The organism is Bradyrhizobium sp. AC87j1, from assembly GCF_002936975.1.
Lineage (GTDB): Bacteria > Pseudomonadota > Alphaproteobacteria > Rhizobiales > Xanthobacteraceae > Bradyrhizobium > Bradyrhizobium shewense.
This window is the reverse complement of record NZ_PTFE01000040.1, coordinates 1-57,671: the sequence shown is the minus strand read 5'-3', so window position 1 is coordinate 57,671 and position 57,671 is coordinate 1. Positions and strand designations below refer to the sequence as shown.

The window sequence follows — 57,671 nt, the reverse complement described above, 5'->3', positions numbered from 1 at the left end:
GACGAGCTGGATGCGCACCCCGGTCGCGGCGAGGATATCGCGGTCGTCGACGCCGGCGCGGATGATCATGCCGGCGCGGGTGCGATTGAGCGCGAGCCACATCGCCACGCCGATCACGACGGAGGCAGCGAAGATCACCAGCCGCACCAGGGGATACCGGAGATAGACCGGTTCGCCCGAGGATTTGATCGCCGTGACCAGCGGCAGCTCGATGGGGCCGATCAGCCAGTTCGGCGTCTGGATCTGGTAGAAGTCGCCGCCGCAGGCCCACAGCATGAGATCGGCGAACACGATCGAAAGCCCGATCGTCACCATGGTCTGCCTGAGGTCCTGTCCCTCCATCCGGCGGAACACGATCAACTGGAGCAGGACGCCGACCAGGGCGGTGAGGATGAAGGCGACAATAAAGCTGAGCAGCCAGGAGCCGGTCGCCGTGCTGATGGCGTAGCCGACATAGCCGCCGAACAGATAGAGCGAGCCGTGCGCGAGGTTGACGTTGCGCATCAGGCCGAAGATCAGCGTGAAGCCGCTGGCGACGAGGAAGTAGAGTCCGCCGAGCGTGATGCCGTTGAAGACGGCGTTGAGGAAGACGCGCTTGCGGCCGATGGCCTCTTCGAGGCCCGGCGGCCAGACCGCGAAGACCAGCCACAGCCCGACCGCAATGGCAATGATCGAGATCAGCGCCCAGGCCGGATGGCGTTCGACAAAGCGGCTCATGTGCGCAGCCCGCCTATCCAGGCCCCGCGCTGGAGGTCCACCGAATGCAGGTCAGACAGGCTTGCAGCGACTGCTAGCCTCACCATGAACGCGCGCTCCCGTCGGTCGCGACCCTCTTTCGGGATCGCGTTGCCCACATCCTAGCGGGGCTGCGAGGGCGACGTTTGATCGTGAGTATCTTTTCGCGCGGCTCAGGCGCGCAAAATCTTGGCCGCGCGACGGTAATCGGTCGGGGCCATCCCCACATTGGCGGCGAAGAAGCGGGTGAAGCCGCTCTGCGAGGAGAAGCCGAGATCGAAGCCGATATCGGCGATCGGCGTCTCGCTTGCCACCAGCGCTTCGAGCGCATGTTCCATGATCAGCGTGTTGAGATAAAGGTTCGGCGTCACGCCGGTCTGGACGCGGAACAGTCGGTAGAAATGCGGTCGCGACAGTCCTGATTCCCGCGCGATCGTATCGAGCTCGATCTCGGCGCCGGGGCTCTCCGACATCATCTTGATGCATTTGCGCACGCGGAAATCGGTGACGGAGCCGTTTGCGCGTGGATCGCGCGCGATCTCGGCCTGCTGCCAGCTTTCGTCGTAGCAGATGTCGATCAGCCGCCGCAGCTCGGAATCCAGGCTGGACAGAGATGGTGCGCCGCACACGAGCGCGGCGGTCCGCCTGATGTGCTTGTCCAGCGCCGGTGTGCGCCGGAACTGGGTGCGGCCGAAACGCATCCGGTGGGTGCCGGAGGCATCGGGGGCAAACCATTCGGCATTGACGTAGAGCACGAAGAAGATCGCGCCGCCGTCGAGATCGGCGGGCAGGAAATTATGCGGCTCCCAGGGATTGACCGCGACGACGGACGTCTCGTTGAGATCGTGGTGACCGTCGGAGACGTCGATGCATGCGGGGATGCCGCCAACATGGAAGATCAGATGACCTTCACGATGGGCGTGGATATTGAAAGGGCGGTTCAACTGATAAACCGTCGCCCGGCCGAACCGGCCGTGGAAGACGGCGAGCGCACGGCTCATGCCTTCCCCTCCCGAATGTTCTTGTCTTTTCGCTCAGCGTTCAACAACGCCGACGGGATTGCAAGAGCGGAGAGCGACCGCGTCAGCAAGTCGCTCCCCGGGTTGTGCATCGCGGAGGTGATGCGTCAGTACTTCTTACATTCCGGCACGGTGCGGCTCGGCAGCCCGATCTTGGAGAATACGGCCGGGTCGTAGCCGAGCGTCTGATTCACGTTCGGGATCACCTTCACGACCTTGCTGAACAGCGCGCCCTTGCCGTCGTCGACGACCTCGGTGACGAAGTTGGTGCCGATCGCCTGGCGGTTGGAGTCGAGCTTGATCTTGCCGTTCGGCGCATCGATCTCGATCTTGGCGAGGGCTTCCTTGTACTTGGCCTGGTTGTTGGAGAGGTCGCCATTGACCTGACGCAGCGCCAGGATCAGCGCCATGGTCGAGTCATAATAGTTGGTGGCCAGCAGCGACGGGCTCGGGAAGCGCTTGTTCGGCGGGAAGGCGTCCTGATAGGCCTTCACGAATTTCTGCCAGCCCGGGTCCTCCCACGTGTCGGCCTGGCCGCTCGCCGCGATGGTGCCGACCAGGGCGTTCTTGGCGTTGCCCTTGGACGACAGGATGGTCTGGTCGATCATGATCGAACCGCCCATCAGATGCGCCTTGCCGCCGGCCTGCTGGTACTGGTTGAGGAAGTTGACGGCGTCGGCGCCGCCGAGGCCGAGATAGATCGCGTCGACATCGTCGGGCAGTGCGGCGATTACCGAGGCGAAATCCTTGGTGCCGAGCGGCACCCATTGCCGGTTGGTGACCTGTCCGCCGGCGCCGCAGAACTCGAGCACGAGGCCGAACACCTGCGTGTAGATGAAGGAATAGTCCTCGCCCACGGTCGCGATCTTGCGATACTTCTTTTCCTCAAAGGCGTATTTGCCGAGGCCGACCTGCCACTGCGCGCCGTCCATGTTGTAGCGGAAGAAGTTCGGGGCGGGATCGACATAGGTCGTTTCCTGCGCGCCGGAGGCCGCGTTGATGAAGGTCAGCTCGGGATGGGTTTTTGCAAAGTTCTTCACCGCGATGCCCTCGTCGCCAGAGAGCGGGGAGAGCAGGATCTGCACCTTGTCCTGCTCGATCAGCTTGCGCACGGCGCGCACCGCGCTGTCCGGCGTTGCATCGGTCGATGCGACGATGAATTCGAGCTCCTTGTCGCCGACCTTCTTGCCCAGGACGTTGAGGGCCGTCTGGTGGCCGCGCATGCCGTCCTCGCCGAGCACCGTGTAGGTGCCTTCGAGGGTTGCGGTCACGCCCACCTTGATCTTTTCCTGGGCGATCGCTGCGGTTGAAAGAAAAAAGCTGCTCAGCGCGAGCAGTCCCACACTGCATTTCGACATTGTGCTCCTCCCTGTGTGTCGTCTTTTGTCGCCGCGTGGCTCTCGAAAAGCCCGCGGCTTTGATGGGAAAGCTAACCGAAGTCGGATGCGGTGCATGCGTCGGCGCCTCCTTTGGTTTGACGGGCAGTCTCATTTTTGAATGGTGCGGCGCAAATGGTTCCGCGGTGCAACAGGCGGTCACAGGAACGCTTCCGGCGGGGCTCCGTTAGCGGAGCAAATTGCTGGAGCTGTCCATGATCGAATACCCCAAGCCGCCTTATCCTTCGCAACAGCAGCCGATGCCTGGTTCGACGCGTGCGATGAATCCACGTCCCGATCATGGCGAGGAGAGTTATAAGGGCGCCGGGCGTCTGGCCGGAAAGAAGGCGCTCATCACCGGTGGTGACAGCGGCATCGGCCGCGCGGTCGCGATCGCCTATGCGCGAGAAGGCGCCGACATCGTCATCTCCTATTTGAACGAGGACGAGGATGCAGCCGACGTCAAGGCGCTGGTGGAGCAGGCCGGACGCAAGGTCGTCCTGATTCCCGGCGACATCCGCAATCCCGAGCACTGCCGGTCCGTCGTGCGTCGCACCGTCGAGGAGCTCGGCGGGATCGATATCCTCGTCAACAATGCCGCCCACCAGGCCACGTTCAAGGACATCGCCGACATCAGCGACGAGGAGTGGCAGCGCACGTTCGAGACCAACATCCACGCCATGTTTTATCTGGCCAAGGCCGCCGTCCCTCATATGAAGCCGGGAGCTGCGATCATCAACACGGCGTCGGTGAACTCCGACATGCCGAACCCGACCTTGCTGGCTTACGCCACGACCAAGGGCGCCATCCAGAATTTCACGGGTGGACTGGCCCAGATGCTGGCCGAGAAGGGCATTCGGGTCAACGCCGTGGCTCCGGGTCCGATCTGGACGCCGCTGATCCCGTCGACGATGTCGGAGGAAAGGGTCGAGAATTTCGGCAAGCAGGTCCCGATGCAGCGCGCCGGCCAGCCGGCCGAACTTGCAACGGCCTATGTCATGCTGGCCGATCCGCTCTCGAGCTATACCTCGGGGGCGACGTTGGCCGTCACCGGTGGAAAGCCGTTCATCTGATTGAAGGCGCCTCGTCGCGTTGTGAGCACGTGAACCGTGGCGGCGCCGGAGGCCGGGCTGCCACGTCCTGGTCAGCAGATCGATCAGGCGGCGTTGGACGCCTTGGCGTTGACGCCCTTGCGGAGCGCCACCGTGTTCAGCTTGGTATTGGCCGCCTTCTCTTCGTTCAAATTGGTCGTGAGGAAGCGCACGATGTCGTCGTGGCCGAGCTCTTCCGCCCAGGCGATCAGCGTGCCGTAGCGGCACATCTCGTAGTGCTCGACGGCCTGCGCGTTGGCCACGATCGCGGCATCGAGCACGGCCTTGTCCTCGATCTCGCCGGCGGTCGCGTCGGCTTCCTCGATGAGGCCGTCGATGGCCGGACACTGCGTGCCGCAGGGCTCCTTGCCGAGCTTGGCGAACACCTTGTCGAGCCGTGCCACCTGCTTGTTGGTCTCGTCCAGATGAGCCTTCAGGCCGGCGGCGAGATCCCTGTTGGTCGCCTTGTCGATCATCTTGGGCAGCGCCTTCAGGATCTGCTGCTCCGCGTAATAGATGTCCTGCAGCCCGTGCAGCAGCAGGTCTTCCATCGATTTGATGTCCTTGGTGAAGAATCCCATAAAAAGACCACTCCTTTCACAATGATGACACTGGAACGCTGCGCGGCCGCAGCTGTTCCATTCCCGTGTGCAGATCAGGAGAGCCGAATGAGCGATGGAGTTGATCATCTTGCAGGCCTGCTCGGACGCGCGGCGATGGACGTGTGGGGCGACATGCCTCGCGACATCCAGGAAGCGCTGTTCGAGTCCGCCATGAAGGGACGCGAGACCGAGCGCGAGGAGCTCGCACGGCTGCTGCACGAGCGGCACCCGCGTACGCTTCATCCGGCCCGGCCGGGATGATGCAGCCGGTGGAACGATCGTACGCGCCGCCGATTGGTAAATTGAGCGACGCGCCGCCGAATGGTTCGCATGAGGCCGCGGGAGGTGCATCGCTCGAACGTTGGAAAATTTGTGAGTCGATCGCCGTGACTGAGATGAACATCGGAAAATGGTACGACCCGATCTCGGAACGGTGGATCGTGCCGCGTGAAGCGCGCGCCATCGCCGGCTATGGTCAGTCCGGCGCCGAGAAGGTGACGGAGAGCCACGAGAGACGCGAGGCGCAGCGGATCTGGCAGCTGTTGGTGGATTGCTGCGCAGGCGAGTGATGCCGCCTCGGGCGGCTTTGGCCGAAGCCAAACTGTCGTGGTCCCCCTTCAAGCGCCCGTCGAATAGTTGTGATCACATAGATCCGGGGGCTCCGCGGCACCTTTGAGACCGCTGAGGCTTTCGTTCCTCGCGGTGCGGCCGCCAGCTCCGGGCTTGGGCGAACGTCTTCTGCAACGACCTCTGGTTTCACGCGGGGCAGCCCAGCGTTTCCGTCAACGCTGATCTCGACGACCTCAGGATCGGATCGGTATATTACCACCCGATTAGCAGGCCGACGCCGGAACAAGGATCAGATGATGGACGATACGATTGGCTTCCCCGATCCCGGTCTCGACCTGTCGGATGGCTTCAAGCCGCACACCTCGCATTGGGGCGTGTTTTCCGCGCGTCAGGGCGCGGCCGGGCTGGAGGTCAGGGCCTATGCGGGCGACCCCGATCCGAACGGCATCATCGACAATTTCCCCGGTGCGCTCCGCCATCAGGCGCGCATTTCCCAGCCGGCGATCCGCCGCGGCTGGCTCGAGCGGGGGCCGGGCCCCGACGACCGCCGCGGCCGCGACGAATTCGTCTCCGTGAGCTGGGAGAAGGCGCTTGACCTGCTCGGCGACGAGCTGTCGCGCATCCGCGATACCCGCGGGCCTGGCGCCGTGTTCGGCGGTTCCTATGGCTGGTCGAGCGCCGGCCGCTTTCATCACGCCCAGAGCCAGGTGCATCGCTTCCTCAACATCGCGATGGGCGGCTATGTGCGCTCGGTCAACTCCTATTCCTCCGGCGCGTCCTCGGTGCTGCTGCCGCAAATCCTCGCCGGCTATGAGGACATCACCAAGCGCAACGTCACTTGGGAGCAGATCGCCGATCACACCGACATCGTGCTGGCCTTCGGCGGCATGGCGCTGAAGAACTCCATGGTGGCCGGCGGCTCGATCAGCAAGCATGTCGAGCGCGGCGCCATGGCCGCGGCCCGCAAGCGCGGCTGCGAGTTCATCCTGGTCAGCCCGCTTCGCGAAGACCTGCCCGTCGAGGCCGGTGCGGAGTGGATGACCTGCGTGCCGAGCACCGACACCGCCTTGATGCTCGGCCTCGTCCACACGCTGGTCAGCGAAGGCCTGCACGACCAGGCCTTCCTCGATCGCTACACCGAGGGATGGCCGGTCTTCCTGCGCTACCTCACCGGCGAGAGCGACGGGCAGGCAAAGCATGCCGAATGGGCTGCCGCGATCTCAGGCGTCGAGGCGGAGACGATCCGCAAGCTCGCGCGCCGGCTCGCCGGAAAGCGCGCACTGATCACCGTCTCGCATTCGCTGCAGCGCGCCGAGCATGGCGAGCAGCCGGTGTGGATGGGTATGGTTCTGGCTGCAGCGCTCGGCCAGATCGGCCTTCCCGGCGGCGGCTATGCCTATTCGCTCGGGGCGATCGGCTATTATGGCCGCCGCGTCAACGACGTGCCGGGGCCGACACTGGGCCAGGGCCGCAACGGCGTCGCCGATTTCATTCCGGTGGCGCGCATCGCCGACATGCTGCTCAAGCCGGGCAGCACCTATCGCTACAATGGCGAGACGCGAACCTATCCGGACGTCCGCATGGTCTACTGGGCCGGCGGCAATCCCTTCCATCATCACCAGGATATCAACCGCCTGCGCAAGGCTTTTGCGAAACTCGACACGTTCGTCGTGCATGAACTTGCCTGGACTGCCACCGCCCGTCATGCCGACATCGTGCTGCCGTCGACGATGACGCTCGAGCGCGAGGACATCGGCTATTCCAGCAACGACCCCCTCATGGTGGCCATGCACCAGATAGCCGAGCCGTTCGGGCTTTCGCGCGACGACTACGACATCTTTGCCGATCTCGCCGACCGTTTGGGGGCCCGCGAACCCTTCACCGAGGGCCGTACCTCGCGGCAATGGCTCGAGCATCTCTACGAGCCGACCCGCGCCTCGCTCGCCAAGCGCGGCCTGGAAGCCCCTCACTTCGACGAGTTCTGGGCGCGCGGCAGCCTGGTCGTGCCGCAGCAGCCCGATGACGGCGGCCGGTTGCGCCGCTTCCGTGAGGATCCCGTCAATCACGCGCTGCCGACGCCGAGCGGGCGCATCGAGATTTTCTCGCAGAAGATCGCCGGCCATGGTGATGCGGATTGTCCGGGACATCCGGTCTGGCTCGACAAGACCGACATGCCCAAGCCCGGGGCGCCGTGCTTCCTCGTCGCCAACCAGCCGGTGACGCGCCTGCACAGCCAGCTCGATTTCGGCGGGCACTCGATTGCGGCCAAACATCGCGGCCGCGAGGTCGCGCGGATGAACCCGCGCGATGCTGATGCACGCGGCATCAAGGACGGCGATATCATCCGCTTGTTCAACGATCGCGGTGCGTGCCTCGCCGCAGTCCACGTCACCGACGGCATCGCGCCCGGCGTGGTGCAGCTTCCGACCGGCGCCTGGTACGATCCGATGGATCCCGAAGACGAGGCACCGCTCTGCGTTCACGGCAATCCGAACGTGCTCACCCGCGACATCGGGACCTCGTCGTTCGCGCAAGGCTGCACTGGGCAGCTGACGGTGGTCGAGGTGGAGAAGTTCACCGGCAATCTGCCGCCGATCCGCGCGTTCGATCCGGTGTAGCCTTCGCGTGCCCTGACGCAGCACTACGCCGCGGCGCTGGCGATCCAACCGATCTGCGGGGAAGGACGCCGCCGCGGCGGCGCTTCGACCTCGAGCCGCTCACCCCTGCTGGCGAGGCGCCAGCGTGCCGGTGACTCGCCGCTGATGCGCTTGAACACGGTCGAGAAATGGGCCTGCGTGCTGAAGCCCACGGCAAGCGCGATCTCCGCCAATGGCCGCTCGGTGCTTACAAGCAGCGTCTTCGCCTGCTCGGTCCGGTGATTGAGCAGATATTCGCGGGGACGGTAACCGGTCGCGGCGCGGAATTGTGCCGCAAAGTGCATCCGGGACAGGCCGGCGACATTGGCAAGCTCGGACAGGCTGATGCCGCGGTGGAAATGATCGGCGATATATTGCTCGACACGCCGCAGCCGCCATTTCGGCAAGGCGTTGACCCTGACGCGCGGCAACTCCATCCGAGTGAGATGCATCGCCAGGGTCCGGCCGATGCACTGCGTGAAACGCCGGTCTTTGGCATCATTCTGCTCGATCAGCGCCTTGGCAAGCTCGGCTGCGAGCGGATCGCGGAGCAGCACGAGATCATTGAGCCCGTCAGTCGCAACGACATGGGCCGGAAGATGATCCGTGGAGATGTGGACGTGCAGGAAGGCGCATGGCGACTGGAATTGCACGCCGAGAGATTTCGACGGAGCGGTGACATAGAGCGTCCCCGCAGGCATGGTGCCGTCGAAAATGATCTGGCGGTCCCGTGTCAGCTTCGCGCGCGTGGTCTTCAGGGCGATGCCGATGAAATAGCGATCGTCCGGCGTCGTCGTCTCGTGCGACGAGCTGCTCCGCGTGTCCTCCCATCGCGAGATCGTGATATCCTCGATCGCGCCGTCCGGAGTGCGATCGATCTGACGCCATTGGCTCTCCCGGGCGATCACCTGCGTCGGGCGAAGAACCTCGTGATCCCGCGAGCCGGCCGGAAAATCGATCCAGGCATGGGCCGCGTGCAAATTGTTCGACATCGCTCGTCCTCTCCTGGCTTTGCCGCGGTTTGCAACGACCGGCAAACGCGCAAACCCAATACTTTCCATGCTCGGAGGATAGGCGTGAGCTGGCCAGGACGCCCGTTAGTGGTGATTAGGATCTGTTAGATTTTGTGCGTGTGCACCAGGTGCGACAGCCCGCCGCAGACCTTGATTATGTTCAATTTGTCAGAGATTTGCCCGGCTGCCCCTGTTTGAGGGGACCTCAAGGAGGATCGCGTGGCGATCGACGTGCCGGTGTGAGATCCGCGCAGGGCCTTCGCTGGACCTCGCATCGGTGCCGGGTATAGTCCCCGCGCGTTTCGAGGAAGCAGTCGTCAAGATGAGCAAGATGTGACCGACCTCACGGCAGGACATGGCCCCCGCAGCGGCGGCGCCGGAACGATCCTTGACCTCGATGCCGTCTCGTTCGGGCCGTTTTTGCTGCGCTCGCGGCTGCTGGAGAAGGACGGGGTGCCGGTCAAGCTCGGCAGCCGCGCGATGGATATTTTGCGCCTGCTCGTCAGCCGTGCCGGCGAGGTGGTCCCAAAGAACGAGATTCTCAGCTACGCGTGGTCCGGACTCTCCGTCGAGGAGATCAGCCTGCGGGTTCATGTCGCGGAGCTGCGCAAAGCGCTCGGCGACGGCAAGGACGGTGTCCGCTACATCACCAACATTCCGAGCCGGGGTTACTGCTTCGTCGCACCGGTGCAGCGTGGCCCACGCGCGGAGCCGCCTGCGCTCACGGCGCGGCCGGCCGAAAAGGTGACGCCGTCACCGTCTCTGCCACAGCGTCTGGATCGGATGGTCGGGCGGGACGAAATCGTGGCCGAATTGGCGCCGCGCCTGCTCCGCGATCGTTTCGTCACGCTGCGCGGGCCAGGCGGCATCGGCAAGACCACCATTGCGGTCGCGCTCGCGCATGACCTGTGCGACAGGTTCGAGGGCAACGTCCACTTCCTCGAATTCGGTCCGCTCAAGGATGCCGCGTTGGTAGCGAGCACGGTTGCCGCCGCGCTGGGCCTCGTCGTGCATCACAACGATCCGAGTGACAGCATCGTCAATTTCCTGCGCGGGCGGCGGCTGCTTCTCGTTCTCGACAGCTGTGAGCACGTCATCGACGCGGTCGCACGTCTCGCAGAAGACATTCACCGCGAGGCGCCCGGCGTCGCCATCCTCGCCACCAGCCGCGAGTCGCTGCTGGTGGCTGGCGAGCAGATTTTCGAACTTGCTCCGCTGCCCGGCCCGCCGCAAGGCACACGCCTCAGCGCCGGCGAGGTGCTGAATTATCCGGCGGCGCGCCTGTTCGTCGACCGCGCCAATGCGGCGGGGCATCGCGACGATCTCACCGACGAGGATGCGGAAGTCCTGGTGCAGATCTGCGGCAAGCTCGACGGCATCGCGCTCGCGATCGAACTTGCCGCCGCGCGCGTCGGCCTCTACGGGCTGCGCGAGATGGCGGCGCTGCTCGACAGCCGCCTGCAGCTGGAATGGCGCGGGCGGCGAACGGCGCCGCCGCGGCAGCAGACGCTCGGTGCCACGCTCGACTGGAGTTTCGGCCTGATCGGCGAGAACGAGCGCATCGTGTTCCAGCGGCTCGCCGTCTTCGCAGGTCACTTCACCCTGAAGGGCGCAATAGCGGTGGCGGCCAAGGAGGCAACGCCGGAGGATCGCGTTATCGACGCGCTGGAGCAACTCGTGGCCAAGTCTCTGGTGTCCTCACAGCCGGACGGCGCATCGCGGCGCTATCGCCTGCTGGATGCCACCCGTGCCTATGCCATGCAGAAGCTGGCGGATGGCGGTGAGGCGAGCGTCATCGCTCGCCGTCACGCTTGTTATGTTCAACGCACGCTTGAAGCCGGCCTGACGGCGCAGGGCGGCAGCGGCCAGGTGTCCCGCTCGCAGGAGCGGGTGGGCCTGCTCGCCGATGCCCGCGCGGCGCTGGCATGGAGCTACGCCAATGATGACGGCGCTGATTTGCGCGTGCCGCTTGCCAGCAGTTGCACGGGGCTGTTCGTCGAGCTCAATTTGCTGAACGAAGCACGCATCTGGTCCGATCGGGCGCTCGCAATGCTCGACGACGCCGATCGTGGCGGCCGATGGGAGCTCGAGCTTCAGTCGACGCTCGGTCACGCCTTCATGTTCACCGAGCGCAACAGCGAGCAGGCGGAAGCGGCGCTCAGGCGCGGGCTGGAGATCGCGCAAGCGCTCGGCGATCACGCCAACACGTTCAGGCTGCTGTCGCGACTGAACATGTTCTACCGCCGGACCGGTGGCTACCGGCATCTGGTGCCGACTGCGCGTCACGCCGAGCGGATAGCGCGCCTGATCGGCGATACGGCGGGCATTGCCGGCAGCAAGGCGCTTCTCGGCGTGTCCTATCACCTTGCCGGCGACCAGGCCGAGGCGCAAGCTCATCTCGACGAGGGCATGCGCGACGACGCCGCGCTGCGGGGCACGCAACCCGGACATTTCGCCTATTCGCGTACGCCGCAAATTCCGCTCGCGCGCGTGTTGTGGCTGCGGGGCTATCCCGATCGCGCGCTCGAATGTGTCCTCCCGCTCGTCGGCGCGTCAGCGCCGCGCGACGTGGTCATGCATTGTATCGCGCTGTGCTGGTCCGCCTCGGTGTTCGGTTGGGTCGGCGACTGGTCCGCCGTCGAGACCATGAGCACTCGCCTGGCGACGCATGCGAGCATGCACGGGCTCGTCCCCTACGAAGCCGTTGCGACCGGGTTTCGGGCGCAGACCATGATCGCCCACGGCGAGGCCATTGGCGGCATCGACTTGTTGCGGAGCGCGCTTCCGCGTCTGCACGCGGATCGCTACGAGCTCTATATGTCGGCGTTCGCCGCGGATCTGTCTTCCGGGCTGGTCTCGTTGGGGCGCTTGGCGGAAGGCGCTCAAGTCCTTCACGAAACCATTGACCGCGTCGAGCAGGAAGGCGGCGCCTTCGACATGCCGGAGCTGCTGCGTCTGCGCGGAGAGCTCGAGGTGCAGAGCGGAAACCTCGACGCGGCCGAGGCAAGTCTCGTCGCGTCGGCGGAGCTCGCCGAGCAACAGGGCGCGCTGTCCTGGCGGCTGCGAACCGAGATGTCGCTGGCGCGGCTGCGCGAGCGAGGTCCGCGCGAACACCTCGCCAAGACGTACGCGCGGTTCACCGAAGGGTTTGAGACCGCCGATCTCAGGGACGCTCGGCTCATGCTGAATCCGCCTTCCGCCTGATCAAGCCGAACAGCGACGGCGCCCCGTAGCGATCCGCCACGCGGTTGCTGTTCAGCCCTTGTGTCCGTCCAGTCGCGCAAGGAAGTCGCGAACGCGCGAAGCGATCTCGTCGGTGGCTTCATCCAGCGCGAAATGGCCCGCTTCCAGGATGTGAACCTCCGCATCCGGAACGTCGTCGCGATAGGCCGACGCGCCGGCGACCGCGAAGGACGGATCGTATTTGCCCCAGACCACCAGCGTCGACGGCCGGATCTTGCGCAACCATTCCTGCCATTTCGGATAGGAGGCGACGTTGGTCCGGTAGTCCAGGAACAGCGTGGTCTGGATCTCGGCCTGTCCCGGACGCGTCAGGAAGGCGTATTCGTCGCTCCAGGTATCGGGGTCGTAACGTTCGGGGTGCGGGCTGGAGCCGAGATGCCGCTGCCGCGTCGCCGCCAGCGAGGTGAAATTGGCCTTGAGCGCCTCGAGCTCGTGGGCCGGATCGGCCCAATATTTGCGACGCGCTTCCCATAGCGGGCTCAAACCCTGCTCGTGCGACACGGCATTCTGGATGATGATCCCGCGGACACGTTCAGGATGCGCCAGCGCCATGCGGAAGCCGACCGGGCCGCCATAGTCCTGCATGAACAGGACGTAGTTGCTGAGACCGAGCTTGGTCGTGAGCTCCCCGATCACGCCGGCGATGTTGTCGAACGTATAGGTGAAATCGGACGGCGGCGGCGCGCTGCTGTTGCCGAAGCCGGGATAGTCCGGTGCGATCACGTGATATTTGTCGGCGAGCAGCGGCAGCAAGGGCTCCCACATCCGCGACGAGGACGGAAAGCCGTGCAGCAGCAGCACGGACGGGGCGTCGGGGGAGCCGGCCTCGCGATAGAAGGTCTTGAGACCGCCGATATCGATGGTGTGATAGCTGATCGAGCGACGGCTGGATCGCAATTCCTGTGCCGAGGCTTGCACGACGGCGCAGGCCATTGCGGCGGAGAGGGCGAGTGCGGCTGGAATGCTCATGTCATTGCTCTTGCACGTAGCGTGAGGATTTGTGGAAAGTGCTGCGGCGTCGGGAGGCACCATCGCAGGCGTCTCCCGAGCCATGGCCGCAGCTGTGATTTACGAAGCCTTCGCCATCGGCTTGCCCGCGAGAGCAGCCAGCAGCGCCTGCGCGGCCGGACCCGACGAATGCGGGTTCTGGCCCGTGATCAGCAGGCCGTCGCTGACGACGTGAGGCGTCCAGTTGGCCTTCTTCGAGAAGGTGGCGCCGAGGCGGAGCATCTCGTCCTCGACCAGGAACGGCACCACCTTGGTGAGGCCGACTGCCTCCTCCTCGCCGTTGGTGAAGCCGGTCACCTCCTTGCCCTGCACCAGCGGCTTGCCGTCCGGCGTCTTGACGTGGCGCAGCGCGGCGGGGGAATGACAGACGATCCCGACATGCTTGCCGGCGGCAAAGAAGGACTCGATGAGCTTGATGGAGTTCGGGTCTTCGGCGAGGTCCCACATCGGACCGTGGCCGCCGGGATAGAACAGCGTGTCGAATTCCTCATGCCTGATGCTGTCGAGGCGAAGGGTCCTGTCGAGCTGCGCCTCCGCAGCCGCGTCCTGCTCGAAGCGCACCGTCAGGTCGGTGCGGAATTCGGGCTCGTTGCTCTTGGGATCGAGCGGCGGACGGCCGCCCTTGGGCGAGACCAGCGTGACCTCCGCACCGGAATCCCTGAAGATGTAGTAGGGAGCTGCAAGCTCTTCGAGCCAGAAGCCCGTCTTGCGTCCGGTGTTGCCGAGCTGATCGTGGGACGTGAGAACCATCAGTACCTTCATGACTGTCTCCCTGAGTGCGTTCGCTATGCTGACGCATTCCACACGCGTGGTTGCGTCGCCTGGGTTTCGTTCGAGCACGTCGTTCGTTGCTCGCAAACCCAATCTGCGCTCAAGGCGGGCTGTTGGCTCGTTATGTATTGTTAGACGTTGAGAGAGCCGCGATACCAGGCGTGTCACCGCTATTCGAAGACGGCGTCGAAGATTTCGACGTCCATCAGCACCGGCTTGGCAATCACGGTTCCATCGGGCCGCAATGTCTGCGCGCGCCGAAGTGTCGGCACCACGATGCCGCCGAAGCTGTCATGAGCCCAGGAGGAGTGTGCGACCTTCATCCCGAAGAGATCGTGATCTGTCCGCCGCTGCAGGGCGCTCTCGTCGAAATAGAAGATCTGCTCAGGCGCGAGCGTCATCAGGTGAGCCGGGAATTGTGCCCGCAGCCGCCGCCAGGTTTCGGCATTCTCCTGCCAGGGCGACAGCTCCTCGATCACGACATCGGGGTGGGCAAGCAGGAATGGAATGGTCAGATAACTCCAGATCGCGACGCCGCAGAAGAAGACGAGATGCAGCTCGTCCGCAAGCGCCGGTGGATCGACCTCGGAAAATGCAAGGCTGGGGTCACGCCAGGACCGCAGGACCTCACCATCCAGGCTCTCGATCGTGATCGCATCCGGTTGAAAGGAGCCGGAGTGCTCACCCCCGGTGATGCCGGTGAAGCGCACCGATTGCGTCCGGGTCGAGCCTTCCGCGGTCACGTCCTTGAATTCCCGGGCATGGCCGGCGCTGGAGAACAGCGTCCCGCCAACGGAAAGGTGGAGCGTGAACCGGTTCAAGCTGTTCCAGCGGGCCATTCCGCCGCTGGCATCGATTACGTCGTCAAGAAGCGCCATGTCCCGCCACATCCACCGTGCAGTGTCTCCACCATGGCGGGGCGCATGCGGCTTGGCGTGTTAGAAGTTGTTAGGAGTTGCGAGCGGGCAGCATGGCAGTATCTCGTTGAAGATACTCTCAATTCAGGGTGCCCAGCAGCTCCCTGGCAGCGATCAGATCGCGGGTCTGGAAGCCCTCCTGGTAGCGCGCAACGAGGGGGTTGAGCAAAGCGCGGACGTCAGCGGCCTTGCCGGCCTGCTCCCAGATGCGGCCAAGGCTGATCGCCCCGCGAAGCTCCCAGCCGACCGCGGATTGACGCCGCGACAGATCGAGCGATCTGCGCAAGGTGCTCTCCGCCTCCACAGCGTTGCCCGACCCGGCGAGGATGTCACCCTTGATTCTGAGCATCTCCGGCATGTCGAAGGATTCGCCATGATCGGGAATCTGGGCGATCGCCTCGTTGATCGTCTGCAAGGCCTCGTCGGGCTGGTTCTGGGAGGCGAGACCCTCCGCGAGCGCCGTCGCAAACACCGTCGTCATGATGCGGTGCCGTGTCGCGTACAACGTAGCCTGACTGCGGCGGAGGTGCTCGATACCCCCCGCGACGTCGCCACGGCGCAACAGCAACTCGCCCTTCTGGCCGATGCCGACCGCGTGATAGGGGCCGAGGAAGTGCCGCGCTGAATGGTCGATCAGCCGCTCGATCAGGATTTCGGCACTGGCCCAGTCGCCGACCCAGAGGAACACGTAGATCGTCCAGATCAGGGAGATGCCGAGGGTGAGCGGCTGCTCGAGCAGCTCGGCCTCGCGAACCGTGTATCTGGCCACCTCGACCGCTCGCTCGGGCCGGCCTGTGAGCCAGAGCCCGCGCGCCAGCGCAACCAGCGCCACGATGCGGTCGTCATAGCCGAGATGCCCGATATTCAGTCGTTGCGAGCCGGGATTGTGCACCATCGCGCTTTCGCAGAACCGAACCGCCTTGTCCTGGTTGCCGATTAAATGATGCGCGACGCCGAGCATCCAATCGACGTTCAGCGTGGCGGCGGAATCATTCAGTTTGCGCGCAACGCCCTCGCCCTGCTCGCCGGTGTCGAGCGCGCCGTGAAAATCTCCGACCCTGGTCAGGTAGATGTGCAATCCGCGCAACAGCCAGAGCTGCCAGTGCAGGTCCTCGAGCTGCCGGGCGAGCTCGAGACTGCGCGTGAAGGCCGACCGGACCGCTTCCGTGTTGCCTTGCGTGAACATCACGGAAACGCCGAGCGCGGCCTGCAGGGTCATCTCCTGCCGGCTGTCCACGGCGTTCGTGTCGAGGGACGCCAGCGCCTGCTGGGTCCATCGGTAGCATTCCGTCAGCAATGTCAGTTCGAGGAAGAATTGCGCCGCCGAGGCCGCCAGATCTACGCCGATCGTCCGGTCGCCGCCGTCCGAAAAGCTGAAGGTCAGCGCAGCCCTGACATTGGGCAAATGGTCGGCATAGGGAAGGAAGCCGCCCGCGCTCTGCATGCCCGTGGATTTGAGGGCAATGTCGCGCAGGAAATCGCGGAAATATTCGGCGTGGGCGCGCGCGACGCGGTCCGCTTCGCCATTCTCGACGAGCTTGTCCGCCATGAAGGCGCGGGTGGTGTCGAGCAGGCGATAGCGCAGTCGCCGCTCCGCCGGCGAGGTCGCGATCAGGGATTTGGAGAGCAGGTTGGAAATGGCTTCCACACCTTCGCCCTCGCTGATGCCCTGGCAGGACGCGACCGCAAGCGCGGCTTCCAGCGTGAACGGCCCGACGAACACCGACAAGCCGCGCAGGGTCGCGCTCTCGGCCGGCGGCAGCAAATCGTAACTCCAGGCGAGCGCGGCGCTCAGGGTCTGGTGCCGCGGAATCGCGGTGCGCCGTCCCCGCCACAGCAGCGAGAAGCGGCTGTCCAGCAGTGATGCGGTCCCGGCAATGCCATAGGCGTTGACACGTCCGGCCGCGAGCTCGATCGCCAGGGCAATGCCGTCCAGCCGCCGGCAGATCTCTGCAACGAGCGGCGCATCCTCCTCGGTGAGCTCGAACTCGCTCAGGCTCTCGGCAATGCGTTCTACGAAGAGCTGGCTTGCGGGATAGGCAAGGATGTCGGCGATGCCGAGGCCTTCGCGCTGCGGCGGGCAATCCAGCGGAAACAGCCGGTGGACGCGCTCACCTTCGGTGCGAAAGGATTCGCGGCTGGTGGCCAGAATATGCAGCTTCGGCGCCTCGCGGACCATGCGCTCGGCCAGAGGGGCGAGCTCGTCGAGGATATGCTCGCAACTGTCGAACACCAGCAGCATGCGCCGGTTGCGCAGGACCGTCAGCAGGCTCGGCACGGGATCGTCGGCATTGACGGTCAGGCCCAGCGCGGCCGCGATCGTGCCGGGAGCGAGCCGGACATCCGTCAGCGCGCCGAAATCGACGAAACATACCTGGTCATCGAAGGCCGCGAGCTCGCGATGCGCGACGGCAAGTGCGACCGACGTCTTGCCGATTCCGCCCGGGCCGACGATTGTGACGAAGCGATGCTGGGCAAGCTCGGCCGAGATCTTCTCGACCGCATCGTCACGCCCGATCATCTTCGCGAGTGGCGCGGGCAGCGAGCGGGGCGAAGCGGCGGGCAGGCTGGTCCGGCTCTCCGAAGGCGCAGCCCGGAGCAGCGGGGCCGCGAAGCAATAGCCGCGCCCGGGGACGTTGATCACGTAGCGGGAGCCTTCGCCGGCATCGTTCAAGGCCTTGTCGTTCAAAGCCTTGCGCAACGTCGTGATGTGGAAACGCAGGCTGCCTTCGTCGACATTCACGTCGGCCCAGATGCGCTTGATCAGCTCCCGCTTGTCGACGACCTCACCCGCACGCTCGGCGAGAAAAATGAGGATGTCGAGCGCACGGCCGCCGAGGTGAAGCGGAGCGCCGTCCTTCTCGAGCAGCCGCGACTTCGTGAACAAGCGAAATGGCCCGAAGGCAATGACCGAATCTTGCTCGTTAGTGTCCGGCACGGGCCAATTATTCCAGTGACAATGCTGAAGTGCAGTCTTGGTCTAACAGAACGAGACGTCCAGTACACTGGCCGAAAGTGGCGAAATCGCGTGGCGATCATCGCAATCGCCGATCACGCGAGGAGCGTCGCAAATCTAACTTAAACGCGAGTGGTCTGAGCGATCGGGACATCTCGGCAATGCGCCGGCCGCGATGGCGGATCTGGATCTCACTCGTCGCGCGACGGTGATCATAACAGAATCTTGCAACGTCTAACGAGCAACGGGCGCAAACAGCATCCAGTATGCCCTTCGAGTTAGACGCAATTTTCAACGGGAGGCTATGATGTCCGCGATCGGCGCTCGGCCGAACGACCATGTCGTTCGATCTCAATTTGTACCTGGTCTCGATGATCAGTCGCGTGATTGGGAGCTCGTGCTGCGGGAATCCCACCATCGCATGAAGAACACGCTGACCCTGCTGGGTGCGTCAGTCCGTCGCGATTTCACGCGCGCGGGCAGAGGCGATATGTCGCTGGCGGTGGACCGGCTCGAGCGGCGCATCGTCGCCTTCGGCAGGCTCTATCAACTTCTGTCCGATCATGACGATCTGCCGTTCGTCTCCGCAGCGGCATTCTTCGAAAGCCTGTGCGAGCCGATCTCCGAGGCTGTGCTGGAACCGGCAGGTATCCGCTGCGAGGCTGCGATCGAAAGCGGCACATTGCCGGCGGCGCAGTGTCATCGGCTCGCGCTGATGCTGACGGAGCTGGTCACGAATGCGGCAAAGCATGCTTTCCCGAACAAGAATGGTGCGCTGATCCGCATCGGCATGGCCCGGCGCGACGGCGCCTGGCTCTGCACGGTGGCCGACAACGGCATCGGCGCGACCGGTCCGCTCCAGGGCACCGGCAGCCGGATTCTCGAAGGACTCGCACGCAGCATCCATGCGCGGCTGCAGGGCGAGGCGGGGGAGGGCGGCACGCGGGTCACCATCGTGATGCCGATCGCTGCGGCGTGACCCTCCCTCACAACGGCTAGCGGACCCTAACACGCCATAACGGGCAAAGGTCTGTTGTTTGCGCGATAGTCCTGACGTTGAGAGCGGGTGTCGATCCCGGACCCGCGGCTTGAAACAAGGAGTTGGACATGGCTGTGATCGAGATGAATCGCGAAGCTGAAACCAAGCCCTCGAAACCTCGCGGAGTTGATTTGAAGCTCGAGGTCCTCGTGATCCCGGTGTCCGATGTCGACCGCGCCAAGGCGTTCTACACGCGTCTCGGCTGGCGACTGGACGCCGATTTCACGTCAGGCGACGACTGGCGCGTGATCCAGTTCACGCCGCCGGGCTCGGCCTGTTCGGTGATCTTCGGCACGAACGTCACGGCCGCAGCGCCCGGCTCGGCGCGAGGCCTGTATCTGGTCGTTTCCGATCTCGAGGCGGCACGACAGGTCCTGCTCGACCGCGGTGTCGAAGTCAGCGAGGCATTTCACGGTGCCGGCGACGTTCATGCCGGGCCTGACGAGCCCTATCTGTTCGGCAGCGTTCGAGTCAGCGGTGCTGACCCGAAGCGCGGCAGCTATGCTTCATTCGCCGCGTTCAGCGATCCCGACGGCAATGGCTGGCTGTTCCAGGAAGTCACGACACGATTGCCCGGACGCATCGCAGGCGACGGCACGACATTCGCCTCAGCGACCGATCTGGCCGCAGCGCTGCGTCGCGCGGCGCTGGCCCATGGCGAGCATGAGGCGCGGACTGGCGGACACGACGACAACTGGCCGGACTGGTACGCCGACTACATCGTCCGCGAGCAGGCCGGCCAGCCGCTGCCGTCTTGAGTTGCAACGAAAGGCATCTTCCGATCCTGGCCGACACGGCGCGCGATGACCTGGTCGTCGCGCGCGGTGTCGTATTGCGCGGATGTCATCGCGCTCTTGCAGCGACCGGACTCGCAACGGCTAACGCAGGCTAACACTCCATAACGAGCAAATTGCCGGGGCCTGCGCCAATCTCTCTGCACACCAACCGACGCGTTGATTTCGAACTCGGTCAACGTCGCCGACCAAAGCAAGGGAGATCCAACATGACCGCGCACGCACGAACTGAGAGCCTCAATCCCGACCGCCGTCAATTGCTGAGCCAGGCCGCGATGACCGCGGTTGCCGCCAGCGTATCGAGCCTGTTGCCGCTGCATCCGGCCAAGGCTACCGCAGGCGGCGCCATCCGCCCCTTCCAGGTCAGCGTGCCCGAGCAGGATCTGCTCGACCTGCGCCGGCGCCTGGCTGCAACGCGCTGGCCGGATCGCGAGATCGTCACCGATCAGTCGCAGGGCGTGCAGCTGATGACGGTGCAGCAGCTCGTGCGCTACTGGCAGAGCGACTACGACTGGCGCAGGTTGGAAGCGCGGTTGAACGCCTTGCCGCAATTCGTCACCGAAATCGACGGCGTCGACATTCACTTCATTCACGTCCGCTCGCGGCACGAGAATGCACTGCCGATGATCGTCACGCATGGCTGGCCCGGTTCGATCATCGAGCAGATGAAGATCGTCGGTCCGCTCACCGATCCGACCGCGCACGGCGCCAAGGCCGCGGACGCGTTCGACCTTGTGATTCCCTCGCTCCCCGGCCACGGCTTCTCGGGCAAGCCGACGGTGCTCGGCTGGGATCCCCAGCGCATCGCGCGGGCCTGGATCGTGCTGATGAAGCGGCTCGGCTACAACCGCTATGTCGCGCAAGGCGGCGATTGGGGGAATGCCGTGACGGAGCAGATGGCGCTGATCGCGCCGCCGGAATTGCTCGGCATCCACACCAACATGCCCGCGACCGTCCCCGACGACATCGCCAAGGCGCTTCAACCCGGCGGAACGCGCCCGGCGAACCTCCCGGCGGACGAGCGCCTTGCCTACGACCAGCTCGATGATTTCTACAAGCACGGTCTCGGCTACGCGATCGAGATGTCGAACCGGCCGCAGACGCTCAATGGCCTCGTGGATTCGCCCGCGGGCCTCGCGTCCTGGATGCTCGATCACGATGCGCGCAGCGCCGCGATGATCGCGCGCGTGTTCGATGGCCGGACGGAAGGGCTGTCGCGCGACGATGTAGTCGACAACATCACGCTCTATTGGCTCACCAACACCGCGGTGTCGTCGGCGCGGCTGTACTGGGAGAACAAGCTGGTGTTCTTCGCGCCCAAGCACATCAAGATCCCGGTCGCCGTCAGCGTCTTTCCGGACGAGATCTACGCCGCGCCGCGGAGCTGGGCCGAGAAGGCCTATCCCAAGCTGATCCACTACAACCGTCTCGACAAGGGCGGACACTTCGCGGCCTGGGAGCAGCCGGCGCTGTTCTCCGCGGAAGTGCGCACCGCGTTCCGTCCGCTGCGGCAATCGATCTGAGATGCGAACCCATACATCAGGAGTGCAAGCAATGAACCGTCCCGAACCCACCTTTACGACCGAGCAGATCCACCTCGAGCGCCGCCTGCCGTCCTACTGGCGTGTCACCTTCGACATGCCGCCGGTGAATATTTTCGGCCCGAAGCAGTTGCCGGTGCTGGGCGACATCGTCACCAGGATCGAGACGGATCCGGACGTGAAGGTCGTGGTGTTCGACAGTGCCGTCGAAGGCTTCTTCATCACCCATTACGACTTCCTCGCGCCGCTGGAAGAGTCGCTTCGTATCCCGCGCGGGCCGACCGGGCTCGAGGCGCTGCCAGACATGCTGGTGCGCCTCAGCCGCGCGCCGGTCGTCTCCATCGCCGCGATCCGGGGCCGCGCGACCGGCGTCGGCAGCGAGCTCGCGCTCGCAAGCGACATGCGTTTTGCCAGCCGCGAGAAGGCGATCCTGTCGCAATGGGAGGTCGGCGCGGGCCTCGTGCCCGGTGGCGGGCCGATGGCGCGGCTGCCGCGCCTGATGGGCCGCGGCCGTGCGCTCGAAGTGCTGCTCGGCGCCGACGACATCCATGGCGATCTCGCCGAACGCTACGGTTACGTCAACCGGTCGTTGCCGGATGCCGAGCTCGATGGTTTCGTCGAGGCACTCGCGATGCGCATCGCCTCGTTCGACAAGGAGGCGATCGCCCAGACCAAGCGTCTTGTCGATGTCGCAAGCCTGCCGCCGGACGCCGAAATCAAGCCGGAGTGGGACGCGTTCCTGGCCGCGCTCGGTCGCCCCGCGAGCCAGACCAGGATCAAGGCGCTGATGGCGCGCGGTTTCCACCGCTCCGGGGACGTCGAGAACCGGCTCGGCTTCCACGTTGGACAGATCGGCAGCTAACGGAACCGTTGCGACGCTCGGCCGGTTGGAGCGGCGGCAGGCGGTCACGCCGATGCCGCCTTCCACCGGTACAGAGCGTTGGTGCGCAAAAACAAACGAGGAGAATTGAGATGATCCGCAAGGCAAAAGCAGTTTGGAAGGGCACGGGCCGCGACGGCAACGGTCAGCTCTCGAGCGAATCCGGCGTGCTCAGTGAAACGCCCTATTCATTCAAGACGCGCTTCGAGAACGAGAAGGGCACCAATCCCGAGGAGTTGATGGCTGCGGCCCATGCCGGCTGTTTTACGATGGCGCTGGCCTTTGGTCTTCAGATGGCAGGTTTCACGCCGGACGAGCTTTCGACCGAAGCCGCCGTGACCCTGGAGCCCGAAGGCAAGGGCTTCAAGATCAGCAAGTCCGCGTTGACCTTGCGCGCCAAGGTGCCGAACCTCGACGACGCCGGTTTTGCCAAGATCGCCGGCGAGGCCGAGAAGAACTGCCCGGTGTCGAAGGTGCTCAACGCCGCGATCACGCTTGACGCCAAGCTGGGCTGACTGAACGCAGGGAGTGCTGCCATGTCTCGCCAAAATCCGTCTCGCCAAAATCCGTCTCGCCAACATCAGCCGGATGAGGACAGGTTCCGGGCGATCCTGCCCGAGGATATCGCATGGCAGCCCTTCCCGGCATTCCCGCCGGGCGCGCGGTTGGCCGTCATGGTGGGACATCCCGCCGAGCCCGGGCCTTACGTGGTCCGGGTCAAGGTGCCCGGCGGCACCAGGCTGATGCCGCACAAGCATCCGGAGGACCGCATCTACACGGTCATGTCGGGCGTGTTCTACATCGGGCTTGGCGAGAGTTTTGATGGCGATAAAGTCAGAGCCTATCCGCCGGGCAGTGTTATCGTGCTGCCTGGCGAGACCTGGCATTTCCATTGGGCGAAGTCCGGCGAGTACGTTACGCAGGTGAGCGCGATCGGGCCGCTGGGCCTCGAATACCACGACGACAAGGATGACCCGCGCTTGCGTGCAGTTGCAGAGCAAAGGTAAGCATCTCGACGAAACCAAGGAGCGTACAAATGACGACGGAACGCGCAGTTTTGGCCGGAGGCTGCTTCTGGGGCATGCAGGATCTGATCCGCAAGCAGCCAGGCGTGATCTCGACACGCGTCGGCTACACCGGCGGCAAGGTGAAAAACGCGACCTACCGCAACCACGAAGGCCACGCCGAGGCGATCGAGATCATGTTCGATCCCGCCAAGACCAGCTACCGGACCATGCTCGAGTTCTTCTTCCAGATCCACGATCCCACCACGCTCGATCGCCAGGGCAATGACCGAGGCACCAGCTATCGCTCCGCGATCTTCTATGCGAGCGATGAGCAGAAGAAGATCGCCGAAGACACCATTGCCGACGTCGAGGCGTCCGGCCTGTGGCCCGGCAAGGTGGTGACCGAGGTCGCGCCCGCAGGAGATTTCTGGGAGGCCGAGCCCGAGCATCAGGACTATCTCGAACGTTATCCCGACGGTTACACCTGCCACTTCATCCGGCCCGGTTGGAAGCTGCCACGCCGCGCTGCGGCGGTGGGAGGCTAGATCGAGACGCCGCGCCGTCAGGCCCGCGATCGCGCGATCAGATCGCGGGCCATGCGCATGTCGGCGATATCGGAGCCTTCGGTAAACGTCCCGCAGACGTTGTCGAGAAGCGCCCGAGCTTCCGCGCCCCGGCCGGCTCCGATCATGGCGCGCGCGAGGCTGGTCGCGCAGCGCAGCTCCCAGAAGCGCGCGCCCTGCTCGACGGCAATGTCGATGGCCTCGCGAAAGTGCGCCTCGGCCTGCTCCGAATGCCGCGCGCTTCTGAGCATCAATTCTCCCTTGATGCGGAGCAGCTCCGGCAGATACCAGCGCTCCTGCCGGTCGTTGCAACGGGTCAGGACGTCTTCGATCACGTCGAGGCCACGGTCGACCTGGTCGGCTTCGAGGAAGCACGCGGCGAGCTCGCCGAGCAGCGGGAGAAAGCGCGGCAGGAAGCGCGCATCGCCGGCGCGGTTGAGCTCTTCGCGCAGGAGCGGCAGGCCGGTGGCGATGTCGCCGCGCCTGGCCACGACCGCGGCGTTGAAGGCGCGTGCCCATAGGCCCCACAACCGGATTCCGTGGCGCTCGGTGTGTTCGAGCAGCTCGGCGCCGTGGCGCTCGGCGGCATCGAAATCGCCGGACCAGAACGCGATCGGGCAGGCGGCCTGTCCCAGCACGCTGCAGAAGGTCAGCGCATGGCCGTTGGCGCGGCCTTCCTCGATGTTCTTGGCGGCGAGCGCCTGGGCTTGGTCGGCGAGGCCCTGAAGCCACAGGATGCGGGCCCGGAAATATTGCGTCGATATCCTGAGATCGAGCGGGAAGATTTTTGGCTTCTCCACCAGCACATGCAGCGAGGCGTTCACCCGATCGATACGCTGCCGCGCGTCGTCCTGGTCCCCGAGATAATGCAACGCGACAGCCATCAGGCGGTCGCCCAGCATAAGATCGGTGCTGTCGGGCGAATTCGCAGCCGCGTTCGCAAAGCGCTCGGCGAGCCCGCGGGCCTTGCCGAATTGCCCGTTGTTGAACTGGTCGATGCACAGGCCCCAGAGCGCCCGCAGCCGGAAGTCCTTGTCGTCGAGGCTCTCAGCCAGCTCGAGCGTCGTCTCGAGGATCGGGCGCGCCTCGCGCGCGCGGCCCTCGCCATACATCAGCGACCAACCGAGTGCCGACAGGAGCTGCATGCGGATGCGGTCGTTGTCGCCGTCGTCTCCAAGCGCCGCCAGTGCCGTTCTGCTGCGCTCGCGGCATTCGGCGAACAGCGACAGACGCACCCACAGGGTGACCGCGGCCGCCGTCAGCGCAATGCCGAGCCTGGTGTCGCCGTCGGGCGCGAAGGCCCAGTCCAGCGCCGCGCGCACATTGTCGAGCTCCCCACCATAGGTGCCGAGCCATTCGGGCAGCGGCGTCGACGTGTCCGCCCCCGCGCGCTCGAAGAAGTCGCGAAAGTGCTCCGCATGACGCCGCGCGAACTGCCTGGCTTCGCCGAGCTCGTTCAGTTTCCCGAGCGCGTAGGTGCGCGTGGTGTCGAGCAGGCGATAGCGCAGCGCCCGCGAGCCGGATGGCGAGATCAGCGATTTGGTGACCAGGCTGTCGATCGCCTCCAGCGTCGCCGAGGTGCTGAGGCCATCGCCGGACGCGACCGCGGCGGCCGCCTCCGGCGCGAACGGCCCTGCGAACACCGACAATCGTCGCAAGGTGGCGCTTTCCGCCGGAGGCAGCAGGTCGTAGCTCCAGTCGAGGGCGGCGGCGAGCGTCTGGTGCCGCGGGACAGCCGTGCGCCGTCCCCGCCATTGCAGCGAGAAGCGGCTGTCGAGCAGGGAGGCGGTGCCGGCGATGCCATACGCATTGACACGGCCCGCCGCGAGTTCGATCGCCAGCGCAATGCCGTCGAGGCGCCGGCAGATGCTGGCGACAAGCGGCGCCTCTTCCGCGCTGAGCTGGAACGGCCCGGAGCTCTGCGCGATGCGCTCGACGAAGAGCTGAGCCGCGGGGTAGGCGAGAACCTCGGCGACGTCGAGGCCGTCGCGCTCGGGCGGACAATCCAGCGGAAACAGCCGGAAGATCCGCTCGCCTTCGCTTCGGAACGACTCGCGGCTGGTGGCGAGAACCCGAAGCTGCGGCGCTTCGCGAACGATGCGCTCAACGAGAGGCGCCAGGGTATCCAGCACATGCTCGCAGCTGTCGAAGATCAGCAGGGACGGTCCGGTCTTCAGAAATGTCAGAATGGCCGGCGTCGGATCCTCCGCGCTGACGGTCAGTCCGAGGACGGCGGCGATGCTGGTTGGGACATGGCTCGCATCCCGCAGCGGACCGAAATCGACGAAGAAGACGCGGCCGTCGAAATCCGCCGAGCGGCGATGCCCGACCGTGACGGCGACGGCGGTCTTGCCGATGCCGCCGGGACCGACCAGGGTCATGAAGCGATAGAGCGTCAGGCCGTTCGAAATCTTCTCGATGACCTCCTCGCGTCCGACCATCTTCGCAAGCTGGGCGGGCAGGGAGCGGGGAGGAATGATTTCGGCGGCAGCTGGCGCGACCTGCGAGGGCGCTTGAACGAACGGGGCGACAAAGCAATAGCCACGGCCGGGTACATTGAGGACATAACGGGCCGATTTGCCGGTATCGCCGAGCACCTTGCGCAACGCTGCGACATGGAAGCGCAGACTGCCCTCGTCGACATTCACCTCGGCCCAGATGCGCTTGACCAGCTCTCTCTTGTCGATGACTTCTCCGGGGCGCTCGGCAAGCAGGATGAGAATATCGAGCGCGCGGCCGCCGACATGAAGCGGCTCCCCTTCCTTTTCCAGGAGTCGGGACTTGGGAAACAGCCGAAATGGCCCGAATGAAATGGCCGAGTCTTGGTTGTTATTGTGAGCTGGCACGTGCCATTGCCCCCCGCAACGGGAGTCAAAAGGTATTTTATTCTGGTCTAGCAGAACGAGGCGTCCAGTAAACTGGCCGAAAGCAGCATGGCTGGCAGACGTGCGCAGATGGCTTGGGTCGGCTTCGGCCTCGCCTGAATCATGCTGGAAATGGAAGGGGTTAGGTCGCCGTGGTCTTACCCGGGTCCTTTGTGACGATGTGTGCCGTCAGCGTGACCAGACCCATCAGCGCAGCCAGTAGCCAGAACGCCATGGGCAATCCGCCAAAACGTGCGACGAAGCCGACGCCGGCGGGGCCGATGAGGATTCCTGCGTAGCCCGCGGTCGTGATCGCCGCGACCGCAAGCCCCGTGGGCATCACCGTCTGCCGCGCCGCCCGGCGGAACAGCACCGGCACGAGATTCGACGCGCCGAGCCCGATCAGCAGGAATCCGCCGATGGCGACCGCTGCAATGGGCGCCGTGAGCAGGACCACGAAACCGGCGATCGCGATGAGGCTGCCCCAAAGCAACGTCGTGCGGTCGCCGATCCGCGCGACGACGGCGTCGCCGCCGAGCCGGCCCGCAGTCATCGCGATCGAGAACACGATATAGCCGGCGCCGCCTTGCGCCTCGGTGACGAGACCTGCGCCGATGACGAGCAGGGCGCCCCAATCGAGCATCGCACCTTCGACCAGGAAGGTGATGGCGCCGAGCAGCGCGAGCAGCAGCACCGATCCGTGCGGCAGCACGAACAGCGGGCCCTCCTGCACCTGCACCGAGCGAAGCAGGCGCGGCGAGGTCGCGACCATCGCGATCAGCATCAGGACGGAGCAAATCAGCGTGCAGGCGAGCGTTCCGAATTGCAGCGAGAGCAGCGCCGTCATCAGCGCGGATCCGGCGAAACCCCCGATGCTGAACAGGGCGTGGAAGCCGGACATCAGCGGGCGGTGCGCGGCGCGCTCCACCTCCACGGCGTGGATGTTCATGGCAACGTCGATCGAGCCGAGCGCGGCGCCGAATGCGAAAAGCGCCAGAGCCAGCGTTGCGGGCGTAGCCGCAATCGCGAGCAGGGGCAGGACCAGCGCCAGCCCGAACCCGCCGGCAATGATGATCGGCCTGCTGCCGTAGCGCGCGCTCACGATTCCGGTCACCAGCATCGCGATGACCGAGCCGATGCCGAGGCTGAGGAGCAGCAGTCCGAGCACGCCGTCATCGACGCCGAGCCGCGTCTTCGCGAACGGCACCAGCGGCGCCCAGCACGAGATGCCGAAACCCGCGACAAGAAAGGCAAGCCGGGTCGCAAGGCGGGTCGAAGGCCGGTCGGCGGAAGACATGGAAACTCCGGGAGAGCAGGCAGGACGATCGACAAGCCCGACGATTGTCGCGACTTTATGTCTGTAGCGCGCATGAGGTGCCGCGGTTGCAGGGGCGCTTCGGTCAATGTGCATTCGATCGTTGGAACCGGTGCAGACCGTCTGCGTGTAGCCCGGATGGAGCGAAGCGCAATCCGGGACCGATCGCCCGGCATTTCGCACCGTCCCGGATTACGCTGCGCTGCATCCGGGCTACGCGATCGTGCCTGTGTCGCGCTCTGTCAATCCGCTTCGCTAAAAATATTCCACTTTACCGAAATTCGGTTTCGGCGTATGTGTCGCCCATCCCGGCTCATCCAAGAGGGGCGATCATGTGTCGTCACTATCGCGAGCCGGGCTTGCGGTGGACGCGGCAGCGTCGGCACGAGAGGCGCGGGCAGGGCGGGTAGTCCCTGTGAGCCCGAGGCTTCGTGCGGATGAGCGGCGCTGCTAGGCTTCGTCTCGTCTGCAAGTTTCCGGCTCCGTCGACAGGGCTGGAAAAACTGCGGCGAAATGGCGGGCCGTGCGTACGGCAAAACCGTGTGGTCCTGGCCGTCGTTGCTACGGTCAAGCTTCCGCGGAGGTGCGAGCGAGCCCAACCGGGCAGACTGCATCATCCAATTCGCGGGGCGAGGGAGGCCAGAAGGAATGGTCGGCTCCCGGGAGATCACGGCATAAGCCGTCCGACCACCGCGCAGGGAAGGCCGAGTGATCGGCACCACCTGTATGCTGCCGTGCGGTTCTTTCTGCGTGTGCTTTTCGCGCAGCGGACCGCGGCTGCGAGCCGGCACCCGGCCTTCCCTGCGCCCTCTTGGCTATGAGGGTAGCGAGATGAAGCAAAGCTCGGGCGAAATGCGCCGCGAGGACGCGAAGGCATGTCTGCGGCACACACACACACACACACACACACACGCTGTCATCGCCCGCGAAGGCGGGCGATCCAGTATTCCAGAGGCAGTTGTGACGGAATCGAGAAGCCGCGGCGTACTGGATTCCCCGCTTTCGCGGGGAATGACGGCGTCGCTTGGAGAACCAAGCTGTCACCTCATACTCCGTCATTGCGAGGAGCGCTTGCGACGAAGCAATCCAGAATCTCTCAGTGGAGAGACTCTGGATTGCTTCGCTTCGCTCGCAATGACGGTGGAGAGGGCGGGCGTCATAACTCCGCTCTCGAGCCCCGACGCAGCGCCTTCCTGGCTCGTTCTAACCCGCAAGGATCCGCCGGCAGGCGTCGACATACACCTCCGCGCCGGTGACGATGTCGGCGTCGGCGGTGTTTTCGGTCCAGTGATGGCTGATGCCGCCGATCGAGGGCACGAACAGCATGGCGGCGGGCATGACGGTTGCCAGCATCTGCGCGTCGTGGCCGGCGCCGCTGGGCATGCGAATGGATCGTCCGCCGGCCAGTGCCTTGCTCGCGGCTTCGATTGCGTCCTGAAAGCCGGGATTCATCATGGCGGGCGCGCCGGTGCGAATCTTCTCGACGGTGACGCTGCAGGGACCGTTCGCGCTGGCCTCGTCCGCCATGGTCCGCAGCAAATGCTCCAGCCGCGCAATGACGGCCGGATCGTCGTCGCGGATCTGGAACAGCATCTCGGCGCCGCCCGGAATGATGCTCGGCGCGCCGGGATCGAGCGTGATGCGCCCGGTGGTCCAGACCGTGCGCGGACCGCAGGTATCAGGAAAACGCTGGTCGATCGCGACGCAGAATTTGGCCAGCGCCAACCCCGCATCCTTGCGCACGGCCATGCGCGTGGTGCCGGCGTGATTCTGCTCGCCGGTGAAATTGATACGGTACTGCCAGATGCCGACGATGGAGGTGACGACGCCGATCGCGAGCTTGCCGCTTTCGAGCGTGTCGCCCTGTTCGATATGCGCCTCGAGATATCCGACGTGGCGGCCCGGCTCGACGCCGACGCGCGCGCGACCGGCGAGCCCCATCTCGGCGAGCGCATCGCGCATGGTGCGGCCGCTGGTGCGGTCGCGCGCAGCGTCGATCTCGGCTTCAGTCACCTGGCCGACATAGGAGCGCGAGCCGAGGAAGCTGCCGAAATGCCCTTCCTCGTCGCACCAGGCGGCGACTTCCACGGCGCCTTTGACGGTCGGATCGGCATTGAGCACGCGCGCCGCCTCGAGCGCATAGACGACGCCAAGCGGGCCATCGAGCCAACCGGCAAAATTCTGGCTCTCCAGATGCGAGCCGGCAAGCAGTTTCGGCGCTGGCTTTGCGCTGGTGCCGAAGACGTTGCCGATCCCGTCGATCGAAGCGGCGAGGCCGGCGCCGGGCAGCTTGCGCACCAGCCAGTCGAGCGAGAGCTTGTGCGGCTCGGAGAAGGTCGGCTTGTGCACGCCGGTCTTGTAGGCGCCGATGGCGCGGAGCGCATTGAGATCGGCGAGGACGCGTGCGCCGTCGGCGGAAGGACGATTGTCAGGCATGCTCAGTAACCTTCAGCGCCTCGGTGCGGATCTCCTCGACCAGCCGTTCCTTGAGCTGGACGAATTCCGGCGTGGTCTTGATCTTGTAGGAGCGCGGATGCGGGAGGTCCACTGTGATCTCGGCCTTGATGCGGCCGGGGCGCGCGCTCATGACGATGACGCGGCTGCCGAGGAAGATCGCTTCCTCGATGTCGTGGGTCACGAACAGCACGGTCTTCTGGTCGCGCTCCCAGATTCCGAGCAACATCTCCTGCATCAATGCGCGGGTCTGGTTGTCCAGCGCGCCGAACGGCTCGTCGAGCAGCAGGATTTTTGGATCATTGGCGAGCGCACGCGCAATCGCGGTGCGCTGCTGCATGCCGCCGGAGAGCTGCTTGGGCCAATGGTTCTCGAAGCCGGACAGGCCGACCTGACGGATGAAGGCGTCGGCGATCTTGTTGCGCTCCGCCTCGGACACGCCGCGCTCGCGCAGGCCGAAGGCGATGTTCTCGCGCACGGTGAGCCAGGGAAACAGCGTGTAGGACTGGAACACCATGCCGCGATCCGCGCCGGGGCCGGTGACCTCGCGCCCGTCGAGCGTGACCCGCCCGCTGGTCGGACGATCGAGCCCCGCAACGATGCGCAGCAGTGTGGACTTGCCGCAGCCGGAGGGGCCGAGGATGGTGACGAAGTCGTTGTTGCCGATCACGAGATCGGTCGGCTCCAGCGCCTTGGTCGGCGCGTTGCCGTGGCGAGCGGGGAAGGTGCGCGAGACCTGCTCGACCTTGAGGATCGTCATGCGAGCCTCCACGGAAACAGCCAGGCGTTGAATGCCTTGAACATGAAGTCCGAGAGCAGGCCGATCAGCCCGATCACGATGATGCCGAAGATGATCTGTCCGGTGTTGAGCAGCGCCTGGCTGTCGGTGATCATGTGACCGATGCCCGAGGACGAGCCGATCAGCTCGGCAACGATGACATAGGTCCAGGCCCAGCCCAGCACCAGCCGCAGGATTTCCGCGATCTCGGGTGCGGAGGAGGGCAGCAGCACGCGGCGGATGATGCCGCGGTCCTTGGCGCCGAGTGTATAGGCTGCCTCGACCAGATCGCGCCGCGTTGCGCCGACGGTCACCGCGATCATCAGGATGACCTGGAATACCGAGCCGATGAAGATGACGAGCAGCTTCTGCAGTTCGCCGATGCCGGCCCACAGGATCAGAAGCGGAATGAAGGCGGAGGCAGGCAGATAGCGCGCGAAGGAGACGAACGGTTCGAGGAAGGCTTCGACCGGCTTGTAGGCGCCCATGAGAACGCCGAGCGGCACCGCGATGGTCGCGGCGAGCGCAAAGCCGCCGACGACGCGCCAGATCGTCATGCCGATGTCGTAGATGAAGCCCTGCTTGGCGAGGAGGTCATAACCTTCCTGCACCATCGTGAGCGGGTTGGCGAGAAAGGTCTTCGACACATAGCCGCCAAAGGTCGCCCACGACCAGAGGGCAACGAACACCACGAAGAACGCAAGGCCGTAGGCCACGCGCTGCTTCGATGTAACAGGGTCCAGGGGACGCATCACTGTCTATCCGGGCGATGAAGAGAAATGCCGGCCCCGCCGCAAGACGGGACCGGCAGCGCTAGAAGAAGCTACTTGATGAAGCTGGCGTCGAAGAGATCCTCGACCTTCGGCGCGGCCTTGATGATGCCGATCTCGAGCAGGAGCTCGGCAGCCTCCTTGTTGAAGGTCAGGAAGTCGCCGGCGAAGAACTTCTGGTTCGCGGCCTTGTCCTGCCAGCGCAGATATTTCGCCGAGTTGCCGAATTGCTCGCCGCTCTGCTTCACGTCCGCGCCCATGATCTCGTAGGCCTTGGCCTGGTCCTTGGCGATCATGTCGAGCGCCTCGAAATAGCTGTCGGCAAGCGCCTTGGCGGCCTTGGGGTTCTCCGTCAGGAATTTCGGCGTGCAGCCGAACGTGTCCATGACCATCGGATAGTCGAGCGTGGTGGCGATGATCTTGCCCTTGTCCGGCGCGGCGCGCACCGTCGACAGATACGGCTCATAGGTCATCGCCGCATCGTTCTGGCCGGAGACGAAGGCCTGCGCGGCCGCGGCCGGCTCGAGGTTGACGACGGTGACGTCCTTCACCGTGAGACCGTTCTTCTTGAGCATCCAGGCCAGCGCGAAATAGGGCGAGGTGCCGGGCGCGGAGGCGGCGACGGTCTTGCCCTTCAGGTCCTTGATCGCGGCGACATCGTTGCGCACGGCCATGCCGTCGGCGCCAAAGCTCTTGTCGAGTTGGAAGATCTGCTTGGTCGCAACGCCGTTGGCGTTCCAGGAGATCCAGGTCTCGACCGTGGTCGCCGCGCACTGGATGTCGCCGGACGCGATCGCGAGGTGGCGGTCCTTCTGCGGGATCTTCTTGATGGTGACGTCGAGGCCGTTCTTCTTGAAGATGCCAGCCTCCTTCGCCAGCGTCAGCGGCGCGAAGCCGGTCCAGCCGGAAATGCCGATTCCGACCTTGACGTCGTCGGCGAGCACGGGAGTGGCGGCCGAAAGAGCAATGATTGTCGCAAATATCGTCGAACTACGCATGATTGTCGTCCTCTTGCCGATCGATGGATTGACGTCCTGTTGATCATTGTCGGTCCAGATGGACCATTGCCCGAAGCGCTGCACGATTTGTGCCGACACATCCTCTCAGCCTCCCTTGAATCGCGCGACAAGGCGGTGAGAGTCACCGGGATAGAGCAGGCGCACGGCGGTGATGGTGCGTGCGCTGCGCCAGGTGTAGCGGTCGATCACGAGGCAGGGCGCGCCGACGGCGATCGCGAGCGCATCCGCCGTGCGATCGTCGGCGACGATGGCGCTGATGGTGTGCTCGGCCTCCGTCCACGGGACATGATGAAGCAGCCACGACCCCGGCGGTTCGCGCGCGAAATCCGCGGTTGCGGCCTCCGGCACCGAGGACAGATCAATCAGCCTGTCCTCGACCGCAAAAGGCACTTTGTCGGCGCTGTGCCGGCAGGTGATCGCGACCACCTTGCCGGCCTTTTTCACGCCGAGACGGTCACGGTCGGCGGCGGTCGCAGCCCGCAGCTTGCGACCGATCAACTCGTAGCCGTAGCCGCGCCCCAGTGCGGTGATCTCGGCGCGGATGTCGGCGATCTTGAGAACCGCCGACTGATGCTGCGGCCGGCGCACAAAAGAGCCGGCCCGCCGCCGCCGCTCGATCAAATCGGCCTGCGCGAGCTCCGACAGCGCCTTGTTCACCGTCATGCGCGAGCAGCCGTAACGGGCCACCAGTTCATGCTCGAACGGAATGCGATGCCCGGGCGGCCATTCGCCGGTCAGGATGCGCGTCTCGATGTCGGCGCGGATGCGCTTATAGAGCGTGGGCTTGTCGGCGGCATCGGTCGCGAGACTCATGCGACGAGCCTCCGCACCGCAGCGTTGAAGCGCTCGCGCGCCGCCTGACGCAATTGGTGCCGGCCGCCTTCGACGACCTTGTGGCCGCCGGCCCAGACGCAATCGATCGCGCCACTGCTCGCGGCAAAGATCCAACCGTCGATGGCTGCGTCGCCGGCGCGCCCCGATAGCGAAGGATGTGCCGTGTCGAGCGTGACGATGTCGGCGCGCGCGCCCGCGGCGAGGCCGACTTTGGGCTGCGCCAGCGCTTGCGCGCCGCCTGCAAGAGCATGGTCGAATAATGTGCGACCGGTAGAACGGCCCGCGCCGCTGGAGAGCACGTTGCGCTCGCGATGCTTCAGCCGCTGGCCATATTCGAGCTGGCGCAATTCGTCGGCGACGCCGACGAGCACATTTGAATCTGTGCCGACACCAAACGCGCCGCCCGCAGCGAGAAATTCGCGCGCCGGGAAGGTGCCATCGCCGAGACTCGCTTCGGTAACAGGGCAGAGGCCTGCTACCGCGCCGGTCTTCGCGAACGCGGCGACTTCCTCATCCGTCGTGTGGGTCGCGTGGATAAGGCACCAGCGCCGGTCGAGGGGCGCGTGCTCCAGCAGCCATTGCACCGGGCGCCGTCCCGACCAGGCGAGGCAGTCCTCGACTTCCTTCACCTGCTCGGCGGCGTGGATATGCACCGGCCCGCCGTCGGCAAGCGGAATGATCGCCGCGAGCTCGTCAGGCGTCACCGCGCGCAGGCTGTGCGGCGCGATGCCGATATTGGCGTCGGGCAATGCGCTGATCGCCTTACGCGACGCAGCTATCAATGCCGCGAACTGATCGACCGAGCAGATGAAGCGGCGTTGGCCGTCATGAGGCGCCGCGCCGCCGAAGGAGCCGTGCGCATAGAAACTCGGCAGCAGCGTCAGGGCAATGCCGGAGGCTGCGGCAGCCTGCGCGATGCGCGCGGCCATCTCGGCGGGATCGGCATAGTGCGAGCCGTCGCGATCATGATGCAGATAATGGAATTCGCCGACGCGGGTAAATCCCTGTTCGAGCATCTCGACATAGAGAAGTGTCGCGACGGCGGCGACGTCATCGGGCGTCATTGCGAGGGCGAAGCGATACATCGTCTCGCGCCAGGTCCAGAACGTGTCGGTGGAATTGCCGCGCAGCTCGGCGAGGCCCGCCATGCCGCGCTGGAACGCGTGGCTGTGCAGGCTCGCCAATCCTGGAAGCGCAATTCCGTGGCGCTCGTCGCCGGCGGCCGGCTGCACACCCGCGGACACCGCCGCGATCGCGCCGGCGGTGATCACCACCTGCACGTCATTGGCCCAGCCCGAGGGCAGGAGCGCGGAGGCAAAATGCAGTCGGGTCATGATTACACGCCGGCTGGACAGAACGGTCCCACGATTATATGTCTAGACATATAAGTCAAGCATCCCACGCGAAGGGACCGTTGCATGGCAGAGCGCTTCGACCGGATCTGGCACAATGCCCGGCTTGCCACGATGCGGGCCGACCGGCCCGATCTTGGCGAGATCGAGCGGGGCCTGATCGCCGCGCGCGGCGGCCGTATCGTTTATGCCGGTGCGCAGGCCGATTTTTCGGCGGATGCCGATGCGGCCGAACGGATCGACTGCGGCGGACGCTGGATCACGCCCGGCCTCGTCGACTGCCACACCCATCTCGTCTATGGCGGCAACCGCGCCCACGAGTTCGAGCTGCGCCTGAAAGGCGCGAGCTACGAGGAGATCGCGCGCGCCGGCGGCGGGATCGTCTCGACGGTGGCCGCGACCCGCAAGGCGAGCGAGGCAGATCTCGTCGCAAGCGCGCTGCCGCGGCTCGACGCGCTGATCGGCGAGGGCGCAACCACGGTCGAGATCAAGTCGGGCTATGGTCTCGACACCGAAACGGAGATGCGACAGCTCGCGGCCGCGCGCAGCATCAGCCGCCAGCGGCCGGTTGCGATCCGCACCTCCTTCCTCGGGGCGCACGCCCTGCCGGTGGAGGCGGAGGGTGACAAGAATCGCTATATCGATCTCGTCTGCAAGGAGATGCTGCCGGCCGTTGCGAAGGCCGGTCTTGCCGATGCCGTCGATGCCTTCATGGAGGGCATCGCGTTTTCGGCGGAGCAGACCGCGCGGGTGTTCGAGACGGCGAGAGGGCTTGGGCTGCCGGTCAAGCTTCATGCCGACCAGCTCTCGAACCTCGGCGGTGCTGCGCTCGCTGCAAGATTCTCGGCGCTGTCGGCCGATCATCTCGAGCATACTGACGAAGCCGGCGCCGCCGCGATGGCGAAGGCGGGAACGGTGGCCGTGCTGCTGCCCGGCGCGTTCTACTTCATCCGTGAGACGCAGAAGCCGCCAGTCGAGGCGTTCCGCACCCACGGTGTTTCCATGGCGCTCGCGACCGATTGCAATCCCGGCAGCTCGCCGCTGACCTCGCTTCTGCTCACGATGAACATGGGCGCGACCCTGTTCCGGATGACCGTCGCCGAATGCCTCGCCGGAATCACCCGCGAGGGCGCGCGGGCGCTGGGGGTGCTCGATGAAACCGGCACGCTGGAAGCCGGGAAATGGTGCGACCTCGCGATCTGGGACATCGAGCGTCCCGCCGAGCTTGTCTACCGCATCGGCTTCAATTCGCTGCATCGCCGGGTGTGGAGGGGCCAGTGACGGAGCAGGGCACCGCGATCGTCGTCAGGCCGGGAGCGGTCAGTCTCGACGATCTCGCGCGCGTGCTGGAAGGCGCATCCGTCGTGCTCGATCCCTCGTTCTGGCCGCGCGTCGAGGCGGCAGCCGAAATCGTTGCAAGGGCCGCGCAAGCCGACGCTCCCGTCTATGGCATCAACACCGGCTTCGGAAAGCTGGCCTCGAAGCGCATTCCGCCCGATCAGACCGCGCTGCTCCAGCGCAATCTGATCGTGTCGCATTGCTGCGGCGTCGGCCCAGCCACGCCCGAGCCGATCGTGCGGCTGATGATGGCGTTGAAGATCGTCTCGCTCGGGCGCGGCGCTTCCGGCGTGCGCCGCGCGGTGATCGAGCAGTTGCAGGCCATGCTGGCACGGGGTGTCACTCCGCTGGTGCCGCAGCAGGGCTCGGTCGGCGCCTCCGGCGATCTCGCGCCGCTCGCGCACATGACGGCGGTGATGATCGGTGAGGGGCAGGCGATCGTCCACGGAAAAACCGTGTCCGGCGGTGAAGCGCTGACAGCTGCCGGTCTTGCGCCATTGACGCTGGGCCCCAAGGAGGGGCTTGCGCTGATCAACGGTACGCAATTCTCGACCGCCTACGCCATTGCCGGCGTGTTGCGCGCATTTCGCCTGGCGCGTGCGGCACTCGTGACCGGAGCGCTGTCGGTCGACGCCGCGATGGCCTCGACGGCACCGTTCCGTCCCGAAATTCAGGCACTGCGTGGTCATCCCGGGCAGATCGCCGCAGCCGCGACGCTGACCGCATTGCTGGATGGCAGCGACATCCGCCTGTCCCATCTCGAAGGCGACGAGCGCGTGCAGGACCCATATTGCTTGCGTTGCCAGCCGCAGGTCGCAGGCGCCGCACTCGACCTGATCACGCAGGCCGCGCGCACATTGATCGTCGAAGCCAACGCCGTCACCGACAATCCGCTGGTGCTGGTCGAGACCGGCGAGATCGTCTCCGGCGGTAACTTCCACGCCGAGCCCGTGGCCTTTGCCGCCGACGCGATCGCGCTGGCACTGGCGGAAATCGGTGCGATCAGCGAGCGGCGCATTGCGACGCTGGTCGATCCGGCGCTGAATTTCGGCCTGCCGCCGTTCCTCACCCCCGATCCCGGCATCAATTCCGGCTTCATGATCGCCGAGGTGACGGCCGCCGCGCTCTATGCCGAGAACAAGCAGCGCGCAGCGGCCTGCTCGATCGATTCGACGCCGACCAGTGCCAATCAGGAAGATCACGTCTCGATGGCGGCACACGCCGCGCGGCGGCTGTCGGATATGGCCGACAACCTCGCCGCCATCCTCGGCATCGAGCTCCTGGTCGCGGCCCAAGGCATCACGCTGCGGGCGCCGCATGCGACCAGTGCGTCACTGGCCGCCGTCATCGCCGCACTGCGTGAGCAGGTGCCGGCGCTCGGTGCGGACCGCTACATGGCCGGCGATCTCGCCAAGGCCGCTGCACTGATCGAGGCCGATGCGCTGGCGAGCGTGGCGCTCACCATGCTTCCAACTGACCCATTTCCGCGACTTGCCTAAAGAGGTGCCCGCATGAACCGCCGACTGGACAATGACCGTACCATCCGCGCGCCCCGCGGCAGCGACATCAGCGCCAAGAGCTGGCTGACGGAAGCGCCGCTGCGCATGCTGATGAACAACCTCGATCCTGACGTCGCGGAGCGCCCGAGCGAGCTCGTCGTCTATGGCGGCATCGGCCGCGCCGCGCGCGACTGGGAGAGCTTTGACCGGATCGTTGCGGCCTTGCGCAGGCTCGAAGGCGACCAGACGCTGCTGGTCCAGTCCGGCAAGCCGGTCGGCGTGTTTCGCACCCATGCGGATGCACCGCGCGTGCTGATCGCGAACTCCAACATCGTGCCGCACTGGGCGACGCTCGATCATTTCAACGAGCTCGATCGCCAGGGCCTGATGATGTACGGCCAGATGACGGCCGGCTCCTGGATCTACATCGGTAGCCAGGGCATCGTGCAGGGCACGTACGAGACCTTCGTCGAGGTCGGCCGTCGCCATTATGGCGGCAGCCTTGCCGGCAAATGGATTCTCACCGCCGGCTTGGGTGGCATGGGCGGTGCGCAGCCGCTGGCCGCGACCATGGCCGGCGCTTCAATGCTCGCGGTTGAATGCCAGCCGAGCCGCATCGAGATGCGGCTGCGCACCGGCTATCTCGATCGACAGGCCGCAACGCTCGACGAAGCGCTGGCGATCATGGAAGATGCCGCCACGACGAAGAAGGCGATCTCGGTCGGCCTGCTCGGCAATGCCGCGGAGATTTTCCCGGAGCTCGTGCGCCGTGGCGTCAAGCCGGACGTCGTCACCGACCAGACCAGCGCGCACGATCCAGTCAACGGCTACTTGCCGAAGGGCTGGACGCTCGCTGATTGGGAAGCCAAGCGCGGCTCCGATCCGAAGGGGGTGGAGCGCGCGTCGAAGACGTCGATGGTCGAGCACGTCCAGGCCATGCTGGATTTCCATGCCCAGGGCATTCCAACGCTCGACTACGGTAACAACATCCGCCAGATGGCGCAGGACATGGGCCTGAAGAACGCCTTCGATTTCCCGGGCTTCGTTCCCGCCTATATCCGTCCCTTGTTCTGCCGCGGCGTCGGGCCGTTCCGCTGGGCCGCGCTCTCGGGCGATCCTGAGGACATCTTCAAGACCGACGCGAAGGTCAAGGAGCTGATGCCTGATGACAAGCATCTGCACAATTGGCTCGACATGGCGAAGGCGCGCATCAAGTTCCAGGGCCTGCCGGCGCGGATCTGCTGGGTTGGCCTCGGTGATCGCCATCGCCTCGGCCTTGCCTTCAACGAGATGGTGGCGCGCGGCGAGCTCAAGGCGCCGATCGTGATCGGCCGCGATCATCTCGACAGCGGCTCGGTGGCGAGCCCGAATCGCGAGACTGAAGCGATGAAGGACGGCTCGGACGCGGTGTCCGACTGGCCATTGCTGAACGCGCTGCTCAATTGCGCCAGCGGCGCGACCTGGGTGTCCCTGCATCATGGCGGCGGCGTCGGCATCGGCTATTCCCAGCACGCCGGCATGGTGATCGTCGCTGACGGCACGCCGGAAGCGGCCAAGCGGATCGAGCGTGTGCTCTGGAACGACCCGGCCACCGGTGTCATGCGCCATGCCGACGCGGGCTACGAGACCGCGATCGACTGCGCCCGCGACAAGGGCCTCGATCTGCCGAGCCTTTCGAAGTAGCTAGCCGCGGGCTCGATCAACCTCTCCCGCTTGCGGGGGAGGTCGGCGCGGAGCGCCGGGTGCGAGCTCTCTCCAATCAGGGAGTCTCTTGCGGAGGCACGCCCATCCCAGCCCTCCCCCGCAAGCGGGAGAGGGAGCGCACCTCCTTCGGGGCAGCGTCGCCGATTCAGCCGCTCACCAGCAGCTTCGGCATCGTCGTCTTCGCGCCGTCCATGAAGGTCTGGACGGCGTCGCGGACGATGGCGTCGAGATCGGGCGGGATCGGCGTCTCGTAGATGAATTTTCGGATGGCGAGATAGAAGATGCGGCCGTGCAGGCCCCCCAAGATGATCCTGCTGGATGAACCCTCGGAGGGCATCATGCCCGTCCTCGTCGAGGAGATGGGCGTGCTGTTCCGCCGCCTGCGCGACGAGGGCAAGACATTGCTGCTGGTCGAGCAGAACGTCGAATGGGCTCTTCGATTGGCCGACCGCGCCGTGATCATCGACCAGGGCGAGGTCGTGCATCAAAGCAGCGCGGCGGCGCTGCTCGCGGACAAGGACATCCAGGAACGCTACGGCGCGGTCTGACGTCTGGGCTCGCTAGGCGACGACCTTGGCGCCGTCGAGGCGCCGGTGTTCGTTCGCCAGATAGTCGCCGATCGCATCGGCCGACATGGGTTTTGCGAAATAATAGCCCTGGATGAAGTCGCAGCCGAGCCGGCGCAAGGTGTCGAGCTGGGCGCGGGTCTCGACGCCCTCGGCGACGCAGGCGATTTCCATGTCGTCGCAGAGGCCCGTCAGTGACTTGATGATCTTGTGACTGACCGGATTCTCGTTGATGTCGGCGACGAAGCTGCGGTCGACCTTGATCTTGTCGAGCGGCAGCCGGTGGACGTGGCTCAGCGACGAATAGCCGGTGCCGAAATCGTCCAGCGAAATGCCGCAGCCCATCGCCTTCAGCGTCGCGACCGACTGCTGCGCGCGCACGAAATCGAAGGTCACGGCGGTCTCTGTGATCTCGAAATCGATCCGTCGTGGCGACAGACCGCTTTTCTCGATGATGGAGATCAGCGGCAGTATGCCTTCGGCAGCGCAGACGTCGTGCGCGGACAGGTTGAACGACAGGCGGATGTCGTCGGGCCAGGTTTTGGCGGTCGCGAGCGCGCGCGCCAGCAGCGTCTGCGTCAGTGGCCGGATCAGGCCGATGCGCTCGGCGGCAGGAATGAAGTCGGCGGGGGAAACCCAGCCGAGACGGGGGCTGTGCCAGCGCGCCAGCGTCTCGAAACCCGCAGTGTGCTCGCTCATGGCATCGACGATCGGCTGGAACACCAGCTCCATCTCAGCGCCAAAATCGGAGGTGCGCAACATGTTCTCGATCACGCCGCGGCTTCGGATCTCGGCCTCGAGCTCGCCCGAGAAGATCACGGTGCGCCCGCGCAGTTGGCGCTTGGCGTGATAGAGCGAATAGTCGGCGCATTCATAAAGAGCTTCCGACGTCGTCGCGGAGTCTGGAAACAGCGCAAAGCCGATCGAGCAGGACAGGCCAGTGTGGGCGGTGTCGAGCTGGTAAGGCAGCTTGACCTGCCCGCCGATGCGTTCGCCGAGCCGTGCCAGATCGGCATCGTCGGGATCACCACACACGACGAGGCCAAACTCGTCGCCGCCGAGCCGGGCGAATTCCACGCGTTGCGGGCCGAAGCCCTCGCAGACCTCGCGGATGCGGCGGCCCGCCTCGATTAGCACGCGGTCGCCGACGCTGTGGCCGTAATTGTCGTTGATCGGCTTGAAGCCGTCCAGGTCGATGATCCCGACCGCGACGCGAACATTTCTGCGCTCGGCGTCGGCAAAGGCGCTCGACAGCTCGGCGAAGAAGCGGCGGCGGTTCGGCAGCTCGGTGAGGGAATCCAGATTGGCGAGGCGGAAGTTCTCGTCCGAGAGCGCCTGGGTCGCCGCCTGCTGTGCCAGCAGCGATTTGCGGCTGGCGACGAGGTCGGCGAAGTCCCGGTAGTAGATGGTCAGCACCGTCACCATCGCGCCGGTGACCAGCAAATTGTTGACGGCCATCGCCTCCAGCGTCGGCTCGCCCGTGGCAAAGTAAAACACGACGTAGGGCACGTCGACGACGAGAGTCACGATCAGCGCGGCCGAACGCAGATGCATCAGCGAGAAGATGCAGCCGATCACGGTCACCGCCATGTAGAAGGCCACCTGGCTCTTGGCAAAGGGATCGCCGTAGGGATAGAGGGCGAACGACCAGACGGTGAAGCCCGCCGCGATCGGCGCCGCGATCCAGTTGGTGAGGCGCAAATTGCGCAGGATGTCGGCGTCGCTGCGGACGACATGGCGCTGCCGCAGCCACCAGAAGGTCCGATAGCCCGCCACCGCGATCAACACGCCGGGCACGATCATGCTAAGCGAAGCCGGCGCCAGCGGCACATAGGTATATGCGACCGCGATCGTGTTGGTGATCAGGATGAAGTAGAGCAGCGGAATCTGCTTGGAGAAGGCGTCGAACTGCGCGCGCGTCAGCTCGGGATTGTCGGCCGGCACGCGAAACAGCCGCATTGCGGCGGCGAAGTAGGACTTCAAATCGGCAACAGGCATTGAAATACGAGCCCCGGATCCTGAAAACGCCGGCGATCTTGCATAGCGTGGGTAAAGGGCGCGTTAGATCGGGCCTTGCGCGAAAGACCAGCACAGGTTGCACGCTACTGCAGGAGTTTCCGGCCGCGTGCCAGGGTAAGACTGTGTTAACGATACGGGCCGCGGCAGCAGGCGTATCGCGGCGAAGTCCTGCAAAAGCAGCCGTTAAGTTCTGCTAACCATGCGTTTCGGCGCAACGTCTTGCCGCACCTCTCCCCGGCGGGCCCCAGCGGGGGAGAGGTCAAAGACAGCGTGCGATGGCCGCTACTTCTTCTCCAGCGCCGCGGTCTGCTTGGCGAGCTGCTTGTCGAAATCTTCCGACAGGCCGGTCGCGTAGGTCGCAAGCTCACCCGGTTTGACGAACGGATTCGGCGCGCCGTCCTTCATCTGCGCACGCTTGGCCTGCATGGCATAGACCTCCGGATGCGGCCCGAGCAGCACGTCGACCTTCATCGCCTTCACTTTGGCGTAGGTCGCGCGGTAGTCGTCGACGATGCCGGGGTAGGTCGGCTGTCCCACCAGCCGGTTCAGCGCCACGGTGCCGCTGCAGAAGAACAGCACCTCGCGGTTCTGATCGCCGTCCTTGACGGTCATCTCCCAGCTCGTGCAGCCGGGCGAGTGGCCGGGCGTCGCATGCGCTGTCAGCGTGGTGTCGCCGAGCGTAACCTTGTCGCCTTCCTTCACGACACGGTCGACCTTCACCGGCGGGAAAGCGAGGTCTTCGTTCTTCTCGTCGCCGGGATAGTAGCCGCCTTCGAGCAGCGGCTTGTCGCGCTCGCCGGCCACGATCTGCGCACCGGTCTCCTTCTTGATCTCGGCAAAACCGCCGGTGTGATCGAGATGTGCGTGCGAGTTGAGGACGATCTTGATGTCCGAGACCTTGAAGCCGAGCTTGGCGATATTGTCCTTGATCATGCCGGTCGACTGGGGCATCGCCGTGTCCATCAGGATCAGGCCCTGCGATGTCTTGATGACGTAGACGGCGATGCCCTCGGTCCCGACATAATAGATGTTGCCGATGAGCTGGAACGGCTCGAACGGCGCCGTCCATTTCTGCATGACCGTTGCCAGGAAATCCTTGAGGGTCTGCGCCTGCGCGCCGGTTGCGAGGAATGCCAACGCACACAGCGCGGCCGTGAGTTTTCTCATAGTTTGCTCCCGAAGTGTTCTTGTCGTTTTGATCGGGCAGACGTCGCGGCTCGACCGCGCGCAGGTTACGTTGCAGCCGGCGTTGCGGGCAACTGCTTCGTATGAGGAAAATTTATCTGCCGCGCGGGAGCTTAGCGTCCGATCGTGACGCCGGCGGTCGAGCGCATGGCATCCCGGAGGCTCCTCGCGTTCATGTCGTCGAGGACTTCTCGCGTCAGCACGGTGGTCTGGCCGGGCGTGTTGAGGATGGTCTCGCCGCGCGAGGAGGAGAGCCGGTCCGTCTTGTAGGGCGCGGCTGGATCGGTGGCGGGCGTGTGGTGAGGCCGTTTGCTGGACGCCGCAAAGGCTCCTTGCGAGACGGAGAGGGCGGCGATCACGATCAGTCGCAGCAGCTTTGCAGGCATGCGATCTCCCATGTTCGGGAAACCTCAGCCTAGCACAAACGTGACGGCACTTGCAGTGGAAAGGATCAGGCCAGAGCGGCCTGGCGTTCCCGCACCGGTTCGCGAACCCGGTCGAGCTTCCCTGGCTCGGCGAGCGGGGTGAAGCTGCGATGGCTCGCTTGCGCGGGGGCCTCGACGATGACGCCTTCGCAGACGATCTGTCCGCCGAGCATCTTGAACTCCAGCTTGTCGTAGCGCGGCATCGTTTCGCCGGGCGCAGGCGGCAGCAGCCCGACGCTGCCCTGGATGTTCAGCGTGGCTTCGCCGTTGCCGTGAAGGCGGGGATTCCACATCCTGATCCCGCTTTCCGCCCAGCGCTGCCGGATCAGCGCGGTGCGATCGGCAGGTTCCGTGGGTTTCGCGCGAGGTTTCGGCGCACTGGGAATCTCCTCAGCCGGAGCTGCGAGAGCCGGAGCCGGCTCTTCTTGCGTGACCACGATGGCCTCAGCGGAAGAGTCGTCCCCGGCGACGGGGGCAGGATCGCTCGCGGCGACCGGCTCGATCGCCACCGCGGTGTCGCAGGTGGGATCGCTGTCGATGCTGTCTTCAGCGACAGGTTCCGCCGGGACGTCGGGATCGGCAAGCGTGACGTGGGTGTCGTCTACAACAGGCTCGACATCCACGGCGGCAACAATGGAGGGATCGTCGGCAACGGCGAGAGCGGGAGCGTCAACCGAAGCGACCTCGACCGAAGCGACCTCAACTGAAGCGGCCACGAGATTGGACGAGGTCTCGTCCACAACATCAGGCTCAACGCCGGCTGCGAGCTCGGGAGATGGATCGCTGCTGATGACGGGCTCAGCGGCTTGGGCCGGCTCGTCCTCGACGTCGATGGCCGCGACCGTTTCCGTGGCGAAGGGCTCGAGCTCCGTCGAGAGCTCCACAGGCGGATCATAGTCGATGACGGGTTCAGGAACATCGACTGGTTTGGGACCATCGACCGTTTCGCTGGTGACTTCGTCCGAGGCCAAGACATCTGCCACGAAGACCGGCTCGACATCTGACGGCGCCTGCTGCAGGGAATCGTTGCTGCCGGCGATATCGGCTGCTGCTTCCGCGATGACAGGGTGGGCAGTGCCATCCTCTGCGACCGCGGCGTCGCTGCGCAGCGGATCAGTGCTGATGCCGGTGTCGAGAGCCGGAAGAGCTTCAGCGCTGTCGGTAACGATGACAGGCTGTTCCGCGACGACCGCCGCGCCATCGATGCTGCCGCCATGCGGCAAGGGCCGAAGCCGGGTGAACGCCCATTTCACCGCGGGGATGCGGCGCAGCAACGATATCAGTCTCGAAAGCACTGGGAGTTGTCCAAGAGGTACTCGGCGTGAGGCAATCGCTGATTCGCCAGCAATGTGAAAAACTGCCCCGGCCGTCACATCCCTGTCAATGTAGACGGGACCAATTGCAGAACATCCACGCATCCGGCGCGCGCGCCGCTGCATGATGTGTCTGGCCGCCTATGTCATCGGCGACGACAAGCTTTGGCTGGCCAGGGACATCGGATGGATGAGGGAGCCGGAGCCGCAGGGGATCCGCAGCGTGATGAGATATTGTCCCGGCCGTTGATGGGGAACATCGCCGAACTTCGCAGCCTGCGACTCTCAGCGCTCACCACACCAGACGGAAGCCGCCGGTGCCCCTATAGCTGTGATTATCCGCGGGAGCATCGAGGCTCGCGCGATAGGTGAGTTCGCCGAATACGGCGTAGCGGCCGTTGGCCCAGCTATAGGTGCCGCCGCCGCCGATGCTGCCCCACAGCCGGTCATGGCCGCTGGCGAATCCGGTGCCGGCGACATCGATCCTGGTGCCTTCGAGAAATTCGTAGTGCAGATTGCCGATGGCATAGAGGTCGGAGCGGACGATGCCCGTGCCGTCGTTCCAGGTGCGCTGATGATTGAGCGACAGCCCGAGGCGGCCGAGCAGGCTGTCGGCGTTGCCGAGCGAGACCAGCGCGCCGAAGCGGTCGGTGAAGGCATCGAAGCCGACCTTCGAATAGGCAAGCTGCGCCTGCGGCGCCAGCCAGAAGCCGTTGCCAACCGCGATCCGCCTGCCGCCCTCGAGGCTGAACGCGTAGCCGAGGCCCTCATTGCCGTGGATCAACGAGCCGGCCAGCGCAGATGACAGGTCGCTGCGATAGAACATGGTCTGCGCCTGACCGTCGACATAGAAGCCGTCATGGCCGTACCAGGTCGCGGTGGCGCCGACGCCGGTTCCTTGCGCGCGGATGCGGCCGTTGCCGAACAGCGAATTGACGAAGGCCGTGGTCAGGCCGTATTGCGCCGTCAGGCTGACGATCAGCCGGCCGCGCGCATTGTCGAGCGCAGCGCCGTCGAGTCCGACTTGCACCTTCATCTCGTCGGAATCATAGGTGGAGCCGGTGGTGTTGGAAGGCCGAAACGCGCTCTGGCCGCCCTCGATCCGGCCCCAGAAGGCCGATTGCGTCCACGAGCCATCAGACGTCTGCGCGGTATCGACACCGGCGCGCGCCATCGCTTCGCTGCCGCCCCAATAGCGGTTGCCGGCGCGCTGCTGCAGGCTCGCCGCCTGGTTCATCCCGAGCAGCACCTGTGCGTAGTTCTCGTAGAGGGGAACGCCGGCCTGATAGAGCGGCCCGGCCGGCGCCGATGGCGGCGGATTGATCAGGCTGGACCGCAGATACCAGTCGCCGTCTGCGGGCGTGCTGATCCCGTTCTTCTGCAGCGTATAGGCATAGGCGCCGCCGACCACGGCCTGCTGGCCGCCAATGACGTAATTGCCCTGCAGTGCGAAGCTGCCGTTCGAGGCGCCGGCGACGTCGATCACCTTGATGCCTTCGCTGGTCTGGGCGCCGCCGCCGCCGATATTGGCGATGCGCAGCGTGGATGCGCCGGAGGTGGCGCCCTGCACCACCAGGCGGTCGGTGATCAAACCGTCGCCGCCGAGGGCACTGTTGAGGAAAACCGTGCCGCCGTTGCCGACATAATTGCCGCTCACCGTCAGTGTCGTCCCCGGCGCGCCGCCGGTCCGCACCAGGCCGGCATTGTCGAGCGATGCGATGGTCTGGTTGAAGCCGTTGAGGTCGAACGTTCCGCCGGCGGCGGCGACATAGGCAGATGCGGCGCTGAAGGCGCCGGCGCTGCCTGCGCGCAGCGTGCCGCCGGTGACAGTGGTTGCGCCGCCATAAGTGTTGACGCCGGACAGCGTCTGCGTGCCGCCGGTGATCTGCACGCCACCGCTGCCGCCGAGCGTTCCCGCAAAAGTGTCGCCGGCGTTGGTGATCGCCAGCGTCTTGGTGCCGAGCACGACGGCGCCGGTGCCGGCGAGGCTCTGGATGTGCGAGCTGTTGTCGATGATGCCGGAAATATCGAAGGTCGCGTTCGCGACCACCCGCCTGGAATTGACGAGGGCATCGCTGGCGCCGGCGATGACGCCGATCGCGAGCGTGCCCTGCTGGATCACCGTCTCGCCGGTGTAGGTGCTGCCGCCCCGCAGGAACAAGGTCCCGTTGCCGGTCTTGGTCAGTCCGCCGACGCCGCTGAGGCCGCCCGCGGCTGAAGCGATAACAGTGAAGCCGTTGGTATCGAAGGTCAGTCCGCCTGCGGCGATGTTGTTCTGGGCGGCGGTGCCGCCGAAGAAGTTGGCTTGATTACCCACGGCGCGGACGACGGCATTGTCGTAGTTCGCCTGTCCGTTGGGGCTCACTGCGATGTTGGCGACCACCAGCGTGCCGCCACGCATGTTGAGCGTGCCTGCTCCAGCGGGGCCAAGGGTGAGCCGGCCTGTCGCGATGACGCTCGAGCCGTTATCGATGTTGAGGGTCGCCGTGGCTCCGGCGGGGAGGCCGACGCTAAGCGTTCCGTTGACGATCCACCGCGACGCTCCGGTCACGGTCACGGCGGCCGGGTTCCCTGGGGAAATTCCGACCGAAATGGTGGCGCCTGTGGTTGTCAGCGTGCTGCCGTTCTGAATTGTCAGATTTGTCGTCACTCCAGCGCCAGCAGTGGCGCTGCCTAGCCTGAAGTTACCGGTTGTGCCGGTTGCCGGACCGCTCACGCCGAGCACGATGTTGGCGGGCAGATTCATAGTAACGGCACCGCCGGCGGGCGCTGTTCCGGTATTCCAGTTCGTGCCCACAGTCCAATCGTTGCTGGTGGCGCCAGTCCAGGTCTGCGCCGTCGCCGCGCTTGGCAAGAGCGTCGAGAGTGCGGCCACGGAAGCGCTTATCAACAGCGCGTGGCGGAATCCGGCGGGTTTGCCGGTCCAGAGTCGACGTCCGCCTCGATCGTCATTCGCCTGTCGTGAAAACGTCGCAGCCCCGATGCATTCGCGCATGCCGTCCAGCTCTTGTTGTTGGTCTTGGTGCTGCGCCGGATGGCGGATTGCCAAACATCATCGACAGCGGATCGTTTTGTTACGGTATGTGGCTGCCTGTGATCGGGTCAATGCAGATGACTGCCGCGCAATCGGGAAAAATGAGCAGTGTGTTTCCGATGCAACGTCAGGTCGACGGAATTAATGCCGCAGTAACCACACCACGCGTGTCGCACGTACATTGATGGCGTACGCGGCAAGTCAAAGACGGCGATCTTGTGCGCGCAGCATGAGGTAGCGAGCCGAGACTCGCTGCGTCACCGCGGCCGATTCGCGAGCCTCGGCGGAACCCTTCAAGTACGGCTCGCGCCGAGCTCTGCGTGTTGGGCTATCGTCCGCCGGAACCTGAACCTGAACCGGAGCCTGCGCTGCCTCCGGCCTGGCTGCCCATGTTATTCGTGTTGGTGCCGCCGGCCGATGGTTGCTGCGCGCCCTTGCTGTCGGCGGCCTCGTTCTGCATGTTCGACGACTTGCCGGTCGTCATTCCCTTGGTCGCCGGGCCGCGCGAGGAGGGGCCAACGTCGCCTTGACCGGAAGCGCCGGGAGCCGGTTGTGTCTGCGCGAGGGCGCTACCGGTCGCCAGCGCCATGATGCACGCGGATGCCAGAATGATCTTTTTCATGGGATTCTCCTCGACGTTACATCTGCGGCAATCCGCCTGCAGCATCGACGTTCCTGTCGATTTGACGCGATCGCTTCAACTCTCTGCGGCCGAATGTCGGGGTTCCCGTCGCCCTCGCCAGCGGCTATTCAGGATCGTCATTGTTTGTTGGGGGCGACGCATGAGGAAGATTGTCACCATCGGAGCGACTCTGCTCTGGTCCACCATCGCGTTCGCGCAGGAGCGCACCATCACGGTTGCCTCGACCACCTCGACGGAACAGTCGGGCCTGTTCGGCCATCTGCTGCCGTTGTTCGAGAGGGCCGAGGGCATCAGCGTGAAGGTCGTTGCCGTCGGGACTGGACAGGCGCTGGATATCGGGCGGCGCGGCGATGCCGACGTCGTGTTCGTCCACGACCGGGCTGCCGAAGACAAGTTCATGTCCGAAGGGCAGGGCGTGAAGCGCTTCGACGTCATGTACAACGACTTCGTCGTCGTCGGTCCCAAAAGCGATCCCGCGAAGATCGCCGGCGGCAAGGACGTCACCGATGCGCTGCGCAAGATCGCGGCAGCGAAGGCACCCTTCATCTCGCGCGGTGACAAATCCGGCACGCATGCGGCCGAGCTCCGGCTGTGGAAGGAGGCGGGCGTCGACATCAGTGCCGGCAAGGACAGCTGGTATCGTGAGATCGGTCAGGGCATGGGCCCGGCGCTGAACATGGCGTCGTCGTCGAACGCTTATGCCCTGTCGGACCGCGGCACCTGGCTGTCGTTCAAGAATCGCGGCGAGCTTGCCATCCTGACCGAGGGCGACAAGCGGCTGTTCAACCAGTACGGCGTCATGCTGGTCGATCCGGCAAAGCATGCGAACGTGAAGGCGAAGGATGGGCAAGCCTTCATCGATTGGCTGGTCTCGCCGAAGGGGCAGGACGCGATCGCCGGCTACAAGGTGGGCGGCGAGCAACTATTTTTCCCCAACGCGTCCCACTAGCAGGAAGGCGACCGTCGACACCGCGACGCTGAGCGCGAGCAGGATCAGTCCGAGTCCGAGCGCCAGCGGCAGATCGCCCTTGCTGGTCTCCAGCGCGATCGCGGTCGTCATCGTGCGCGTGAAGCCGCGGATGTTGCCGCCGACGATGATGATGGCGCCGACCTCGGCGATCGCGCGCCCGAAGGCGGCGAGAAAGGCCGTCAGCATCGAGGTCCGGCCCAGCGCGAACAGGAGCGCCATGCAGCGGAAGACCGACAGCCCGTCGATCCGTGCGAGATCGCCATATTCCGCCCACAGTAGGCTCGCAGGCCGGTGCACCAGCGCCACCACGATCGGGGTGGCGAGCAGCGTCTGCGCGATCACCATGGCGGCCGGCGTGAACAACAGTCCGGCCACCCCGAGCGGGCCGGAGCGCGACAGCAGAAGATAGAGCGCGAGCCCGACCACGACCGGCGGAAGGCCGAGCAGTGCATTGGTCAGCACGATGATCACCTGACGTCCACGGAAACGCGTGATCGCAAGCAAGGCCCCGATCGGCGCGCCGATCAGCAGGGCAAGGATGCTCGCGGTCAGGCTGACGCGCACCGACAATGCGACGATGCCGAGCAGCTCGGCGTCGGCTTCGCCGATCAGCGAGAGCGCCGCGCCAACGGATCGTGCGAAATCGTTCATCCGGCCTGACGCTGTTGCGCCGGCAGCAGATCGAGCACCAGTTCGGAGGGACGGCAGAGCCTGACGCCCTGCGGCGTCACCACGATCGGCCTGTTGATCAGGATCGGGTGCGCCATCATCGCATCGAGCAGCTGATCGTCGGTCAGCGCGGGGTTGGCGAGCCCGAGCTCCGCATAGGGGGCAGCCTTTTCGCGAACCGCCTCACGCACCGAGATCCCCATGCGTGCGATGAGCTGCTGCAGCAGGGCGCGCGATGGCGGCGTCTTCAGATACTCGACCACATGCGGCTCGATGCCGGCGTTCCGGATCGTTGCGAGCGTCGTGCGCGACGTGCCGCATTCGGGATTGTGGTAGATGATCACGTCCATTGCAGATGCCTTTGTGCTCAGCAGCAGGCCTTTGAGGCCGCCGGCGCCGCTTGCTGCGCGCAGCAGGCCGACTGGGTCTCTTGTTTCTCATGCGCGACCCGGGCCTGGTTCTCGCCGGTGCCGTCACCGTAATCGGTGCTCTCGCCTGTGGTGTGGAAGGTTTCCCAGGCGATGCCGGCGGGATCGTCGATCCAGGACTTTTCCGACTTGGCATAGCAGCAGGTGGTCTGCCCCTGCTCGACGACGTTGCCGCCGGCCTTGCGCAGCCGGGCATAGACCTCCTGGAGCTCCTCGCCGGTCTCGACCTGGATGCCGAGATGATCGAGTCCAGCCGCGCGTCCGCGCGTCGAGATCGCAAAATTCACCCGCGGGTCGTCCAGCATCCATTTGGCATAGTCGGACTTCACCACCGAGGGCTCGCTCGCAAACAGGGCGGAGTAGAACCCGATGGACCGGGAGAGATTCTCGACGGACACGTGAACGTGCAGGCGCTTCATGGTCTGTCCTTTCAGGCTGACACCCTGTTGCGCTTTCGCGCGGCCCTCGGAGCGCGTGACGCTCCGCCTCACCAACCAAACGATTGTGGAAATAACAGGCAGCTGTCAATCGAGATAGGGGACAATCCGTCTCAATCTCGATCCGACGGCGGGCTTTTTGAGGTTCAGCGTTTGGCGGCAGCCGATGCCGAGATCCTGGGCGCAGCGTCGATGCTTTGCTGCCAATAGCGTTCGATCTGGTCGATCAAGGCAGGCGGGAGCGGGACGTAGTTGAGCGTCTGGGCCTCGGACTTTCCGTTTTCCAGCGCCCAGCGGACGAAGTCGATGGCGGCTGCAGATCGTTCCGGTGATCTCGGCGCCTTCGGCATCAGCATGAAGGTCGTCGCTGTGATCGGGTAGGCGTCTTCACCGGGCGCGTTGGTGAGCACGAGATGGAAATCCTTCTCAGCTTTCCAGTCCGCGCTTGATGCGGCCGCCTGGAAAGATGCGGCGTCGGGCACGACGTAATTGCCGGCGCTGTTCTGCACGATACCGAAGGAAATCCGGTCGAGCCGCTGGAGCGCGTAAGTGTATTCGAGATAGCCGACCGCGCCGGGAACGAGGCTGACGAGCGAGGCGACGCCGTCATTGCCCCGGCCGCCGAGGCCAAGCGGCCACTCGACGGAGGTGCCTTCGCCCACGCTGGCTTTCCATTGCGGGCTGACCTTCGCGAGGTAGTTCGACCAGTTGAACGTCGTGCCGGAGCCGTCGATGCGATGGACCACCGTGATCGCAGCGTTCGGCAATCTGACGTCGGGGTTGATCGCGGCGATCGCGGGATCGTTCCAGGATTTGAGCTTGCCGAGATAGATGTCGGCGAGCACCTGCCCGGTGAAGCGGATCTGGCCGGGCTTGACGCCGTCGATATTGACCACGGGGACGACGCCTCCGATCACGATCGGGAATTGCATCAGGCCGAGCCTGTCGAGCTCCTTCGGCTCGAGCGGCATGTCGCTGGTGCCGAAGTCGACGGCTTCCTTTTTGATCAGGCCGAGGCCGATGCCGGAGCCGACGGCTTGATAGCTGACGACGTTCCCGGTCTTGGCCTTGTACGCGTCGGTCCATTTCGCCATCACGGGGGAAACGAAGGTTGAGCCGGCGCCTCTGGTCTCGGCGGCCATGCCTTGTGTGGCGACGAGCAGAGCGGCGAGGATGATGGGAAGTGCAATATGTGTGTTCATTTGCGCGACGCTAACAGGTGGGGCACGAAGCCGATGTGGTCGATCTCACAATTGCGTCGCGAGGCATTCGCGCTGGCCATTGCGCGCCGACTACACCACGCCGTCAGCTCCGCCGCGTCGTCCGATTGAGGGAGATCGCTGGCCCGGCCGGGCAGGACGCAATTTGGGGCAAATTGCGCGCCATGCGGCCAAATCGGGCCGTTTCGCGCCCGCCAGCAGCTTTATTCCCGCCGTGGATGCTTTAAGGAGAGTGCGGATCAGGTCGCAGTCGCCCCGTGGCGGTGCTAGACCCTGGTGCAGGAAATAATGGGTCGGGCCGGGATGGCTCGCCCGCAAGGATGAAGGATATGAGGCAATGATCCAGACCGTTGGCATCATCGGGGCAGGGACCATGGGGAATGGTATTGCGCAGATCTGCGCGGCGGCCGGGCTCTCGGTCGTGATGGTCGATATTTCCGATGCGGCGGTGAACCGCGGGCTGTCGACCGTCGGCGGCAGCCTCGAGCGTCTGGTCAAGAAGGAGAAGATGTCGGCGGCCGATCGCGATGCGGCGCTCAAGCGCATCAGCGGCACGACGGACCGCGCCAAGCTTGCCGATTGCGATCTCGTCATCGAGGCCGCAACCGAGAACGAGGAGCTCAAGGTCAAGATCCTGAAGGACCTCTGCGCGACGTTGTCGCCGCGCACGCTGCTCGCGACCAACACCTCGTCGATCTCGATCACGAAGCTCGCTGCGGCGACCGATCGTCCCGACCGCTTCATCGGCATGCACTTCTTCAACCCGGTGCCGGTGATGGCGCTGCTGGAGCTGATCCGCGGCCTGCAGACCTCCGACGACACCCACGCCAAGGCCCTCGATTTCGCCAAGCGCGTCGGCAAGGTGGCGATCACCGCCAAGAACAGCCCGGGCTTCGCCGTCAACCGCATCCTCTGCCCGATGATCAACGAGGCGATCTTCGCGCTCCAGGAGGGGATCGCGACGGCGGAAGAGATCGACGCCGGCATGAAGCTCGGTTGCAACCATCCGATCGGGCCGCTGGCTCTGGCCGATCTCGTCGGGCTCGACACCATGCTTTCGGTGATGGAGGTCTTTTACAAGGGCTTCAACGATCCTAAATACAGGCCAGCGCCGCTGCTCAAAGAGATGGTCGATGCAGGCCATCTCGGCCGCAAGACCGGGCAGGGCTTCTACAGCTACGGTACGTGATCTTGTCATCGCGACAAAGACGGTCCCGTAGGGTGGGCAAAGCGAAGCGTGCCCACGTTCCGTGGCCGTATCGGACTGATGGCGGGCACGGCGCAAGTGCGCCTTTGCCCACCCTACGATACTGATCAAGGAGCAGGCGCCGGGCTCGAAACGCCCGCGGCCCAATCCCGCAATTTGCGCCAGGACAAAGATGTCGGGCGCATTTGGCCTGACAATGTCGAACGGGCGGCTCGCGGGAACGCGGGAACAACGAACGGAAAACGAAGGATATGTCGGATCGACTGAAAGCCGAGCGCGAGGCGGCGGCCGCGCGGCGGAACCTGTTGACTCAGGATGCGATCGAGCGCACCGGGATTACCGAAGAGATGATCGGGGAACTCGTCACCCGCTTCTACGGACGCGTGCGCGAAGATGCACGGCTGGGGCCGGTGTTCGGGATCGTGCAGAATTGGGACGAGCATCTCGCCAAGCTCAGGGATTTTTGGTCCTCGGTCGTGCTGATGAGCGGCCGCTATCACGGCTCGCCGATGCGGGCCCATTTGCCGCTGAGCCTGGTGGGCGATCATTTCGACCGCTGGCTCGATCTGTTCGAGCAGACCGCGCGCGAGGTCTGCCCGCCGCCGGCGGCTGCACTGTTCATCGACAAGGCGCGCCGCATCGCCGACAGTTTTGAGATGGCATCAGCCACCGTCGCCGGTTCTATCGCCGCGCCGCGCCACGTGCTCAGGTCCTGACGACGACCGGTTGCCTGCAAAACATGCAGGGAGGTCGCGCTGCGTTTGCGCAGCGCGACGAATAGCGCGCTGCACCAATTCCAACATCATCGGTCTGATCTGCAAAATCATCATGCCGCTCGCGCGGCGTGACGTTGAAATTGTGAAAACGCACTTGAATTCGTTCATCGTCGTTCAATCAACGCGAGCAAAGCCATATTGATGCACTGCGGTGCCAACTCTTCGCCTTGTTTTCGGCAGAGTTCCAGCGCCTGCTTGTGAACATGTCCCGCGCATCGTTCACAACCAATTCATCACCGTCCGAGAGTCCTGGGGAGCCCGAAGCCGACGCCTGTGCCGAGCAGACGCGGCGAACGGTCCTGCTTGGCGCACTCGCCACCACCGCCTGCCTCGGTTGCTCCGCGTCTGCGCGCGCGGGCGAGGATCCGCCCGGGTCCGACGAACGGCCGCAGAAAGGCGATGTGCTCGTCTTCTCCGAAGGCGACAAGGAGGGAAAGCTCATCACCGCAGCCGACCTGCCGGCCGGCGGACCGCCGGTGCATGCCTGGCCGAAGGATCCCAAGACATCGGTGGTGCGCAGCGCCTCCCGGCTCAACGAGATCCTGATCATCAAGCTCGATCCCGCCGAGCTCGACGAGAAGACGGCCGCGCGCGCCGTCGACGGCATCATCGCCTATTCGGCGATCTGCTCGCATGCCGGCTGTCCCGTGAGCGCCTGGGTGAAGAGCGATGTCGGCGACAAGGAGGTGTTCAAGTGCATGTGTCACAACTCCGAATACGATCCTCGTGCGGGCGCACAGGTCGTGTTCGGCCCGGCGCCGCGACGGCTCGCGGCGCTACCGGTGACGCTCGCTGACGGCTCTCTCAGCGTCGCCGGCAATTTCATCGGAAAGGTAGGTGGCGCGCAGCCAGGATGATGGAGGTGCGGGCCCGCGCCCGCGTCACGAGAGGCCGTATCCGCCGACGGGCGGACGGCGGGACGAACGACAAGAATTCAACACAAGAATTCAAACGGATGAAAAGGGGAACGTCCATGACCAGGAAGCAATGGTACCTGTCCGGCTTCGTCGCCTTCACTTGCCTCGCCTCGACCGCCGCCGTGTCAGGTCCGATCGAGAATTACGCACCGGTCACCGCACAGCGGCTGGAGAATCCGGAGCCAAACAACTGGATGCTCTATCGGCGCACTTATGACGGGCACGGCTATAGCCCGCTCGATCAGATCAATACCTCCAACGTGAAGAATCTCACGCCGGTCTGGACCTTTGCCACCGGCGTCGTCGAAGGCCACGAGGCGCCGCCGATCGTCAACAACGGCGTGATGTTCGTGGCGACCCCGATGGGGCAGGTGATCGCGCTGAACGCCAAGACGGGCGACGAATACTGGCGCTACAAGCGGCAGCTCCCCGACGATCTGTTCCAGCTGCACCCGACCAGCCGCGGCGTCGGACTCTGGGAGGACAAGCTCTACCTCGCCACCACGGACGACCATGTCGTCGCGCTCGATGCCAAGACCGGCAAGGTGGTGTGGGACACCAAGGTGCAGGACTACAAGAAGGGCCAGTACATGACCCTGATGCCGCTGATCGTCGACGGCAAGGTCATTGTCGGCGGCTCCGGCGGCGAGTTCGGCGTGCGCGGCTATATCGCGGCCTATGATGCCAAGGACGGCAAGGAGCTGTGGCGAACCTTCACCATCCCGGGCGAAGGCGAGCCGGGCCATGACACCTGGCAGGGCGACGACTGGAAGAACGGCGGCGGCTCGGCCTGGATGACCGGCAATTACGACAAGGAGACCAAGACGATCTATTGGGGCGTCGGCAACGCCGCGCCATGGCCCGGCGAGACCCATCCCGGCGACAATCTCTACACCTCCTCGGTACTTGCGCTCGATCCGAGCACGGGCAAGATCAAGACCTATCACCAGTATCACCAGAACGATTCCTGGGACTGGGACGAGGTCGATGCGCCGATGCTGATCGACCTGCAACGCGATGGCCGCAACATCAAGAGCTTGGTCCATCCGGGCCGCGACGCGATCTTCTGGGTGCTCGAGCGCACGCCGACCAAGATCAACTACGTCGCCGGCTGGCCGTTCGTATCGACCGACGTCTGGAAGGGCATCGAGCCCGAGAGCGGCAAGCCGATCGTCGACCCCGCGCACAAGCCGGTGATCGGCAAGCGCGTCGAGTTCTGTCCGTCGCTGTGGGGCGGCAAGGATTGGCCGTCGGCGGCCTACAGCCAGAAGACCGGCCTCGTCTACGTGCCCGCCAACGAGAACTTCTGCGGCGGGTTCACCGGCGAGAAGGTCGCCCTCAAGCCGGGCGAGCTCTGGCTCGGCACCAAGCCGGAAGACATCGGCCTGAAGACGAAGCCGGGCGCGGATCATTTCGGCGAGCTGCAGGCCTGGGATCCCACCACGGGCAAGAAGGTGTGGCAACACAACTTCCCGAAGTCGCAGCTGTTCGGCTCGGTGACCGCGACCGCGGGTGATCTCATCTTCGTCGGCGGCACCAATGACCGCAACTTCCGCGCCTTCAACGCCAAGACCGGCGAGCTCCTGTGGGAGCAGAAGACCAACTCCGGCATCATGGGCATGCCGGTGTCCTATGAAATCGACGGCACCCAATACATCGCGATCCAGTCGGGATGGGGTGTCGACGCGCAGCGCATCCAGGACGCGCTGGTGACCAACAACATCGGCATCGAAGCCAACGTGCCGCAAGGCGGCGTCATCTGGGTGTTCGCGCTGAAGAAGTAGCTCCGCGGCGGATCGAAAGAAGCGGAGCAGCAGGGGGGTGGCGAATGCGGCGGACGGCAACGTCCGCCGCATTTTTGCGATGGAAGGCGTTGAACGCGCTTACTTCCCTTCTCCCCTTGTGGGAGAAGGTGGCGCGAAGCGCCGGATGAGGGGTTCTATCCGCGCTCTCATCGCGAGGTGGACTCGCCGAGACAACCCCTCACCCAACTGAGCTCGTGTCAGTCAGCGTCGCTGCCCTCTCCCACAAGGGGAGAGGGCGCATCAATGCGCAGACGCGAAGGCTACTTCCCCTGACGCTCCACCTTATCCTTTTCCTTCTGGTTCATCTCGCGAACCTTGGGATCCGGATTGTGCTGTCCGGTGGTCTGGGTGGTGGAGGAGGGCGGGGCG

General features: G+C 65.0%; 46 protein-coding genes and 3 pseudogenes (1 of these 49 running past the window's edge). 21 read left to right on the top strand and 28 right to left on the bottom strand.

The features are described from left to right. The 3 genes from CV770_RS21165 to CV770_RS21155 all read right to left on the bottom strand — a co-directional run. Positions 1-717: the 5' portion of a branched-chain amino acid ABC transporter permease gene (locus CV770_RS21165; RefSeq protein ID WP_028143760.1), read on the bottom strand. 294 nt of this gene lie to the left of the window's left edge; the window shows 717 of its 1,011 coding nt (coding positions 1-717); the start codon lies at positions 715-717; its stop codon lies off the left edge, out of view. A 191-nt stretch (positions 718-908) separates the two neighbouring features. Further along, a complete protein-coding gene (locus CV770_RS21160) occupies positions 909-1,736 on the bottom strand; it encodes a helix-turn-helix transcriptional regulator (RefSeq protein ID WP_104463697.1) in 828 nt (275 codons plus the stop codon). Between the two features lie 125 nt (positions 1,737-1,861). Further along, positions 1,862-3,112, bottom strand: coding sequence for an ABC transporter substrate-binding protein (locus tag CV770_RS21155; protein ID WP_091962719.1), 1,251 nt, complete (start codon positions 3,110-3,112; stop codon positions 1,862-1,864). A gap of 233 nt (positions 3,113-3,345) precedes the next feature. Between CV770_RS21155 and CV770_RS21150 the strand changes: the two genes are divergently transcribed. Beyond that, positions 3,346-4,203 carry an SDR family oxidoreductase gene (locus tag CV770_RS21150; protein WP_091962715.1) on the top strand — a complete coding sequence of 286 codons (858 nt, stop codon included), beginning with the start codon at positions 3,346-3,348 and terminating at the stop codon, positions 4,201-4,203. Positions 4,204-4,286: 83 nt separating this feature from the next. Here CV770_RS21150 and CV770_RS21145 read toward each other — a convergent pair whose 3' ends face one another. Beyond that, complete coding sequence (locus CV770_RS21145; protein ID WP_104463696.1) at positions 4,287-4,802, bottom strand: YciE/YciF ferroxidase family protein; 516 nt, start codon at positions 4,800-4,802, stop codon at positions 4,287-4,289. A gap of 87 nt (positions 4,803-4,889) precedes the next feature. Here CV770_RS21145 and CV770_RS21140 point away from each other — a divergent pair, with 87 nt between their 5' ends. From CV770_RS21140 to CV770_RS21135, 3 genes are all read left to right on the top strand, one after another. Then, positions 4,890-5,084, top strand: coding sequence for a hypothetical protein (locus CV770_RS21140; RefSeq protein ID WP_104463695.1), 195 nt, complete (start codon positions 4,890-4,892; stop codon positions 5,082-5,084). Then, positions 5,081-5,392, top strand: a complete 312-nt coding sequence (locus CV770_RS41700; RefSeq protein WP_146101327.1) for a hypothetical protein — start codon at positions 5,081-5,083, stop codon at positions 5,390-5,392. The genes CV770_RS21140 and CV770_RS41700 overlap by 4 nt, the downstream gene beginning before the upstream one ends. Positions 5,393-5,689: 297 nt before the next feature. After that, a complete protein-coding gene (locus tag CV770_RS21135) occupies positions 5,690-8,011 on the top strand; it encodes a molybdopterin guanine dinucleotide-containing S/N-oxide reductase (protein ID WP_104463708.1) in 2,322 nt (773 codons plus the stop codon). Positions 8,012-8,034: 23 nt separating this feature from the next. On the opposite strand, the gene CV770_RS21130 is transcribed toward CV770_RS21135, so the two are convergent. Then, positions 8,035-9,021 carry a helix-turn-helix domain-containing protein gene (locus tag CV770_RS21130; protein WP_104463694.1) on the bottom strand — a complete coding sequence of 329 codons (987 nt, stop codon included), beginning with the start codon at positions 9,019-9,021 and terminating at the stop codon, positions 8,035-8,037. Between the two features lie 354 nt (positions 9,022-9,375). On the opposite strand from CV770_RS21130, the gene CV770_RS21125 reads away from it, so the two are divergent. Beyond that, positions 9,376-12,246 carry an ATP-binding protein gene (locus CV770_RS21125; protein ID WP_104463693.1) on the top strand — a complete coding sequence of 957 codons (2,871 nt, stop codon included), beginning with the start codon at positions 9,376-9,378 and terminating at the stop codon, positions 12,244-12,246. A 51-nt stretch (positions 12,247-12,297) separates the two neighbouring features. Here the strand turns inward: CV770_RS21125 and CV770_RS21120 are convergent, their stop codons facing one another. The 4 genes from CV770_RS21120 to CV770_RS21105 form a co-directional block, all read right to left on the bottom strand. Further along, positions 12,298-13,254: an alpha/beta fold hydrolase gene (locus CV770_RS21120; protein WP_104463692.1), complete on the bottom strand. Its 957-nt coding sequence runs from the start codon at positions 13,252-13,254 to the stop codon at positions 12,298-12,300. Between the two features lie 99 nt (positions 13,255-13,353). After that, complete coding sequence (locus tag CV770_RS21115; protein ID WP_104463691.1) at positions 13,354-14,055, bottom strand: type 1 glutamine amidotransferase domain-containing protein; 702 nt, start codon at positions 14,053-14,055, stop codon at positions 13,354-13,356. Between the two features lie 179 nt (positions 14,056-14,234). After that, on the bottom strand, positions 14,235-14,942 hold the full coding sequence (locus CV770_RS21110) for a hypothetical protein (protein WP_091963153.1): 708 nt from the start codon (positions 14,940-14,942) through the stop codon (positions 14,235-14,237). Between the two features lie 118 nt (positions 14,943-15,060). After that, positions 15,061-17,919: an ATP-binding protein gene (locus tag CV770_RS21105; protein WP_104463690.1), complete on the bottom strand. Its 2,859-nt coding sequence runs from the start codon at positions 17,917-17,919 to the stop codon at positions 15,061-15,063. A 325-nt stretch (positions 17,920-18,244) separates the two neighbouring features. Here CV770_RS21105 and CV770_RS21100 point away from each other — a divergent pair, with 325 nt between their 5' ends. The 7 genes from CV770_RS21100 (at position 18,245) to msrA (ending at position 23,743) form a co-directional block, all read left to right on the top strand. Then, positions 18,245-18,916 carry a sensor histidine kinase gene (locus CV770_RS21100; RefSeq protein ID WP_104463707.1) on the top strand — a complete coding sequence of 224 codons (672 nt, stop codon included), beginning with the start codon at positions 18,245-18,247 and terminating at the stop codon, positions 18,914-18,916. A 128-nt stretch (positions 18,917-19,044) separates the two neighbouring features. Continuing rightward, complete coding sequence (locus CV770_RS21095; RefSeq protein ID WP_104463689.1) at positions 19,045-19,734, top strand: VOC family protein; 690 nt, start codon at positions 19,045-19,047, stop codon at positions 19,732-19,734. A 245-nt stretch (positions 19,735-19,979) separates the two neighbouring features. After that, positions 19,980-21,293, top strand: a complete 1,314-nt coding sequence (locus tag CV770_RS21090) for an epoxide hydrolase family protein (protein WP_104463688.1) — start codon at positions 19,980-19,982, stop codon at positions 21,291-21,293. 31 nt (positions 21,294-21,324) lie between these two features. Beyond that, positions 21,325-22,173 carry an enoyl-CoA hydratase/isomerase family protein gene (locus tag CV770_RS21085; protein WP_201759959.1) on the top strand — a complete coding sequence of 283 codons (849 nt, stop codon included), beginning with the start codon at positions 21,325-21,327 and terminating at the stop codon, positions 22,171-22,173. 110 nt (positions 22,174-22,283) lie between these two features. After that, positions 22,284-22,706, top strand: a complete 423-nt coding sequence (locus tag CV770_RS21080; RefSeq protein ID WP_104463686.1) for an OsmC family protein — start codon at positions 22,284-22,286, stop codon at positions 22,704-22,706. 21 nt (positions 22,707-22,727) lie between these two features. Beyond that, positions 22,728-23,198, top strand: a complete 471-nt coding sequence (locus CV770_RS21075) for a cupin domain-containing protein (RefSeq protein ID WP_104463685.1) — start codon at positions 22,728-22,730, stop codon at positions 23,196-23,198. A 29-nt stretch (positions 23,199-23,227) separates the two neighbouring features. Next, complete coding sequence (msrA, locus tag CV770_RS21070) at positions 23,228-23,743, top strand: peptide-methionine (S)-S-oxide reductase MsrA (protein WP_104463684.1); 516 nt, start codon at positions 23,228-23,230, stop codon at positions 23,741-23,743. Between the two features lie 17 nt (positions 23,744-23,760). Here the strand turns inward: msrA and CV770_RS21065 are convergent, their stop codons facing one another. The 8 genes from CV770_RS21065 to CV770_RS21025 form a co-directional block, all read right to left on the bottom strand. Next, a complete protein-coding gene (locus tag CV770_RS21065; RefSeq protein ID WP_104463683.1) occupies positions 23,761-26,607 on the bottom strand; it encodes an ATP-binding protein in 2,847 nt (948 codons plus the stop codon). 160 nt (positions 26,608-26,767) lie between these two features. Further along, entirely contained in the window at positions 26,768-27,922 is a 1,155-nt protein-coding gene (locus CV770_RS21060) for an MFS transporter (protein WP_201759958.1), read from the bottom strand. Positions 27,923-29,143: 1,221 nt separating this feature from the next. Then, on the bottom strand, positions 29,144-30,376 hold the full coding sequence (locus CV770_RS21050) for a Zn-dependent hydrolase (protein ID WP_104463681.1): 1,233 nt from the start codon (positions 30,374-30,376) through the stop codon (positions 29,144-29,146). Further along, positions 30,369-31,154, bottom strand: a complete 786-nt coding sequence (locus CV770_RS21045; RefSeq protein ID WP_165637583.1) for an ABC transporter ATP-binding protein — start codon at positions 31,152-31,154, stop codon at positions 30,369-30,371. Before CV770_RS21045 ends, CV770_RS21050 begins: the two co-directional genes overlap by 8 nt. Continuing rightward, positions 31,151-31,924, bottom strand: a complete 774-nt coding sequence (locus CV770_RS21040; protein ID WP_104463680.1) for an ABC transporter permease — start codon at positions 31,922-31,924, stop codon at positions 31,151-31,153. The genes CV770_RS21045 and CV770_RS21040 overlap by 4 nt, the downstream gene beginning before the upstream one ends. A gap of 71 nt (positions 31,925-31,995) precedes the next feature. Continuing rightward, on the bottom strand, positions 31,996-32,940 hold the full coding sequence (locus tag CV770_RS21035; RefSeq protein ID WP_104463706.1) for an ABC transporter substrate-binding protein: 945 nt from the start codon (positions 32,938-32,940) through the stop codon (positions 31,996-31,998). Positions 32,941-33,045: 105 nt separating this feature from the next. Then, positions 33,046-33,774: a histidine utilization transcriptional repressor HutC gene (hutC, locus tag CV770_RS21030; RefSeq protein ID WP_028142736.1), complete on the bottom strand. Its 729-nt coding sequence runs from the start codon at positions 33,772-33,774 to the stop codon at positions 33,046-33,048. Continuing rightward, entirely contained in the window at positions 33,771-35,129 is a 1,359-nt protein-coding gene (locus CV770_RS21025; protein ID WP_104463679.1) for a formimidoylglutamate deiminase, read from the bottom strand. The genes hutC and CV770_RS21025 overlap by 4 nt, the downstream gene beginning before the upstream one ends. An 84-nt stretch (positions 35,130-35,213) precedes the next feature. Between CV770_RS21025 and hutI the strand changes: the two genes are divergently transcribed. Genes hutI through hutU form a run of 3 tightly spaced genes read left to right on the top strand, consistent with a single transcriptional unit; the run spans position 35,214 to position 39,667 of the window. Then, the gene (gene hutI, locus CV770_RS21020; protein ID WP_104463678.1) at positions 35,214-36,428 is read left to right on the top strand and encodes an imidazolonepropionase; all 1,215 of its coding nucleotides are present in this window, start codon (positions 35,214-35,216) and stop codon (positions 36,426-36,428) included. Next, positions 36,425-37,984, top strand: coding sequence for a histidine ammonia-lyase (gene hutH / locus CV770_RS21015; protein ID WP_104463677.1), 1,560 nt, complete (start codon positions 36,425-36,427; stop codon positions 37,982-37,984). Before hutI ends, hutH begins: the two co-directional genes overlap by 4 nt. A 12-nt stretch (positions 37,985-37,996) precedes the next feature. After that, positions 37,997-39,667 carry a urocanate hydratase gene (gene hutU / locus CV770_RS21010; protein ID WP_104463676.1) on the top strand — a complete coding sequence of 557 codons (1,671 nt, stop codon included), beginning with the start codon at positions 37,997-37,999 and terminating at the stop codon, positions 39,665-39,667. 166 nt (positions 39,668-39,833) lie between these two features. Here the strand turns inward: hutU and CV770_RS21005 are convergent. Beyond that, positions 39,834-39,986, bottom strand: a pseudogene (locus tag CV770_RS21005) (TetR/AcrR family transcriptional regulator); the annotation flags it as partial. A 1-nt stretch (position 39,987) separates the two neighbouring features. On the opposite strand from CV770_RS21005, the pseudogene CV770_RS21000 reads away from it, so the two are divergent. Beyond that, a pseudogene (locus CV770_RS21000) lies at positions 39,988-40,236 on the top strand (ABC transporter ATP-binding protein); the annotation flags it as partial. A gap of 12 nt (positions 40,237-40,248) precedes the next feature. Here the strand turns inward: CV770_RS21000 and CV770_RS20995 are convergent. The 6 genes from CV770_RS20995 to CV770_RS20970 form a co-directional block, all read right to left on the bottom strand. Further along, positions 40,249-42,252 (bottom strand): putative bifunctional diguanylate cyclase/phosphodiesterase, encoded by a 2,004-nt coding sequence (locus tag CV770_RS20995; protein ID WP_104463675.1) that lies wholly within the window; start codon positions 42,250-42,252, stop codon positions 40,249-40,251. Positions 42,253-42,555: 303 nt separating this feature from the next. After that, positions 42,556-43,440: a BJP family subclass B3 metallo-beta-lactamase gene (gene blaBJP / locus CV770_RS20990; RefSeq protein WP_104463674.1), complete on the bottom strand. Its 885-nt coding sequence runs from the start codon at positions 43,438-43,440 to the stop codon at positions 42,556-42,558. Positions 43,441-43,571: 131 nt separating this feature from the next. Then, positions 43,572-43,844, bottom strand: coding sequence for a TonB-dependent receptor plug domain-containing protein (locus tag CV770_RS20985; protein ID WP_201759957.1), 273 nt, complete (start codon positions 43,842-43,844; stop codon positions 43,572-43,574). Positions 43,845-43,909: 65 nt separating this feature from the next. Continuing rightward, positions 43,910-45,157 (bottom strand): hypothetical protein, encoded by a 1,248-nt coding sequence (locus CV770_RS20980; RefSeq protein ID WP_104463705.1) that lies wholly within the window; start codon positions 45,155-45,157, stop codon positions 43,910-43,912. Positions 45,158-45,488: 331 nt separating this feature from the next. Continuing rightward, positions 45,489-48,071 carry an autotransporter family protein gene (locus CV770_RS20975; protein WP_161500011.1) on the bottom strand — a complete coding sequence of 861 codons (2,583 nt, stop codon included), beginning with the start codon at positions 48,069-48,071 and terminating at the stop codon, positions 45,489-45,491. 487 nt (positions 48,072-48,558) lie between these two features. Continuing rightward, positions 48,559-48,897: a hypothetical protein gene (locus CV770_RS20970; protein WP_245453810.1), complete on the bottom strand. Its 339-nt coding sequence runs from the start codon at positions 48,895-48,897 to the stop codon at positions 48,559-48,561. A gap of 115 nt (positions 48,898-49,012) precedes the next feature. Here CV770_RS20970 and CV770_RS20965 point away from each other — a divergent pair, with 115 nt between their 5' ends. Continuing rightward, entirely contained in the window at positions 49,013-49,822 is an 810-nt protein-coding gene (locus tag CV770_RS20965; RefSeq protein WP_104463670.1) for an ABC transporter substrate-binding protein, read from the top strand. Here the strand turns inward: CV770_RS20965 and CV770_RS20960 are convergent. The 4 genes from CV770_RS20960 to pstS all read right to left on the bottom strand — a co-directional run bounded on the left by CV770_RS20960 (position 49,796) and on the right by pstS (position 52,579). Next, entirely contained in the window at positions 49,796-50,494 is a 699-nt protein-coding gene (locus CV770_RS20960) for an ABC transporter permease (RefSeq protein WP_104463669.1), read from the bottom strand. The genes CV770_RS20965 and CV770_RS20960 overlap by 27 nt on opposite strands. Further along, positions 50,491-50,862, bottom strand: coding sequence for an arsenate reductase (glutaredoxin) (gene arsC, locus CV770_RS20955; protein WP_104463668.1), 372 nt, complete (start codon positions 50,860-50,862; stop codon positions 50,491-50,493). Before arsC ends, CV770_RS20960 begins: the two co-directional genes overlap by 4 nt. 17 nt (positions 50,863-50,879) lie before the next feature. Continuing rightward, positions 50,880-51,359, bottom strand: a complete 480-nt coding sequence (locus CV770_RS20950) for an ArsI/CadI family heavy metal resistance metalloenzyme (protein ID WP_104463704.1) — start codon at positions 51,357-51,359, stop codon at positions 50,880-50,882. Positions 51,360-51,523: 164 nt separating this feature from the next. Further along, on the bottom strand, positions 51,524-52,579 hold the full coding sequence (pstS, locus tag CV770_RS20945; RefSeq protein ID WP_104463667.1) for a phosphate ABC transporter substrate-binding protein PstS: 1,056 nt from the start codon (positions 52,577-52,579) through the stop codon (positions 51,524-51,526). 307 nt (positions 52,580-52,886) lie between these two features. Between pstS and CV770_RS20940 the strand changes: the two are divergent. The 4 genes and pseudogenes from CV770_RS20940 to CV770_RS20925 all read left to right on the top strand — a co-directional run. Continuing rightward, a pseudogene (locus CV770_RS20940) lies at positions 52,887-53,786 on the top strand (3-hydroxybutyryl-CoA dehydrogenase); the annotation flags it as partial. Between the two features lie 269 nt (positions 53,787-54,055). Then, the gene (locus CV770_RS20935) at positions 54,056-54,520 is read left to right on the top strand and encodes a group III truncated hemoglobin (protein WP_038973413.1); all 465 of its coding nucleotides are present in this window, start codon (positions 54,056-54,058) and stop codon (positions 54,518-54,520) included. Between the two features lie 263 nt (positions 54,521-54,783). Continuing rightward, entirely contained in the window at positions 54,784-55,437 is a 654-nt protein-coding gene (locus CV770_RS20930) for a QcrA and Rieske domain-containing protein (RefSeq protein ID WP_104463703.1), read from the top strand. A 116-nt stretch (positions 55,438-55,553) separates the two neighbouring features. After that, positions 55,554-57,281, top strand: a complete 1,728-nt coding sequence (locus CV770_RS20925) for a methanol/ethanol family PQQ-dependent dehydrogenase (protein ID WP_091962589.1) — start codon at positions 55,554-55,556, stop codon at positions 57,279-57,281. The last annotated feature ends 390 nt before the right edge of the window (positions 57,282-57,671 follow it).

Excerpts from the sequence above, each read along its gene's own strand:
- CV770_RS21115 (WP_104463691.1), bottom strand. The coding sequence starts at position 14,055 with ATGAAGGTACTGATGGTTCTCACGTCCCACGATCAGCTCGGCAACACC.
- CV770_RS21060 (WP_201759958.1), bottom strand. The coding sequence starts at position 27,922 with ATGTCTTCCGCCGACCGGCCTTCGACCCGCCTTGCGACCCGGCTTGCC.
- msrA (WP_104463684.1), top strand. The coding sequence starts at position 23,228 with ATGACGACGGAACGCGCAGTTTTGGCCGGAGGCTGCTTCTGGGGCATG.
- CV770_RS21050 (WP_104463681.1), bottom strand. The coding sequence starts at position 30,376 with ATGCCTGACAATCGTCCTTCCGCCGACGGCGCACGCGTCCTCGCCGAT.
- blaBJP (WP_104463674.1), bottom strand. The coding sequence starts at position 43,440 with ATGAGAAAACTCACGGCCGCGCTGTGTGCGTTGGCATTCCTCGCAACC.
- CV770_RS21090 (WP_104463688.1), top strand. The coding sequence starts at position 19,980 with ATGACCGCGCACGCACGAACTGAGAGCCTCAATCCCGACCGCCGTCAA.
- CV770_RS20970 (WP_245453810.1), bottom strand. The coding sequence starts at position 48,897 with ATGCTGCAGGCGGATTGCCGCAGATGTAACGTCGAGGAGAATCCCATG.
- CV770_RS21110 (WP_091963153.1), bottom strand. The coding sequence starts at position 14,942 with ATGGCGCTTCTTGACGACGTAATCGATGCCAGCGGCGGAATGGCCCGC.
- CV770_RS21100 (WP_104463707.1), top strand. The coding sequence starts at position 18,245 with ATGTCCGCGATCGGCGCTCGGCCGAACGACCATGTCGTTCGATCTCAA.
- CV770_RS20960 (WP_104463669.1), bottom strand. The coding sequence starts at position 50,494 with ATGAACGATTTCGCACGATCCGTTGGCGCGGCGCTCTCGCTGATCGGC.
- CV770_RS20995 (WP_104463675.1), bottom strand. The coding sequence starts at position 42,252 with ATGCCTGTTGCCGATTTGAAGTCCTACTTCGCCGCCGCAATGCGGCTG.
- CV770_RS20935 (WP_038973413.1), top strand. The coding sequence starts at position 54,056 with ATGTCGGATCGACTGAAAGCCGAGCGCGAGGCGGCGGCCGCGCGGCGG.
- CV770_RS20965 (WP_104463670.1), top strand. The coding sequence starts at position 49,013 with ATGAGGAAGATTGTCACCATCGGAGCGACTCTGCTCTGGTCCACCATC.
- CV770_RS21130 (WP_104463694.1), bottom strand. The coding sequence starts at position 9,021 with ATGTCGAACAATTTGCACGCGGCCCATGCCTGGATCGATTTTCCGGCC.
- CV770_RS20950 (WP_104463704.1), bottom strand. The coding sequence starts at position 51,359 with ATGAAGCGCCTGCACGTTCACGTGTCCGTCGAGAATCTCTCCCGGTCC.
- CV770_RS41700 (WP_146101327.1), top strand. The coding sequence starts at position 5,081 with ATGATGCAGCCGGTGGAACGATCGTACGCGCCGCCGATTGGTAAATTG.
- CV770_RS21095 (WP_104463689.1), top strand. The coding sequence starts at position 19,045 with ATGGCTGTGATCGAGATGAATCGCGAAGCTGAAACCAAGCCCTCGAAA.
- hutC (WP_028142736.1), bottom strand. The coding sequence starts at position 33,774 with ATGAGTCTCGCGACCGATGCCGCCGACAAGCCCACGCTCTATAAGCGC.
- CV770_RS21080 (WP_104463686.1), top strand. The coding sequence starts at position 22,284 with ATGATCCGCAAGGCAAAAGCAGTTTGGAAGGGCACGGGCCGCGACGGC.
- CV770_RS21045 (WP_165637583.1), bottom strand. The coding sequence starts at position 31,154 with ATGACGATCCTCAAGGTCGAGCAGGTCTCGCGCACCTTCCCCGCTCGC.
- CV770_RS21155 (WP_091962719.1), bottom strand. The coding sequence starts at position 3,112 with ATGTCGAAATGCAGTGTGGGACTGCTCGCGCTGAGCAGCTTTTTTCTT.
- CV770_RS21035 (WP_104463706.1), bottom strand. The coding sequence starts at position 32,940 with ATGCGTAGTTCGACGATATTTGCGACAATCATTGCTCTTTCGGCCGCC.
- CV770_RS21025 (WP_104463679.1), bottom strand. The coding sequence starts at position 35,129 with ATGACCCGACTGCATTTTGCCTCCGCGCTCCTGCCCTCGGGCTGGGCC.
- CV770_RS21140 (WP_104463695.1), top strand. The coding sequence starts at position 4,890 with ATGAGCGATGGAGTTGATCATCTTGCAGGCCTGCTCGGACGCGCGGCG.
- arsC (WP_104463668.1), bottom strand. The coding sequence starts at position 50,862 with ATGGACGTGATCATCTACCACAATCCCGAATGCGGCACGTCGCGCACG.
- CV770_RS20925 (WP_091962589.1), top strand. The coding sequence starts at position 55,554 with ATGACCAGGAAGCAATGGTACCTGTCCGGCTTCGTCGCCTTCACTTGC.
- CV770_RS21040 (WP_104463680.1), bottom strand. The coding sequence starts at position 31,924 with ATGCGTCCCCTGGACCCTGTTACATCGAAGCAGCGCGTGGCCTACGGC.
- CV770_RS20985 (WP_201759957.1), bottom strand. The coding sequence starts at position 43,844 with ATGCCTGCAAAGCTGCTGCGACTGATCGTGATCGCCGCCCTCTCCGTC.
- CV770_RS21145 (WP_104463696.1), bottom strand. The coding sequence starts at position 4,802 with ATGGGATTCTTCACCAAGGACATCAAATCGATGGAAGACCTGCTGCTG.
- CV770_RS21075 (WP_104463685.1), top strand. The coding sequence starts at position 22,728 with ATGTCTCGCCAAAATCCGTCTCGCCAAAATCCGTCTCGCCAACATCAG.
- hutI (WP_104463678.1), top strand. The coding sequence starts at position 35,214 with ATGGCAGAGCGCTTCGACCGGATCTGGCACAATGCCCGGCTTGCCACG.
- CV770_RS21150 (WP_091962715.1), top strand. The coding sequence starts at position 3,346 with ATGATCGAATACCCCAAGCCGCCTTATCCTTCGCAACAGCAGCCGATG.
- pstS (WP_104463667.1), bottom strand. The coding sequence starts at position 52,579 with ATGAACACACATATTGCACTTCCCATCATCCTCGCCGCTCTGCTCGTC.
- CV770_RS21120 (WP_104463692.1), bottom strand. The coding sequence starts at position 13,254 with ATGAGCATTCCAGCCGCACTCGCCCTCTCCGCCGCAATGGCCTGCGCC.
- CV770_RS20930 (WP_104463703.1), top strand. The coding sequence starts at position 54,784 with ATGTCCCGCGCATCGTTCACAACCAATTCATCACCGTCCGAGAGTCCT.
- CV770_RS21160 (WP_104463697.1), bottom strand. The coding sequence starts at position 1,736 with ATGAGCCGTGCGCTCGCCGTCTTCCACGGCCGGTTCGGCCGGGCGACG.
- CV770_RS21135 (WP_104463708.1), top strand. The coding sequence starts at position 5,690 with ATGGACGATACGATTGGCTTCCCCGATCCCGGTCTCGACCTGTCGGAT.
- hutU (WP_104463676.1), top strand. The coding sequence starts at position 37,997 with ATGAACCGCCGACTGGACAATGACCGTACCATCCGCGCGCCCCGCGGC.
- CV770_RS21085 (WP_201759959.1), top strand. The coding sequence starts at position 21,325 with ATGAACCGTCCCGAACCCACCTTTACGACCGAGCAGATCCACCTCGAG.